Annotated in this window: 60 protein-coding genes, 1 tRNA gene and 1 pseudogene (1 of these 62 running past the window's edge); 28 read left to right on the forward strand and 34 right to left on the reverse strand. The window is 66.9% G+C overall.

From position 1 onward, the window contains the following. Positions 1 to 736 precede the first annotated feature (736 nt). From AC1RCS_RS18975 to AC1RCS_RS18985, 3 genes are all read right to left on the reverse strand, one after another. Positions 737 to 1486 carry a calcium-binding protein gene (locus AC1RCS_RS18975; RefSeq protein ID WP_492245641.1) on the reverse strand — a complete coding sequence of 250 codons (750 nt, stop codon included), beginning with the start codon at positions 1484 to 1486 and terminating at the stop codon, positions 737 to 739. 302 nt (positions 1487 to 1788) lie between these two features. Next, the gene (locus AC1RCS_RS18980) at positions 1789 to 1911 is read right to left on the reverse strand and encodes a YHYH domain-containing protein (protein ID WP_492245640.1); all 123 of its coding nucleotides are present in this window, start codon (positions 1909 to 1911) and stop codon (positions 1789 to 1791) included. Positions 1912 to 1925: 14 nt separating this feature from the next. Then, positions 1926 to 2372, reverse strand: coding sequence for a hypothetical protein (locus AC1RCS_RS18985; protein ID WP_492245639.1), 447 nt, complete (start codon positions 2370 to 2372; stop codon positions 1926 to 1928). 207 nt (positions 2373 to 2579) lie between these two features. Between AC1RCS_RS18985 and AC1RCS_RS18990 the strand changes: the two genes are divergently transcribed. Both AC1RCS_RS18990 and AC1RCS_RS18995 read left to right on the forward strand, forming a co-directional pair. Continuing rightward, positions 2580 to 3215, forward strand: coding sequence for a hypothetical protein (locus AC1RCS_RS18990; protein ID WP_492245638.1), 636 nt, complete (start codon positions 2580 to 2582; stop codon positions 3213 to 3215). Positions 3216 to 3656: 441 nt separating this feature from the next. Continuing rightward, entirely contained in the window at positions 3657 to 3839 is a 183-nt protein-coding gene (locus AC1RCS_RS18995) for a hypothetical protein (protein WP_492245637.1), read from the forward strand. 84 nt (positions 3840 to 3923) lie between these two features. Here AC1RCS_RS18995 and AC1RCS_RS19000 read toward each other — a convergent pair. From AC1RCS_RS19000 to cysS, 6 genes and pseudogenes are all read right to left on the reverse strand, one after another. After that, positions 3924 to 4016, reverse strand: a tRNA-Ser gene (locus AC1RCS_RS19000). Between the two features lie 45 nt (positions 4017 to 4061). Beyond that, positions 4062 to 4775: pseudogene (locus AC1RCS_RS19005) on the reverse strand (ACT domain-containing protein); the annotation flags it as partial. Between the two features lie 42 nt (positions 4776 to 4817). After that, entirely contained in the window at positions 4818 to 5783 is a 966-nt protein-coding gene (gene tilS / locus AC1RCS_RS19010; protein ID WP_492245636.1) for a tRNA lysidine(34) synthetase TilS, read from the reverse strand. A gap of 202 nt (positions 5784 to 5985) precedes the next feature. Continuing rightward, positions 5986 to 6963, reverse strand: coding sequence for an acetyl-CoA carboxylase carboxyltransferase subunit alpha (locus tag AC1RCS_RS19015; protein WP_218294027.1), 978 nt, complete (start codon positions 6961 to 6963; stop codon positions 5986 to 5988). Positions 6964 to 7189: 226 nt separating this feature from the next. Then, on the reverse strand, positions 7190 to 7861 hold the full coding sequence (locus tag AC1RCS_RS19020) for a DNA-3-methyladenine glycosylase family protein (RefSeq protein WP_218340742.1): 672 nt from the start codon (positions 7859 to 7861) through the stop codon (positions 7190 to 7192). A 48-nt stretch (positions 7862 to 7909) separates the two neighbouring features. Continuing rightward, a complete protein-coding gene (gene cysS, locus AC1RCS_RS19025) occupies positions 7910 to 9355 on the reverse strand; it encodes a cysteine--tRNA ligase (protein ID WP_492245635.1) in 1446 nt (481 codons plus the stop codon). Positions 9356 to 9569: 214 nt separating this feature from the next. Here cysS and AC1RCS_RS19030 point away from each other — a divergent pair, with 214 nt between their 5' ends. The 6 genes from AC1RCS_RS19030 (at position 9570) to AC1RCS_RS19055 (ending at position 14853) form a co-directional block, all read left to right on the forward strand. Next, entirely contained in the window at positions 9570 to 10658 is a 1089-nt protein-coding gene (locus AC1RCS_RS19030) for a L,D-transpeptidase Cds6 family protein (protein WP_492245634.1), read from the forward strand. 89 nt (positions 10659 to 10747) lie between these two features. After that, positions 10748 to 12043 (forward strand): L,D-transpeptidase family protein, encoded by a 1296-nt coding sequence (locus AC1RCS_RS19035; protein WP_492245633.1) that lies wholly within the window; start codon positions 10748 to 10750, stop codon positions 12041 to 12043. Beyond that, positions 12040 to 12621, forward strand: coding sequence for a peptidylprolyl isomerase (locus AC1RCS_RS19040; protein WP_492245632.1), 582 nt, complete (start codon positions 12040 to 12042; stop codon positions 12619 to 12621). The genes AC1RCS_RS19035 and AC1RCS_RS19040 overlap by 4 nt, the downstream gene beginning before the upstream one ends. Positions 12622 to 12657: 36 nt before the next feature. Next, positions 12658 to 13164, forward strand: coding sequence for a peptidylprolyl isomerase (locus AC1RCS_RS19045; RefSeq protein WP_218294021.1), 507 nt, complete (start codon positions 12658 to 12660; stop codon positions 13162 to 13164). 27 nt (positions 13165 to 13191) lie between these two features. Further along, positions 13192 to 13983 carry a UDP-2,3-diacylglucosamine diphosphatase gene (locus tag AC1RCS_RS19050; RefSeq protein ID WP_492245631.1) on the forward strand — a complete coding sequence of 264 codons (792 nt, stop codon included), beginning with the start codon at positions 13192 to 13194 and terminating at the stop codon, positions 13981 to 13983. Between the two features lie 36 nt (positions 13984 to 14019). After that, complete coding sequence (locus AC1RCS_RS19055; RefSeq protein ID WP_492245630.1) at positions 14020 to 14853, forward strand: M90 family metallopeptidase; 834 nt, start codon at positions 14020 to 14022, stop codon at positions 14851 to 14853. Positions 14854 to 14941: 88 nt separating this feature from the next. On the opposite strand, the gene mdeB is transcribed toward AC1RCS_RS19055, so the two are convergent. Continuing rightward, positions 14942 to 17605 (reverse strand): alpha-ketoglutarate dehydrogenase, encoded by a 2664-nt coding sequence (gene mdeB, locus AC1RCS_RS19060; protein ID WP_492245644.1) that lies wholly within the window; start codon positions 17603 to 17605, stop codon positions 14942 to 14944. 102 nt (positions 17606 to 17707) lie between these two features. Here mdeB and AC1RCS_RS19065 point away from each other — a divergent pair, with 102 nt between their 5' ends. Next, the gene (locus AC1RCS_RS19065) at positions 17708 to 18172 is read left to right on the forward strand and encodes an Lrp/AsnC family transcriptional regulator (RefSeq protein ID WP_218384515.1); all 465 of its coding nucleotides are present in this window, start codon (positions 17708 to 17710) and stop codon (positions 18170 to 18172) included. Positions 18173 to 18183: 11 nt separating this feature from the next. On the opposite strand, the gene AC1RCS_RS19070 is transcribed toward AC1RCS_RS19065, so the two are convergent. After that, entirely contained in the window at positions 18184 to 19200 is a 1017-nt protein-coding gene (locus AC1RCS_RS19070; RefSeq protein ID WP_218384513.1) for an AraC family transcriptional regulator, read from the reverse strand. A 74-nt stretch (positions 19201 to 19274) separates the two neighbouring features. On the opposite strand from AC1RCS_RS19070, the gene AC1RCS_RS19075 reads away from it, so the two are divergent. Next, entirely contained in the window at positions 19275 to 20522 is a 1248-nt protein-coding gene (locus AC1RCS_RS19075) for an MFS transporter (RefSeq protein WP_492245629.1), read from the forward strand. Positions 20523 to 20568: 46 nt separating this feature from the next. Here AC1RCS_RS19075 and AC1RCS_RS19080 read toward each other — a convergent pair whose 3' ends face one another. From AC1RCS_RS19080 to AC1RCS_RS19105, 6 genes are all read right to left on the reverse strand, one after another. Further along, positions 20569 to 21468, reverse strand: coding sequence for a DUF3014 domain-containing protein (locus AC1RCS_RS19080; protein ID WP_492245628.1), 900 nt, complete (start codon positions 21466 to 21468; stop codon positions 20569 to 20571). A gap of 149 nt (positions 21469 to 21617) precedes the next feature. Then, positions 21618 to 22289, reverse strand: coding sequence for an alpha/beta hydrolase (locus AC1RCS_RS19085; RefSeq protein WP_492245627.1), 672 nt, complete (start codon positions 22287 to 22289; stop codon positions 21618 to 21620). Positions 22290 to 22341: 52 nt separating this feature from the next. Then, positions 22342 to 23178: a DODA-type extradiol aromatic ring-opening family dioxygenase gene (locus AC1RCS_RS19090; RefSeq protein WP_218340730.1), complete on the reverse strand. Its 837-nt coding sequence runs from the start codon at positions 23176 to 23178 to the stop codon at positions 22342 to 22344. A 110-nt stretch (positions 23179 to 23288) separates the two neighbouring features. Further along, positions 23289 to 23711, reverse strand: a complete 423-nt coding sequence (arfB, locus tag AC1RCS_RS19095) for an alternative ribosome rescue aminoacyl-tRNA hydrolase ArfB (protein ID WP_218294012.1) — start codon at positions 23709 to 23711, stop codon at positions 23289 to 23291. Positions 23712 to 23787: 76 nt separating this feature from the next. After that, positions 23788 to 24267, reverse strand: a complete 480-nt coding sequence (locus tag AC1RCS_RS19100) for a type II 3-dehydroquinate dehydratase (RefSeq protein ID WP_492245626.1) — start codon at positions 24265 to 24267, stop codon at positions 23788 to 23790. 220 nt (positions 24268 to 24487) lie between these two features. Next, the gene (locus AC1RCS_RS19105) at positions 24488 to 24838 is read right to left on the reverse strand and encodes a hypothetical protein (RefSeq protein WP_218340729.1); all 351 of its coding nucleotides are present in this window, start codon (positions 24836 to 24838) and stop codon (positions 24488 to 24490) included. 172 nt (positions 24839 to 25010) lie between these two features. On the opposite strand from AC1RCS_RS19105, the gene AC1RCS_RS19110 reads away from it, so the two are divergent. The 4 genes from AC1RCS_RS19110 to AC1RCS_RS19125 all read left to right on the forward strand — a co-directional run bounded on the left by AC1RCS_RS19110 (position 25011) and on the right by AC1RCS_RS19125 (position 28483). Further along, a complete protein-coding gene (locus AC1RCS_RS19110; protein ID WP_492245625.1) occupies positions 25011 to 26846 on the forward strand; it encodes a glutamine--tRNA ligase/YqeY domain fusion protein in 1836 nt (611 codons plus the stop codon). A 190-nt stretch (positions 26847 to 27036) separates the two neighbouring features. Next, positions 27037 to 27531, forward strand: coding sequence for a MarR family winged helix-turn-helix transcriptional regulator (locus AC1RCS_RS19115; protein ID WP_492245624.1), 495 nt, complete (start codon positions 27037 to 27039; stop codon positions 27529 to 27531). Further along, a complete protein-coding gene (locus AC1RCS_RS19120) occupies positions 27528 to 27992 on the forward strand; it encodes a hypothetical protein (RefSeq protein ID WP_492245623.1) in 465 nt (154 codons plus the stop codon). The genes AC1RCS_RS19115 and AC1RCS_RS19120 overlap by 4 nt, the downstream gene beginning before the upstream one ends. Positions 27993 to 28165: 173 nt before the next feature. Next, positions 28166 to 28483 carry a hypothetical protein gene (locus AC1RCS_RS19125; RefSeq protein WP_492245622.1) on the forward strand — a complete coding sequence of 106 codons (318 nt, stop codon included), beginning with the start codon at positions 28166 to 28168 and terminating at the stop codon, positions 28481 to 28483. A 78-nt stretch (positions 28484 to 28561) separates the two neighbouring features. On the opposite strand, the gene AC1RCS_RS19130 is transcribed toward AC1RCS_RS19125, so the two are convergent. The 3 genes from AC1RCS_RS19130 to AC1RCS_RS19140 form a co-directional block, all read right to left on the reverse strand. Continuing rightward, positions 28562 to 28726 carry a hypothetical protein gene (locus AC1RCS_RS19130; protein ID WP_218294007.1) on the reverse strand — a complete coding sequence of 55 codons (165 nt, stop codon included), beginning with the start codon at positions 28724 to 28726 and terminating at the stop codon, positions 28562 to 28564. 174 nt (positions 28727 to 28900) lie between these two features. Next, positions 28901 to 29251, reverse strand: a complete 351-nt coding sequence (gene rbp, locus AC1RCS_RS19135; protein WP_218294006.1) for an RNA-binding regulator — start codon at positions 29249 to 29251, stop codon at positions 28901 to 28903. Positions 29252 to 29373: 122 nt separating this feature from the next. Continuing rightward, positions 29374 to 29613 (reverse strand): hypothetical protein, encoded by a 240-nt coding sequence (locus AC1RCS_RS19140; RefSeq protein WP_218294005.1) that lies wholly within the window; start codon positions 29611 to 29613, stop codon positions 29374 to 29376. A 356-nt stretch (positions 29614 to 29969) separates the two neighbouring features. On the opposite strand from AC1RCS_RS19140, the gene AC1RCS_RS19145 reads away from it, so the two are divergent. Beyond that, on the forward strand, positions 29970 to 30299 hold the full coding sequence (locus AC1RCS_RS19145) for a hypothetical protein (protein WP_218294004.1): 330 nt from the start codon (positions 29970 to 29972) through the stop codon (positions 30297 to 30299). A gap of 151 nt (positions 30300 to 30450) precedes the next feature. On the opposite strand, the gene AC1RCS_RS19150 is transcribed toward AC1RCS_RS19145, so the two are convergent. From AC1RCS_RS19150 to AC1RCS_RS19160, 3 genes are all read right to left on the reverse strand, one after another. Next, positions 30451 to 31077, reverse strand: coding sequence for a flavodoxin family protein (locus AC1RCS_RS19150; protein WP_492245643.1), 627 nt, complete (start codon positions 31075 to 31077; stop codon positions 30451 to 30453). An 80-nt stretch (positions 31078 to 31157) separates the two neighbouring features. Beyond that, positions 31158 to 31631, reverse strand: a complete 474-nt coding sequence (locus tag AC1RCS_RS19155) for an SRPBCC family protein (protein WP_218340725.1) — start codon at positions 31629 to 31631, stop codon at positions 31158 to 31160. Between the two features lie 96 nt (positions 31632 to 31727). Further along, entirely contained in the window at positions 31728 to 32051 is a 324-nt protein-coding gene (locus AC1RCS_RS19160; RefSeq protein ID WP_492245621.1) for an ArsR/SmtB family transcription factor, read from the reverse strand. Positions 32052 to 32260: 209 nt separating this feature from the next. Here AC1RCS_RS19160 and AC1RCS_RS19165 point away from each other — a divergent pair, with 209 nt between their 5' ends. Both AC1RCS_RS19165 and AC1RCS_RS19170 read left to right on the forward strand, forming a co-directional pair. Then, positions 32261 to 32578: a DUF2322 family protein gene (locus AC1RCS_RS19165; protein ID WP_492245620.1), complete on the forward strand. Its 318-nt coding sequence runs from the start codon at positions 32261 to 32263 to the stop codon at positions 32576 to 32578. A gap of 148 nt (positions 32579 to 32726) precedes the next feature. Continuing rightward, positions 32727 to 33191, forward strand: coding sequence for an SRPBCC family protein (locus tag AC1RCS_RS19170; RefSeq protein ID WP_218294001.1), 465 nt, complete (start codon positions 32727 to 32729; stop codon positions 33189 to 33191). Positions 33192 to 33318: 127 nt separating this feature from the next. On the opposite strand, the gene AC1RCS_RS19175 is transcribed toward AC1RCS_RS19170, so the two are convergent. After that, positions 33319 to 34101 carry a transporter substrate-binding domain-containing protein gene (locus AC1RCS_RS19175; RefSeq protein ID WP_492245619.1) on the reverse strand — a complete coding sequence of 261 codons (783 nt, stop codon included), beginning with the start codon at positions 34099 to 34101 and terminating at the stop codon, positions 33319 to 33321. Positions 34102 to 34501: 400 nt separating this feature from the next. On the opposite strand from AC1RCS_RS19175, the gene AC1RCS_RS19180 reads away from it, so the two are divergent. Next, positions 34502 to 34750, forward strand: a complete 249-nt coding sequence (locus AC1RCS_RS19180) for a hypothetical protein (RefSeq protein WP_218293999.1) — start codon at positions 34502 to 34504, stop codon at positions 34748 to 34750. 132 nt (positions 34751 to 34882) lie between these two features. Here the strand turns inward: AC1RCS_RS19180 and AC1RCS_RS19185 are convergent, their stop codons facing one another. Further along, complete coding sequence (locus AC1RCS_RS19185; RefSeq protein ID WP_492245618.1) at positions 34883 to 36181, reverse strand: phospholipase D-like domain-containing protein; 1299 nt, start codon at positions 36179 to 36181, stop codon at positions 34883 to 34885. Between the two features lie 148 nt (positions 36182 to 36329). Here AC1RCS_RS19185 and AC1RCS_RS19190 point away from each other — a divergent pair, with 148 nt between their 5' ends. Then, complete coding sequence (locus tag AC1RCS_RS19190; protein WP_492245617.1) at positions 36330 to 37256, forward strand: peptidoglycan DD-metalloendopeptidase family protein; 927 nt, start codon at positions 36330 to 36332, stop codon at positions 37254 to 37256. 74 nt (positions 37257 to 37330) lie between these two features. After that, positions 37331 to 37867 (forward strand): pseudouridine synthase, encoded by a 537-nt coding sequence (locus tag AC1RCS_RS19195; RefSeq protein ID WP_492245616.1) that lies wholly within the window; start codon positions 37331 to 37333, stop codon positions 37865 to 37867. Positions 37868 to 37877: 10 nt separating this feature from the next. On the opposite strand, the gene AC1RCS_RS19200 is transcribed toward AC1RCS_RS19195, so the two are convergent. Both AC1RCS_RS19200 and gstA read right to left on the reverse strand, forming a co-directional pair. Next, the gene (locus AC1RCS_RS19200) at positions 37878 to 38591 is read right to left on the reverse strand and encodes a glutathione S-transferase family protein (RefSeq protein WP_492245615.1); all 714 of its coding nucleotides are present in this window, start codon (positions 38589 to 38591) and stop codon (positions 37878 to 37880) included. After that, positions 38588 to 39196 carry a glutathione transferase GstA gene (gene gstA / locus AC1RCS_RS19205; RefSeq protein ID WP_369641954.1) on the reverse strand — a complete coding sequence of 203 codons (609 nt, stop codon included), beginning with the start codon at positions 39194 to 39196 and terminating at the stop codon, positions 38588 to 38590. Before gstA ends, AC1RCS_RS19200 begins: the two co-directional genes overlap by 4 nt. Positions 39197 to 39312: 116 nt before the next feature. Here gstA and AC1RCS_RS19210 point away from each other — a divergent pair, with 116 nt between their 5' ends. The 4 genes from AC1RCS_RS19210 (at position 39313) to AC1RCS_RS19225 (ending at position 42222) form a co-directional block, all read left to right on the forward strand. Next, complete coding sequence (locus AC1RCS_RS19210) at positions 39313 to 40203, forward strand: LysR family transcriptional regulator (RefSeq protein ID WP_492245614.1); 891 nt, start codon at positions 39313 to 39315, stop codon at positions 40201 to 40203. A 188-nt stretch (positions 40204 to 40391) separates the two neighbouring features. Then, a complete protein-coding gene (locus tag AC1RCS_RS19215; RefSeq protein ID WP_218293992.1) occupies positions 40392 to 40802 on the forward strand; it encodes a PaaI family thioesterase in 411 nt (136 codons plus the stop codon). 203 nt (positions 40803 to 41005) lie between these two features. After that, positions 41006 to 41818, forward strand: coding sequence for an IclR family transcriptional regulator (locus tag AC1RCS_RS19220; RefSeq protein ID WP_369641952.1), 813 nt, complete (start codon positions 41006 to 41008; stop codon positions 41816 to 41818). Between the two features lie 2 nt (positions 41819 to 41820). Then, positions 41821 to 42222, forward strand: a complete 402-nt coding sequence (locus AC1RCS_RS19225; protein WP_218340714.1) for a hypothetical protein — start codon at positions 41821 to 41823, stop codon at positions 42220 to 42222. Between the two features lie 13 nt (positions 42223 to 42235). Here the strand turns inward: AC1RCS_RS19225 and AC1RCS_RS19230 are convergent, their stop codons facing one another. From AC1RCS_RS19230 to AC1RCS_RS19245, 4 genes are all read right to left on the reverse strand, one after another. Beyond that, positions 42236 to 43210: a Bug family tripartite tricarboxylate transporter substrate binding protein gene (locus tag AC1RCS_RS19230; protein WP_492245613.1), complete on the reverse strand. Its 975-nt coding sequence runs from the start codon at positions 43208 to 43210 to the stop codon at positions 42236 to 42238. A 32-nt stretch (positions 43211 to 43242) separates the two neighbouring features. Beyond that, a complete protein-coding gene (locus AC1RCS_RS19235; protein WP_492245612.1) occupies positions 43243 to 44445 on the reverse strand; it encodes a CaiB/BaiF CoA transferase family protein in 1203 nt (400 codons plus the stop codon). 8 nt (positions 44446 to 44453) lie between these two features. Beyond that, positions 44454 to 45593 carry an FAS1-like dehydratase domain-containing protein gene (locus AC1RCS_RS19240; RefSeq protein WP_492245642.1) on the reverse strand — a complete coding sequence of 380 codons (1140 nt, stop codon included), beginning with the start codon at positions 45591 to 45593 and terminating at the stop codon, positions 44454 to 44456. A 92-nt stretch (positions 45594 to 45685) separates the two neighbouring features. Continuing rightward, complete coding sequence (locus tag AC1RCS_RS19245) at positions 45686 to 47236, reverse strand: acetate--CoA ligase (RefSeq protein ID WP_492245611.1); 1551 nt, start codon at positions 47234 to 47236, stop codon at positions 45686 to 45688. A gap of 250 nt (positions 47237 to 47486) precedes the next feature. Here AC1RCS_RS19245 and AC1RCS_RS19250 point away from each other — a divergent pair, with 250 nt between their 5' ends. Continuing rightward, positions 47487 to 48029, forward strand: coding sequence for a dihydrofolate reductase family protein (locus AC1RCS_RS19250; protein WP_492245610.1), 543 nt, complete (start codon positions 47487 to 47489; stop codon positions 48027 to 48029). Between the two features lie 79 nt (positions 48030 to 48108). Here AC1RCS_RS19250 and AC1RCS_RS19255 read toward each other — a convergent pair whose 3' ends face one another. After that, positions 48109 to 48546 (reverse strand): Lrp/AsnC family transcriptional regulator, encoded by a 438-nt coding sequence (locus AC1RCS_RS19255; protein ID WP_218293986.1) that lies wholly within the window; start codon positions 48544 to 48546, stop codon positions 48109 to 48111. A 131-nt stretch (positions 48547 to 48677) separates the two neighbouring features. Here AC1RCS_RS19255 and AC1RCS_RS19260 point away from each other — a divergent pair, with 131 nt between their 5' ends. Continuing rightward, the gene (locus AC1RCS_RS19260; RefSeq protein ID WP_492245609.1) at positions 48678 to 49217 is read left to right on the forward strand and encodes an RBBP9/YdeN family alpha/beta hydrolase; all 540 of its coding nucleotides are present in this window, start codon (positions 48678 to 48680) and stop codon (positions 49215 to 49217) included. 48 nt (positions 49218 to 49265) lie between these two features. On the opposite strand, the gene AC1RCS_RS19265 is transcribed toward AC1RCS_RS19260, so the two are convergent. After that, positions 49266 to 49802: a DUF2242 domain-containing protein gene (locus AC1RCS_RS19265; protein WP_370627835.1), complete on the reverse strand. Its 537-nt coding sequence runs from the start codon at positions 49800 to 49802 to the stop codon at positions 49266 to 49268. A gap of 362 nt (positions 49803 to 50164) precedes the next feature. After that, the gene (locus AC1RCS_RS19270) at positions 50165 to 52201 is read right to left on the reverse strand and encodes a tail fiber domain-containing protein (protein WP_492245608.1); all 2037 of its coding nucleotides are present in this window, start codon (positions 52199 to 52201) and stop codon (positions 50165 to 50167) included. A 485-nt stretch (positions 52202 to 52686) separates the two neighbouring features. Between AC1RCS_RS19270 and AC1RCS_RS19275 the strand changes: the two genes are divergently transcribed. Then, entirely contained in the window at positions 52687 to 53121 is a 435-nt protein-coding gene (locus AC1RCS_RS19275; protein ID WP_492245607.1) for a thermonuclease family protein, read from the forward strand. Positions 53122 to 53327: 206 nt separating this feature from the next. After that, a protein-coding gene (locus AC1RCS_RS19280) for an MFS transporter (RefSeq protein ID WP_218340707.1) crosses the window boundary here: on the forward strand, positions 53328 to 54017 show its 5' portion. Its footprint extends 594 nt past the window's final position; only the first 690 of its 1284 coding nucleotides appear in the window; the start codon lies at positions 53328 to 53330; its stop codon lies off the right edge, out of view.

Below are 54017 nucleotides of genomic sequence, written 5' to 3' on the forward strand. Positions count from 1 at the left end.
TCGACCACACTCCGCTCTCAACCATCAGCCGCCCATGAGCCGCATTCCGGCCATGAACAACCTCCTGAGAATCAACAACTAGTGCAAGAGCTGCGATGACAGCGGTGGCGAATGTGGACCAGGCGGTCAGTTTTTCTAACGCTTCCTTTGACATTGAAACCCTTCGCACTTCTGTGATGCCTAACGTGATGATTGCCGCAAAACCTGCGGGATGAACCGAACCGTGCGGGATATTTTGGACACTTATTCCCCTTAGGGACGTCTTGCAGCATAGGTTTGCAAGCTAAGTCAACAAACTATAGCTTGGCCGTACACCCGTCTTGGGCAAACGCAGCTCTAAGCTCACATCCGTGGCGGCTTGCCCACAGGGTCGTCATCCTCGTTCTCCACTTCACCCTGGTAGGGACCTGGTGCCGAACCATCAGGAAGCTGTGGCTGCGGCGGCAGGGTCGGCGGCTCGGTGCTGGGAGGCAGATCGCCTGGCGGGAGAGGAAATTCCGCCGGGACTTGGTGGGCGGGAGTGCTCGTTCGGGTCGGTTGCCATGATGCGCTCCTTGGGGAAAGAGTGCATTGAGCGCTGTGCCGTTGCCTGCTGCCTTAGGAGAGGATCCCAAAAAGAAGCCCGCACGTGGCGGGCTTGAACTTGCTGGGAAGCAAGGGAGGGAGGTGCCGCCAGAGGACAGCGGCAAAGAAATATTACGGCTCCTTGAAGGGCATCATTGTCAGACGAGCCGCGTCAGAACGGGGCAGGCGCATTGCGTTCCCGCCTCCGCAATCTTGCGAAGCTAATCAAGGCCAGCGCGGCTGACGTAGCGAGCAGTGCCCATTCGGACATGGTTGGGATGGCGGAAGGCGCGGCAGGTGCCACTGGGGGCACTGGACACAGGTCCGTTTCAATGCTCAACAGCACATCGCCCACGCAGCCAGCACCAGCGTTGACGCGAGTATCAGCCCCCGGTCCTCCGTCCAGGGTGTCTGCGCCAGCGCCTCCGTCCAAGACGTCGTCACCTGAGCCCCCTTGCAGCACATCGTCACCCAAGCCCCCGGTGAGCGTGTCGGAACCGGCCCCGCCGACGAGGGTGTCGTTGCCAGGGCCACCCGTCAAGCTGTTCCCCCCAGCTGTAGAGCCTAGGACCGTGTAGTTGGCGCCCGGCGTGTCAAAGTTTGGGACCGATATCCGCAACGCAAAAGCAACTGTCTGGAACGCAGCTACATTCAGGTCCAAGGTGAATCCGGCGGCCTGGCTAGATAAATCCAAGCGATCATCACCGCCACCAGAGAAAATGGTTATGTCGCCAGTGGTTCCGGCGGCGATGATGAATGTATCGTTCCCCGCCGTGCCAATCACGGTAGTGCCGTTGCTATTGCCACTACAGGTAAATTCATTGGGCCCCGAGAGTACGCATTGGGCGAAGGATGGTGATGAAATCATCAATACAAGGCACAGCACAAACAGGTGCATGCAGTGACGCAGAATGTTTTGCATGGAATTCTCCTGCGCGGCACTGTAGCAGGGCGGTCTAGTGCTGGCGAGCCGAACGTGCGCAGACAAAAAGGAGCCCGCACGACGCGGGCTGCAAAAAGGAAGTGTCAGATGTGTTCAGTAGCCGACGGAGGGGTGGCAGCAGGTTTCGGGCAAAAGAAAACCGCATGGGGCGGTTTAGTAAGGGCAGAGCGCTCAACAGGCAACAGCTTCAGCTATCACGTCTGTTCGCACATCCCAGTGTTCCCCGTTATCGGCTGATGCGACCAGCCACAGCCTCCTGGGTGCGACACCTCACCAGCTAGTCAGTGGCAGTGCCTGATACCCGTCTTATGGTCCACATGGCATCCCTGCTTGTCCGTCCCACCCGAATGAGCCTCAGCCCCAAGAGTAGCGCATAGAACACATAACGCGATCACTGTTTTCATGTTGTGGCCTTCGTTCACTTTTTGGTTTCTGTAGCCACAGCAGCGAGCTCGGCCGCTACCTGAGTAGCTTCAATTTTTGCGGCCATTGGAGCGGCGTCTTTGGCCTGCTGCATGCCGCACTTTTTCTGAATGGACGCCTGCTGCAAAGCGTCGTGCTCACCCTTGATGCGAGCGTATTCAGCTTCCTGGTTCTTGGTCCCGCCTAGGGCAAACAGCGCAGGCCAGAACAACACAGCGCCCACGACACCAATGGCCTTGTCGTTGGAAGCAGCCTCATCCAGGCGACCTCCAAGCTGGCTCACACGGTTGACCAATCGCGCGTTCTCCGCTTCGATCTGTTGGCAGTCATAAGACTGGTATTGGATGGGCGACACGTACGTAGGTGCGATGTCTTTTGCTGCAGTTGAGCACCCTCCAAGAATGATTGCTGTGGAGGTGAGCAGCACCGTCGCGAATTTCATGTGTCATTCTTGTAGTTGTGACAACATGTTACGCAAGCATCCCGCAAAAAGGGAAGCAATAAATCGCCATTAGCGGCTGCAGAAACGCAAACGCCACAAAGTCTTGATGCGGGTCAAGCATCCTAGGCCTGGGACCAACGCGCGGCGGTTTTTCTCTTGCCTGCGCTTTGCTGCGCAGTAGCATGGCCCGACAACTACGGAGGGGCAATGATCGACTATGGTGAATTTCTGGCCGGTTTGAGCAAAGGGCTCCAGGCGCTGTGGCAGCCGGACTTCATGACTGGGGTGCGCAACGGCGGGTTCGAGCAGACGTTGCGCAACGTGTGCATTCCTCACATCGAGAGAGCCACGGGCAAGATGGCTTTCACGGAGTCTCGGGGACGTGCAGATCTGTTGCTATGCGGCGATGAGGCCGACACATGCACGCGCTGCGAGTTCAAGGTGAACTTCGCTCCCCAATACGGAGAGATTCTCAAGCGAAAGCGGGAAGCGATCGACCAGGTGCGAACGCAGGCCGGATACCGGATACAGGATGGCATCGTCGTCTATGCAATCGCAGAACTGATTCACGCGCACGAGGGACTGCGGGGGAAAGCCGAGCGCCACAACGACCATGTTGCCTCCACCTCTTACAAGCTCTTCAAAAGCTGCGAAGCATCATCCCAAGACATGGAAAAGGCCCGCGAAAGGCTCGAAACGGAGTTCAAGGGAAAGCAGGTTTTAACACCGGCTTTTGCTCCACTCTTCAGCCGAGATGGCATCTCTTTTGAGTGGGAGAGGAACTGGGCGAGACTCCACGTCTGGACATATTACATTGCACCAATAGCTCGCGCACGGAAATGACGTCAGACCTCGCCCATCGGAGGTTTCGAGCGCTGGACCTATGCGCCCAACTTCCCACGCACAGGGGGTGCAGCATGAGTTCCATGACTATTTCGAGTTCAGCATGTTCGCCGGCCTGCGGGCCAGCGAGCAGATTGCGTTGCGGTGGCAGGATGTGGAGTTGCACACGGGCCGCGTGCTGGTGCACCGATCCCGGGTAGTGGGTCAAGACAAGGAGCGCACGAAAACGCACGTCGAGCGGGAGGTGGAACTGAACGCCCGCCACTTGGCGCGCTTGAGCGGCAACGGGCCAGGACGGAGGCCATTGGCAAGGAGGTGTTCTACAACCCCGCGACCAGCCGTGCATACGCTGATGAACAGAAGCAGCTTCAGGTATGGACGCGGAGCTTGCAAGCATGCCAAGTCCGATACAGGCCGCCGAAGGAATGCAGGGATACCAGCGTGACCCTCGCCTTAATGGCTGGCGCCAATCCTGTGTGGGTTGCAAACCAGCACGGCCATAGCGTTCAGGTGATGATGCGCGACTATGCCAAGTGGATTCCGAACGCAGACAAAGGCTCCAATCTTGCGGCCGTAAACCTGTCGCTTGGGATGACCGGGCAGCAGGTCAAACATGCGATTTAGGTTCAATTTAGGTTCGCCGCGCCGCTGATCGGAGCCACAAAGAGAAAAGCCCCGAGTGAATCAATCACTCAGGGCTTTTGCGTCTGGCGGAAACGGAGGGATTCGAACCCTCGATGAGGCTCTACACCCCATACTCCCTTAGCAGGGGAGCACCTTCGGCCACTCGGTCACGTTTCCAATCCCGCTATTATGCCCCATTTCCGGGGCGCTTCTGGCGGGTGAGGCGGCTTGCTGGTCCAGCTCGAACGCCTTGTGCAGGCTGCGCACGGCCAGTTCGACGTACTCCTCGTCGATCACGACGGAGGTCTTGATCTCGGAGGTAGAGATCATCTGGATGTTGATGCCCTCCTCGCGCAGCGTGCGGAACATCTTGCTCGCCACGCCCACGTGGCTGCGCATGCCGCTGCCGACGATGCTCACCTTGCAGCAGCTGGTGTCGCCCACGACCTCCTGCGCGCCCAGCACGGACACCACTTTCTCCTTGAGCAGCTCGACGGTGCGCGCGCAATCGTTGCGGTGCACGGTGAAGCTGAAGTTGGTCTTGCCGTCCTTGCCCACGTTCTGGATGATCACGTCGACCTCGATGTTGGCATCGGCCACGGCGCCCAGGATCTGATGGGCGATGCCCGGCTTGTCGGGCACGCCCAGCACGGAGATCTTGGCTTCGTCGCGGTTGAATGTGATGCCGGATACGACGGCTTGTTCCATTTTTTTGTCTTTCTCAAAAGTGATCCGCGTGCGGACCTGGCTTCTTCGTTGACGTCGATGCACCAGGGCGTGAAGCTGGACAGCCCGCGCATGGACATCACTTTTGTTGTATTTGCCCGCGAGCTCCACCGAGCGGATCTTCGGCAACTTGCTGCCCAGGCTGGCCATCTCGCGCTTTTCCTCGAAGCTCACCGCCGCAGACTTCGGATTTCGGGCCTCAGACACCACGCTGAAGGACACTGCCTCGGCGCGCCGCCGTGGTTCGTGCGGTCAGGGGGCCAACACCTCTGGACTGTACCAATCGAGTTCCGGCCCGGACCGGACGGCAAAACCATGCCCGACCTTGATGTGGATGCGGTGGCCGCGTGTGGTGCACGACTGCACCTGGTCGAGCAGTTCATTCAATTGCGCCGCGGCCGCCGTGGTGTGGTGCTCGACGCGCAGCCAGTGGCGCAGCACATTGGCCTGCCGGGCGCGGCTCAGGCCCTGCAAGGCCCGGATGCGCGGCGGTGCGCCCACGATGGCCAGGTCCTGCAGTGCAAGTTCTTCCAGCAGTTCGTCCGCCTGCGCCGCATGCAGGGCGGACCGCGCAAAGGTGTCGCGAAACGCAGGGAATGCGGCCTCCAGCACGGGCAAGATCCTCGCGCGGATGCGGTTGCGCGTGAAGCGCTCATCGGCATTGGTCGGGTCTTCCACCCACCCCTGCCCCTGTGCCCGCAGCCACTGGCGCACGTCAGCCCCGGCCACCCGCAGCAGGGGGCGGTACCAGTCAATGCCCGCGCGGCGCCAGCGGGCGGGCATCGCCGCCAGCCCGGCCACACCGGCCCCGCGCGACAGGGCCAGCACGAGCGTTTCGACCTGGTCATCCGCGTGTTGCGCGATTGCTATTGATTTAATAGCATTATGCGCTTTACTGGCAAGCGCTACCGCCTCAAATGCCTTGTACCTTGCCTGCCGTGCAGCGTCTTCCGGGCTTTGCCCCGGCGCGTGGCGGGCGTCCGGGCGCTGCACCGCCAGCGGCACATCCAGGGCTTGGCACAGGTCTTCGCAGTGCCGCGCAAAACCGTCAGCCGCTGGCTGCAAGCCATGGTGCACGTGGATCGCCCGCACCTGGCCAGGCCAGCGCCGGGCGCATGCCAGCAGCAGCGCCGTGGAATCCGCACCGCCGCTGAATCCGACCGCCAGGGGCAGCGCAGGCTCGAAGGCCTGCATGGCCGCGTCGAAGGACAAGGTCATGTCCATGCCTCCCCGTGGCGCCAGGGCAAGGGCCAGGAACCTGTGGCGGCGTCAACAACAACAAGGGCAACAAGGGGGCGGCGGCACATGGCGGCCGATTATCGGCGCCTCCCGGCCACGGCAAGGGCGGAGAACCCTGGCCAGAAGCACCAACGGCCCCGCAGGGCCGTTGGTGGTGGGCAGGAAAGCGTCCCCGGAACCGTCAGCGGCTCTCCGCCTTGGTGTCGCTGAACCGGCCGTAGCTTTGCAGGCGGTCATAGCGGCGGTCCAGCAGGTCCTTCGTCTTCAGGTCCGCCACCTGGCGGAACGCATCGCCCAGCGCGCGCTTGAGGAAGGCCGCCATCTGCTTGTGGTCGCGGTGGGCGCCGCCCACGGGCTCGCTGACGATCTTGTCCACCAGGCCCAGCGCTTTCAGGCGGTGGGCGGTGATGCCCAGGGCATCGGCGGCTTCCTGCGCTTTTTCGCTGGTTTTCCAGAGGATGGAGGCGCAGCCTTCGGGGCTGATCACGGAGTAGATGGCGTACTGCAGCATCACCACCTGGTCAGCCACGCTGATCGCCAGCGCGCCGCCAGAGCCGCCCTCGCCGATGATGGTGGTGATGATGGGCACTTCGAGTTGCGCCATCTCGAAGATGTTGCGGCCGATGGCCTCGGACTGGCCGCGTTCCTCGGCATCGATGCCAGGGTAGGCGCCGGGCGTGTCCACGAAGGTGAACACGGGCAGCTTGAATTTCTCGGCCGTCTTCATGAGGCGCAGGGCCTTGCGGTAGCCCTCGGGCTTGCTCATGCCGAAGTTGCGCATCGCGCGCTCCTTGGTGTCGCGCCCCTTCTGGTGGCCCAGCACCATGCAGGCATGGCCGTTGAAGCGTGCCAGCCCCCCCACGATGGACAGGTCGTCCGCGTAGTGGCGGTCGCCGTGCAGCTCCACGAAGTCGGTGAAGATGTCGCGCACGTAGTCGAGCGTGTAGGGGCGCTCGGGGTGGCGGGCGATCTTGGTGATCTGCCAGGGCGACAGCTCGCTGTAGATGTCCTTGGTGAGCTGCTGGCTTTTCTTGCTCAGCTGGTCGATCTCTTCCGAGATATCGACAGCACTCTCGGTCTGCACGTAGCGCAGTTCTTCGATTTTGGATTCGAGTTCGGCAATCGGCTGCTCGAAATCCAGAAAGGTCTTTTTCGCCAACGTTGTTCTCCTTGGGGCGCGCCGGGGTGCGGGCGCCACGAATGGCACGCACTGTAACCGACGCGTTACGAGTTTGGTATGACGCTTGTCCAACAAATAAAAAGTCCGCTGTCCCGGGCGCTGCGCACCACCTACAGCCCACGAAACGGGCGCGCCCCACGAGGAGGGCCGCCGCGCTGGCGGCGCTCCCGGGCACGCGGCGCAAGGGGACCCAGGGGCATCTCGCTCAGTACGCCACGGGAAGCGGATCCAGCGATCGCCAAATATACCAAGTCGCCACGCTGCACCAGGGCTTCCAGGCCTCGGCCACTTCGCGGGCATCGCTGCGGCTGACCGGATCGCCCGAAAAGTAATTCTGGCTGATGCCGGTGATCAGCCCCACGTCGTCCAGCGGCAGCACGTTGGGGCGCATCATGTAGAAGATGAGGAACATCTCGGCCGTCCAGCGGCCAATGCCGCGGATGGCCACCAGTTCGGCAATGATGGCCTCGTCATCCATCGCGGCCCAGTCCTTCACGTGCAGCTTGCCGCCCTCGAAGTGCATCGCCAGGTCCACCAGGTAGTCGACCTTGCGCGCAGACAGGCCCGCGGCCCGCATGTCGTCGATCTTGAGCTTGAGCACGCTGGCGGGCTTCATGCTGCGGGGCATCGCGGCAAAGCGCTCCCACACGGTCTGCGCGGCCTTCACCGAGATCTGCTGGCCCACGATGGAGCGCGCGAGCGTGGTGAACGCATCGCCGCGTGTCTGCAGCGCCGCGTCGCCAAACTGGGGAATCAGGCGCTTCATCACCCGGTCCTTCTTGACCAGGTGCTTGCAGGCCTCCGCCCAGTAGTCGGGCGTGGCCAGCGCCGGCTCGGCCACAAGCACTTCGGATGCTATCTTTTTAGAAGCTGCCACCGGGCGTCCCATCTGCCCAGCAGGCGTTTTCCATGACAAACACAACGATCACTGCGCGGCTTCCCAGGTGGTGCCAGCGGCGGAGTCCTTGAGCACGATGCCCTGGGCCAGCAATGCATTGCGGATGCGGTCGGCCTCGGCGAAATCCTTGCCCGCCTTGGCAGCGGCGCGCGCGGCGATCTGGGCGCCAATGAATTCCTTGGAAGGCGGTCCTAAAACGACCGAAGGAGTGCCCATCTCCATCACATATGCTCCACCTGCCACAGTAAATTGAGGAGGCATCCATTGCAGGAACTTTTGGGGGTCGCCCTGCAGAATGCCCAGGGAGCCGCCCAGTGCGCGCAGCAGCCCGGCGAGATCCGCCGAGCGGGTCTTGTTGACCTCGCCCGCCAGATCGAACAGCACGGCCATGGCTTCGGGGGTGCCGAAGTCCTCGTCCATCGCGGCCTTGAAGCGCGCGGCATAAGGGCCAGTCCAGTCGATGTCCTGCACGGACGAGGGCGCCACGAGGCTCAGAGCGGTGTACAGGCGCTTCAAGGCCTGGCGCGCGTCGTCCAGGTGGGCATCGCTGTAGTTCAGGGCGCTGCGGTAGTGGGCCCGCACGATGAAAAACCGCACCGTCTCGGCGTCGTACTTCGCCAGCACGTCGCGGATGGTGAAGAAGTTGCCCAGCGACTTGCTCATCTTCTCGTTGTCCACGCGCACGAAGCCGTTGTGCACCCAGAAGCGCGCCAGGGGCTTGCCATTGGCGCCTTCGCTCTGGGCAATCTCGTTCTCGTGGTGCGGGAACTGCAGGTCCATGCCGCCGCCGTGGATGTCGAAGGTTTCGCCCAGCGTGGCGCCGCACATGGCCGAGCACTCGATGTGCCAGCCAGGGCGGCCCGAGCCGAATTCGCTGTCCCACTTGGCCTCGGGTGGCTCCTCGGGCTTGGAGGCTTTCCACAACACGAAATCGAGCGGGTCTTCCTTGCCATCGAGCACGGCCACGCGCTCACCCGCGCGCAATTCGTCGAGCGACTTGCCCGAGAGCTTGCCGTAGCCGTCGAACTTGCGCACGGAGTAGTTCACGTCGCCATTGCCGGCGCGGTAGGCCAGGCCCTTGCCTTCCAGCGTGCCGATCAGCGAAAGCATCTGGGGCACGTATTCGGTGGCGCGCGGCTCCAGCGACGGGGGCTCGATGCCCAGCGCCGCGATGTCGGTGTGCATGGCGGCGATCATCTCGTCCGTGAGGGCACGGATGGTGATGCCCCGCTCCAGCGCGCGCTTGATGATCTTGTCGTCAATGTCCGTGATGTTGCGCACATAGGTGACGCGGTAGCCACTGCTTTTCAGCCAGCGCTGCACGACATCGAACGCCATCATCATGCGGGCGTGGCCGATGTGGCACAGGTCATAGATGGTCATGCCGCACACGTACATGCGCACATGGCCAGGTTCGAGCGGGGAAAACTCCTCCAATGCACGCGACAGCGTGTTGTAGATGCGCAAACTCATGGGATTTCAGTCACGGGGGATGGGGTGGTTGGGTGAAAAAGGTTCACCCGGCAGCAGGGGGCAAAGGCCCCTGGAGGGAGTTGGCCCAGCAAGGGGCCTCCAGCGAAATCACCCGCGGCAACAGCGCACCGTCATGACAACCCCCTCAGCTACAATCCGCCGCAGTATAAGCCCCCGCCCGGGACAGACGCTGCCCAACACCCTTGAATCCCCCATGAAGCAAGTCCGACGCACCCTCCCCCACCTGCTGCGCCTGCTGGCACTGACCGCGCTGCTGGGCACCGGTGCGGCCCATGCGGACGACTATGCGGAAATCACCCAGCTGATCAAGGCCGGCAAGCCGGCCGAAGCCCTGGTGAAGGCCGACCAGCGCCTTGCCGCCGCCCCGCGCGACCCACAGCTGCGCTTCTTGCGCGGCGTGGCGCAGGCGGACTCGGGCAAGCCCGGCGATGCGATCACCACGTTCACCAAGCTCACGGAAGAGTATCCCGAGCTGCCCGAGCCCTACAACAATCTGGCGGTGCTGTATGCCAGCCAGAACCAGCTGGACAAGGCCCGCACGGCGCTCGAAATGGCGATCCGCACCAACCCGAGCTACGCCACCGCCCATGAGAACCTGGGCGACATCTATGCCAAGCTGGCCAGCCAGGCCTACAACAAGGCGCTGCAGCTGGATGCGGCCAACGCCAGCTCCGTCAAGCCCAAGCTGGCGCTGATCCGCGAGCTGTTCACCGCGGAAGCTGCCGCCGGCAAGCCCGCCCGCCCCGGGGCCGCGGCCCCCGCGCCGGCGCCTGCCGTGGCGGCCACGCAGCGGCCCGCCGCAACGGCACCCGCCGCTGCAGCGCCCGTGGCAGCCCCTTCACCGGCGCCTGCCGCGCCAGCCCCCGCACCCGCACCCGCTGCCGCGGCATCCCCCGCTCCGGCCATTGCCGCGTCGCCCGCCGCCGCTGCCGGCGATGCGTCCCTGCAGGCCGCCGTTACCGCGGCCGTGCAGGCCTGGGCCGCCGCCTGGTCCGCCAAGGACATGACCGCCTACCTCGGCGCCTACGACAAGTCATTCGATCCTCCCGGCCGCCAGACCCGTGCCGCCTGGGAAAAGGAGCGTGAAGCGCGCATCGTCGGAAAATCCAGGATCAGCGTGCAGATCTCCGACATCTCGGTCGCGGTCAACGGCGACAAGGCCACGGCCCGTTTCCGCCAGGCCTACACGGCCGATGCGCTCAATGTCGCCAGCCGCAAGACGCTGGACATGGTGAACCACAACGGCCGCTGGACCATCGTCCGCGAATCCACCGGCGGCTGACCGTGATGAAGCGCGGCGCAGCCAGCCCTGCGATGGCGGCGGCGCGCGCTTTTTGTGCCTCCCTGCCCTGACCTGAAACGATTTCGCACATGCTTGTGGCGTTGTCCGCACGAAGCCGCCCGGCCGTGGCGGGCGCCCTTTGCCTGGCGGCGCTCCTGCACGCAGCCCCGGTGCTGCCCCAGAGCGCCAAGTCCCGGGGCGCGGCGGCCGTCACCTCGGTCCGGCCCATGCAAGCCGCGGGCTCCACGGCACCCGCCCTGCGCGATGGCCAGGCGGAGGCGCGCCTCATGGGGGTGTACCAGCTCATCGCCGAGGGCCGCCACCGCGAGGCGCTGGCGCAGGCCGAGGCCCTGGCGCGCGACTATCCCAACTTCCAGCTGGCGCAACTGGTGGTGGGCGACCTGCTGATGGCGCGCACGCGGCCGATCCGCCGCCTGGGCGATGTGCCCGAGCCCGACTCGGCCCGCAGCATCCAGACGGCTGCCACGCTGGAAGAGCTGCGCAACGAATCGCGCCAGCGCGTGGATGCCCAGCGCAGCCGCCCCCCGGCGCACAGCATCCCGGCGCAGTTCCTGGAGCTCTCGCCCCGCTCCCGCCATGCCATCGCGGTGGATGCCTCGCGTTCGCGCCTGTACCTGTTCGAGAACACCCCCAAGGGCCTGCAGCTGGTCGCCGACTACTACGCTTCGGTCGGCAAGCTGGGTATCGAGAAGAACCTGGAAGGCGACCAGCGCACCCCGCTGGGCGTCTACTTCATCACCAGCCGGCTGGACCCCGCCACGCTCAAGGACTTCTACGGCGCGGGCGCGCTGCCCATCAACTACCCCAACCCCCTGGACCAGAGCCGGGGCAAGACCGGTGGCGGCATCTGGCTGCACGGCACGCCGCCCGACCAGTTTGCCCGCGCGCCCCTGGCCACCGATGGCTGCCTGGTGCTGGCCAATCCCGACCTCGAACGCATCCTGCGCACGGTGGAGCCCCGCTCCACGCCCGTGGTCATCGCGCGCCAGCTGCAGTGGGTGGCGCCGCACGCGGTACAGGCGGACCGCAAATCCTTCGACGCGGTGCTCAACGCCTGGCGCAGCGCCAAGACCGAGGGCGACATGAGCCGCCTGATGGGTTTCTACGCGCCGGACTTCCAGAGCTACCGCAAGAAACCGCTGCAAGAGTGGTCCCAGGTACTCCAGGCCGAGACCCGCGCATTGCGGGGCAGGGAACTACACCTCAAGGACAAGTCTTACCTGCGCTGGACAGATTCCGCCGACACCATGGTGGTAACGTTCGGCGAAGTCGCCGCAGGCGCCCGCACGGGCCCCGTCAAGCGCCAGTACTGGGCGCGGCGGGGCCAACAATGGCAGATATTTTTTGAAGGAGTGATTGGATGATTTCCAGAAGAAATTCGACCCTGGCGCTTGCCAGCATTGCGCTGGCAGCTATCTTTTCTGCAGCACCCGTGCAGGCGCAAGATGCCCCCAAGGTCAAGCTGTCCACCTCGATGGGCGACATCGTGGTGCAGCTCGATCCCGCCAAGGCACCCAAGACGGTCGAGAACTTCCTGGCCTACGTGCAGGACAAGTACTACGACGGCACCGTGTTCCACCGCGTGATCGACGGCTTCATGATCCAGGGCGGCGGCTTCACGGCAGACATGCAGCAAAAGCCCACCAAGCCGCCGATTCCTCTCGAAGCCGGCAACGGCCTCAAGAACGACAACTACACCATTGCCATGGCGCGCACGGGCAATCCCAACTCCGCCACGTCGCAGTTCTTCATCAACGTGAAGGACAACGCGATGCTCAACGCGCCCCAGCCCGATGGCCACGGCTACGCCGTGTTCGGCAAGGTGGTGAGCGGCACCGAGGTGGTCGACAAGATCAAGGCCGTGGCCACCGGCAACAAGGGCCCGCACCAGAACGTGCCCACCGCCCCCGTCACCATCAACTCCGCCACCCTGGTGAAGTAACCCATTTTTGATTGACTGATTGAAAGAACCCTTGCCATGAGCAACCCCCAAGTCGAACTGCACATCGCCGGCTACGGCGTCATCACCCTCGAACTCGACGCCGCCAAGGCGCCCAAGTCGGTCGAGAACTTCCTGGCCTACGTGAACAAGGGCCACTACAACAACACCATCTTCCACCGTGTGATCCCCGGCTTCATGGTGCAAGGCGGCGGCTTCGAGCCCGGCATGACACAAAAGGGCACCGACGCGCCCATCGAGAACGAAGCCAACAACGGCCTGAAGAACGCCAACTACACCGTGGCCATGGCCCGCACCAGCGACCCGCACTCGGCCACCGCCCAGTTCTTCATCAACGTGGCCGACAACGGCTTCCTGAACCACACCGCTCCCTCGGCCCAGGGCTGGGGCTATGCCGTGTTCGGCAAGGTGGTTGGCGGCGCCGACGTGGTCGACAAGATCAAGGCCGTGAAGACGGGCCGCAAGGGCTTCCACGACGATGTGCCGAAGGAAGACGTGATCATCGAGAAGGCTGTCGCACTCTGATCTCGCGTTGATCTGACCTCCGTCTCCGTGACGACGACCGTGCCCCGGTTCGAGGAGCTTGCCGCTCCCGCGCACTGGCGCACGGTCGATTTCATTTCCGACCTGCACCTGCAGGCCAGCGAACCTGCCACCGTGGCCGCCTGGCAGGACTACCTGGCCGGCACCGAAGCGGATGCCCTCTTCATCCTGGGCGATCTGTTCGAGGTCTGGGTGGGGGACGACGCCATCGGCGAAACCGGCAGCTTCGAGGCCCAGGGCTGCACGGCCCTGTGCGCGGCGTCGCAGCGCCTGCCCGTGTACTTCATGCACGGCAACCGCGACTTCCTGGCGGGCCCGGCGTTCCTTGCGCAGTGTGGCATCACCGGCCTGGCGGACCCGACGGTCCTGGTGTTTGACGGCCAGCGCTTCGTGCTGAGCCATGGCGACCTGCTGTGCCTGGACGATGTGGACTACCAGCGCTTTCGCGTGCAGGCCCGCAGTGCCGGGTGGCAGCAGCAGTTTCTGGCGCAGCCCCTGGCGACGCGCCGCGCGCAGGCACGCGGCATCCGCCAGGAGAGCGAGGCGCGCAAACAATCGGGCGCCATCTATGCCGACGTGGACGGCCCGGCTGCCATCGCCTGGCTGCAGGCGGCCCAGGCACATACGCTCATTCACGGCCACACCCACCGTCCCGCCGACCACGCACTGGCCCCCGGCTTGCGGCGTGTGGTGCTCAGCGACTGGGACGCGGCCGCATTGCCGCCCCGCGCGGAAATACTGCGTTTGTCCCGCGCGGGCTTGGAACGGCTGCCCCTGGCCCCCAAGTACCAGCGATCCTGAACTGCGCGGGGCTTCACCTCCCGCCGCCTGATCGCCATGCCCCCTCTCCTCCACCGGCTCTGGAGCCGTATCCGCGCCACCGTGTCCCCCGTGCCCGACATCTCGGCCACGCTGTGGCTCCAGACCCTGCAGCGCTACCCGTTCCTGGCGGCGCTCTCGCTGCACGACCAGTCCAAGCTGCGCGCGCTCAGCGCCCTCTTCCTGCACCACAAGGAATTCCACGGTGCGCACGGCCTGGTGGTGACCGATGCCATGGCCATCGACATCGCGGCCCAGGCCTGCCTGCCCCTGCTGCACTGGGGCGACCCGGCCCGGGCGCTGGACTGGTACGACGATTTCGTGGGCATCGTGCTGCACCCCGGCGAGGCCGTGGCGCGCCGCAAGACGGTGGACGAAGCCGGTGTGGTGCATGAACACACGCAGGTGCTGCTGGGCGAGGCCATGGACCGCGGCCCCATCATGCTCAGTTGGGCACACGCCTCCAACGGGCGTGAGAACACTGAGCGCGGCCACAACGTGGTGGTGCACGAGTTCGTTCACAAGCTCGACATGCGCAGCGGCGAGCCCAACGGCTGCCCGCCATTGCCCGCAGGCTTCATGGGCACGCGCACAGGGCGGGCGGCCTACGAAGCCTGGTGGGCCGCCTGGGAGCCCGCGTACGAACAGTTCCGAGAACGCGTGATCCTGGCCGAGCGCTTCGGCGCGGAACGCCCCTGGCTGGACGCCTACGGGGCCACATCGCAGTCCGAATTCTTTGCCGTGGCCTGCGAGGCCTACTTTGTGAATCGGGACCGGTTCGCGCAGGAGTTTCCGGCGCTGATGCCGGTGCTGGACGCGTTTTTCAAGCGGCCCGCTGTGGCAAGTGCATGACCGTTCCCCGCGTCATGCGCCCCACCGCCGCCAGTGAAGAAAGCGCCACAAAGCGGCGTTGGCCAGGAGGCGGCGCCGTCCACACACCCTACCCCGCCAATGAAAACCGGGCTGCGCGCGCCACCGCCGCCGCGTCCACCCCAAAAAACGCCCGCAGCGCCGCCCGTGTATCGCTGCGCCCAAAACCGTCCGTTCCCAATGTCATGAATCGGCGTCCTCCAGGCACGAACGCGCGCACGGTCTCCGGCACGGCGCGCACATAGTCGGTGGCGGCAATCACCGGGCCGCGTGTGCCCGCCAGTTGCTGCGTCAGCCACGCCACGCCGGGCCGCGCCTCCCCCTGCAGCGCACGCTGTTCGCAGGCCACGCCGTCGCGGGCCAGCTCGCTCCAGCTGGTCACGCTGAGCACGGTCACGTCCACGCCCTCGCCTGCCAGCAGCTCGGCGGCCTTGACCACCTCGGTCAGGATGGCGCCGGAGCCCATCAGGGTGACGCTTTTGGATGAAATTGGCCCTTCACGGCCGTCCATCAAGCGCGGATAGCTCCTGAAAACATAGCAACCTCGCAGCACACCTTCTGCCGCATCGGCAGGCAGGTCGGGCTGGGCGTAGTTCTCGTTCATCAGCGTGACGTAGTAGAAGACGTCGCGCTGCTCGGTCACCATCTCGCGCATGCCGGCGTCGATGATCACGGCCATCTCGCCCGCGTAGGCCGGGTCGTAGGCCTTGCAGTTGGGGATGGTGGCGGCTACCAGGTGGCTGGAGCCGTCCTGGTGCTGCAGGCCCTCGCCGCCCAGCGTGGTGCGGCCCGAGGTGGCGCCCAGCAGGAAGCCGCGCGCACGCTGGTCTGCGGCGGCCCAGATGGCGTCGCCCACGCGCTGGAAGCCGAACATCGAGTAGTAGATGTAGAACGGCAGCATGGCCAGGCCGTGCACGCTGTAGCTGGTGGCCGCGGCCGTCCAGCTGGCGATGGCGCCGGCCTCGCTGATGCCTTCTTCCAGAATCTGGCCGTCCAGCGCCTCGCGGTAGCTCAGCACCGAGCCGATGTCCTCGGGCGCATAGCGCTGGCCCACGCTGCTGTAGATGCCGACCTGCTTGAACAGGTTGGCCATGCCGAAGGTGCGCGCCTCGTCGGCTACGATGGGCACGATGCGAGGGCCCAGCGTGGCGTCCTTGAGCAAGCTGCCGAGCATACGCACGAAGGCCATGGTGGTGCTCATCTCCTTGGCCTGCGGCTGCAGCGCGAACTGCGCGTAGCCCTCGATGGCGGGCACGGGCAGCGCGTCGCAGGTGGTGTCGCGGCGCGGTAGGTAGCCGCCCAGGTTCTGGCGGTGGCCGCGCAGGTAGCGCATCTCGGGGCTGTCTTCGGCGGGCTTGAAGAACGCGAGGCTGGTGGCCTGCTCGTCGGACAGGGGCAGGTTGAAGCGGTTGCGGAACTCGATGAGGTCGGTCTCGTCCAGCTTCTTCTGGCTGTGTGTGGTCATCTTGCCCTGGCCGGCCGTGCCCATGCCGTAGCCCTTCTTGGTGTGCGCCAGGATCACCGTGGGCTGCCCCTGGTGGCGCGCTGCCGCGGCATACGCGGCGTGGATCTTCACCAGGTCGTGCCCGCCGCGCTTCAGGCGGTCGATCTGCTCATCCGTCATGCCCTGGGCCAGGGCCGCGAGCTCGGGGTTCTGGCCGAAGAAGTTGTCGCGGTTGAAGCGCCCGTCCTTGGCGGCGAAGGTCTGCATCTGGCCGTCCACCGTGCCTTCGAGCGTGCGCACCAGCGCGCCGGTCAGGTCGCGGGCGAACAGGCCGTCCCAGTCGCTGCCCCACACCAGCTTGACCACGTTCCAGCCCGCGCCGGCGAACAGGCGCTCCAGCTCGTCGATGATGCGGCCATTGCCACGCACCGGGCCGTCCAGCCGCTGCAGGTTGCAGTTGACCACCCACACCAGGTTGTCGAGGCCCTCGCGCGCGGCCAGGGTCAGCGCGCTCATGCTCTCCGGCTCGTCCATCTCGCCATCGCCGAACACGCCCCAGACCTTGCGGTTCGTGCAGTCCAGCAAGTTGCGGTGCGTGAGGTAGCGCATGAAGCGCGCGTGGTAGATGCTGCTGATGGGGCCGATGCCCATGGACCCTGTGGGGAACTGCCAGAAGTCCGGCATCAGCCAGGGGTGCGGATAGCTCGACAGCCCCTGCGCCCCCGTGCCCGGGGCCGTGAGCTCCTGGCGGTAGTGCTGCAGGTCCTGCTCGGACAGGCGCCCTTCCAGGAAGGCGCGCGCGTACACGCCCGGCGCGCTGTGCGGCTGAAAGAACACCAGGTCGCCTCGGTGCTGGCCCTCGCCCAGCCCCTCGCGCGCCCTGAAGAAGTGGTTGAACCCGCTCTCGAACAGATCGGCTGCGCTGGCATAGCTGGCGATGTGGCCGCCCAGCTCGCCATAGGCCTGGTTGGCGCGCACCACCATGGCCAGCGCGTTCCAGCGCACGATGGAAGCCACGCGCTCCTCGATGGCCAGATCGCCCGGGAAGACCGGCTGGTCCTGCGCTGCGACCGTGTTCACATACGGCGTGTTCAGGTCGGGCTGCCAGCCGATGCGCTGCGTGCGCGCCAGGCGCACCAGCTCCTGCAGGATGTGCCGCGCGCGATCCGGCCCCTCGGTGGCCACCAGGGCCAGGAAGGCATCGCGCCATTCGGCGGTCTCCTCGGGGTCGACATCATTGTGGGTGGCGCCGGGCGCCAGCAGCAGGTTGTGGGGTGTGAGCGCATTCATGCAGAGCACTGTAGTCATCGCCCACCCGAATGAGTTGCCGTTTTGCGATCCTTGGTGGTTTCAAGCGGCAGGTTATGCCGCAAAAATCGTAAACTGCAGCACATGAAACTTGACACCCTGGACCTGCGCATCCTGGCCGAGCTGCAGGCCGACGGCTCACTCTCCAACGTCGAGCTGGCGCGGCGCGTGCACCTGTCGCCCTCTCCATGCCTGGCCCGCGTGAAGGCGCTGGAGGCCGCGGGTGTCATCAGCCGCTATGTGGCGTTGGCCAATGCGGCGGCGCTGGGCCTCGGGCTCAATGTGTTCATCAGCATCAGCCTCAAGGCGCAAAGCAAGGAGGCGCTGGCCGACTTCGAGCGCCGCATCGCGGAGCACGACGAGGTGATGGAGTGCTACCTGATGAGCGGCGACAGCGACTACCTGATCCGCGTGGCCGTGGCCGACATCTCGGCGCTGGAGCGCTTCATCGTGGAGCAGCTCGCGCCGATGCCGGGAGTGGAGAAGATCCGTTCGAGCTTCGCGCTCAAACAAGTCCGCTACAAGACGGCGCTGCCGCTGCCGCGGTAGCGGGCGCCCCCCTACCCGGCGCGTGCCGCGCTCGGCGGGTGCCCGATGATGCGCTTGTACGCCCGGCTGAAAGATGCCTCGGACTCGTACCCCAGCCGGTTGGCCGCCACCGCCACACGCATGCCGTCGCGCGCGATCCAGCGGCGCGCCTGCGACATCTTGACCTTGGCCACGTAGCGCGCGGGGCTCTCGCCCATGGTGCGTGTGAACGATTCGGAAAAACTCGAGCGCGAGGCCCCCATCAGGTCGGCCAGCAGCGGCACGTTCCAGTCGCGCTCGGGGTCGGCGTGGATGGCGGCAATCACCTTGCCGATGCGCGGGCAGCGCACGGCGGCGATCCAGCCTGTGGGGTTGTTGCAGCTGCACTCCACCCAGGCGCGGATGATGCTGGCCGCCAGCGCATCGGCCAGCCGCGCCAGGATGGCGCAGGCGCCCATGCGGTCCTGCGCCACCTCGCGCTCCATGGCGTCGAGCAGCACCGGCACGGTGGTGTCGCGCCGGGCCAGGTCACCGGCCATCATCACCTCGGGCATCATGGCCATCAGCGGGTGCAGCGGGTCCAGGTTGAAGCGCAGCGCACCACAGAACATGACGTCGGGCGCGGGTGGCGGAGGTGGTGCGATGGCCGCGCCCAGGTGCGCATTGCTGGCATCGCGCCCATCCACCAGAAAGATGTTTTCGGACACGGCCTTGCGCGCCAGCGAATCGATGTCCACCGGCGGCACATCGGGCGAACTGGCCAGCACATGGAAACTGCCGTGCGGCAGCAGCACCGCATCGCCCGGGTTCAGGCGCTGCCAGTCAGTGCCCGGCGTGCGCAGCCAGGCCCCGCCATGGCCCACGAAGTGAAAGCGCGCCGAGCGCTGGGCGGGGAAGGCAATGGCCCAGGGCGGGTGCAGTACGCAGCGGCCGTATTCCACGCCGTCCAGGCGCAGGCCGAGCAGGATCTGCGTGAGCAAGTCGGGTGGCTCGGCAAAGGGCTGCTGAGGAATCTGGTTGAAGGGCTTGGCGGACAAAAAGTCAAGCATCTCGGCTTTTATGGCATGGAAACGCCGGCATCTTATCCCTAGCATGGACGCCTATCCAACCCAAGGCCTTTCCTGTGTCTTCTTCTCCCTCCTGCTCTACCTGCCTGGATGCGCCTGCCGGCGCTCTGGTCGATGCCGCTGCACCAGCCGTGTCGCCCGCCGCCGAACCCACCGAAGCGCGCTGGGCCGCCGTGGCCTCCATGGCGCTCGGGGTATTCGGCCTCGTCACGGCTGAATTCCTGCCCGCCAGCCTGCTCACCGCCATGGCCAGCGACCTGCGCGTGAGCGATGGCGCGGCGGGCCAGGCCGTCACCGTGACGGCGCTGGTGGCGGCCGTGGCCGCGCCCTCGCTGCCGCTGCTCACACGCCGCATCGACCGGCGCTGGGTGATGCTGGCCTTCACCGTGATGCTGGTGCTGTCGAACGCACTCTCGGCCCTGGCCAGCAACCTGCCCACGCTGCTCGTGGCCCGCGTGGCGCTGGGGGTGGCGCTGGGAGGCTTCTGGTCCATGTCGGCCGCGCTGGCCATGCGGCTGGTGCCGGCCTCGCTGTTCGCGCGGGCCATGTCGTTCATCCTCACCGGCGTATCGGTGGCCACGGTGTGCGCGGCGCCCATCGGCGCGTGGATGGGTGATATGTGGGGCTGGCGCAGCGCCTTCATCGCGGCAGGCGGCATCAGCCTCGTCACGCTGGCCGTGCAACTGGTGGCCTTGCCATCGCTGCCCCCGCGCGACAACCCGAACCTGAAAGTGCTGGGCGAGCTGCTGCGCCGCCCGCCCGTGCGCGTGGCGCTGCTGGCGGTGCTGCTGGTCATCTCGGGCCACTTCGCGGGCTTTACCTACATCCGGCCGCTGATGGAGCAGGTCACCCACCTGTCGGTGGCCACCATCACCGCCGTGCTGCTGGGCTATGGCATCGGCGGCTTCTTTGGCAACTTCGTGGGCGGCTGGATCGCCGGGCGCAGCGAGCGCCAGGCCATCGTGGCCGGCGGTGCCGTCATCGCCGCGCTGGCCGCCGTGCTGCTGGTGGCCGGGCAGTCGGCAGCCATCACGGCCGTGGCCGTCACGCTGTGGGGTTTTGCGTTCGGCGCCTTCCCCGTGGGCTTTCAGACCTGGATCGTGCGCGCCGCGCCCGACCAGGCCGAGGGCGCGGGCGGACTGCTGGTGGCGGCGTTCCAGATCGCCATTGCCAGCGGCGCCATCTTCGGCGGCCTGATGGTGGACCATGTGGGCGCGCTGGGCGGGCCGGCGTTTGCGCTGGCGGCGCTCACGCTGGGCACCCTGCTGACCCTGCGGCACGGGCCGCGCCCGGCAGCCGCATGATCGGCCCCCACGACCCGGCAACGGGCCGGGTGGTCCCGCCGCCCCCTCACTGCGCGGGTTTGCGTGCGATCTCGCCGGTCGCCACGCGCTTGCGCAGATCGCGGATCAGCGCCTTGGCGCGGGCCTCGTTGGCGGGCCCCATGCGCACCAGGATCTTCTGTCCGCTGGACAGCGATTCCAGCGCCGGGTCCACGAATTCGTAGCGCACCCAGGGGCGCAGGTTCGGCACATCGGTATTCACCGGCGTGAGCTTCACGCGCAGCGGGCCCTGGGGTTCGGGCGACAACAGAAGGTGGTCCAGCACGGCCACCAAGCGGTCGTTGAAGTAGCGCCTGGGGTAGCCCAGTTCTTCGTACGCCTGCTGGAACAGCGGATACAGCCGCGCATACAAGGCCACGGCGGACTCCATCGGCACGGCCTCGGCAAAGGCCAGAAAAGCGCTGTAGCGCGCGGCATTGGCGGCCGCGACGGTGGTGGGCGCTTCGCCTGTGCCGTCCACCGCAAACCGCTGCGGCATGGGTTGCACGGGCCACATGCGCGAGGGGGCCTGGGCGCGGCCCAGGTTGTCCACCGTGGCCACCAGGCGGCGGACAAAGCCGTCGCTGATCAGGAACGATGCGAGCTTGTCGCGCCCCACCAGTCCAGACAGCAGCTCGACGACGCGCGCGTCAGATTCGGCCAGCGCGGGCAGGGGCGTTTCCGCCGGGGCCAGTGCATCGACCGGGTTCTGCGGCCCCGAGGCTTCGGGCAGGGGCGGTGGAGCCGCGGGCGCTTCGGGCGCGGCCGCCACGGGGGGCGGCACCACCGGCGCCTCCGCCGTGCGCAGCCAGAACCACCAGGCAGCTGCGGCGGCCACCGCGCAGGCCAGCACGGCGGCAATGATCCAGGGAGGGGAGGATGTGCGCTCCGGCGCGGGGCGGAACTCGGCAGTCTCTTGATCGGGCATCGGGTCTCCTTCAAAACAGGAACAACCCTTGTCCGAGCGGCTTCGGCGCCGGGCGTTCCCTGTCCATCCCACGTGGGGATGGGGTTGATTGGAAACCCGCGGGACACCGCGCCGGTAACGCGATGTAGGCCGCCCGCCGAAACCCGCGCTTAAAACGCCGTGGGGGTGGTGGACAGCGACTCCAGCCACGCCACCGTGGCCGCCAGCTCGGAGGGCCGGATCTCGTGCGCGCTGGGGAACTCGTGGTACGCCACCGTCACCGGCAAGGGCGCCATGTGGTGGGCGATGGCCTGTGCATGGGCCAGCGGGATCACGTTATCGTGCGTGCCGTGGCTCAGCCACAGCTGTTTGCCGCGCAGGGCATCGGGCGGCGCCGCCAGGGGCACCACCTGCGCCAGCAGGCGGCTGTGCCAGACCATCGCCGCCTGCATGAGCGCTGGCCGGGTGAGCAGCAGCGACAGCGCCATGATGCCGCCCTGGCTGAAGCCCCCCACCACCACGCGTTCGGGCGGAATGCCCAGCTGCTCGGCGGCCGATTCGATGGCCTTGGCGACCAGCGCGCGGCTTTCGGCCTCCTGCGCTTCGTTGATGGTGCGTTCCCCGCTGGGCTCGATGGAAAAGTCGAACCATGCATGCGAGCCCGGCCCCATGCGAAACGGTGCACGCAGGCTCAGCACATGAAAGCGCTCGGGAACATGGGGCGCCAGGCTGAACAGGTCCTGTTCGTTGCTGCCCACCCCATGCATCAGCACCAGCAGCCAGGGGCGGGGCGCGGTGGCGGCAGCAGGGCGCTGCAAGAAGGTGAGCGGTAGGTTGAGCATGGACAGGCGCCTCGGGCAGTTTTTATGGAGAACGGATGAAAAAGCCTGCGGGTCAATGGGCCGGTTCCAGGGCGAACGCGTCCATCGACAGCATGCTGTACATCACCTCGCGGCTCAGGTAGTGGGCATGCAGGTCGTCGCCCGCGGCGCCCAGCGCAAAAAAGATGGGCAGGAAGTGGTCTTCGGTCGGGTGCGCGCGGCTGGCATGCGGGGCCTGGCTGCGGTAGTTGAGCAGCGCGCTGACGTCGCCGCGCGCCAGCGCTGCTTCGATCCACCGGCTGAACTCCAGCACGTACGGCGCGGGCTCGCGGGCACCGCCAAAGAACTCGGCCAGGTTGTGCGTCATGCTGCCCGAGCCGACCACCAGCACGCCCTGGCTGCGCAGGCCGCGCAACGCAGCGCCCAGTGCATACACCTCGGCCGGGCCGGCGCCCACGGGCAGCGCCACCTGCACCACGGGCAGGTCGGCCTCGGGAAACAGGTGCATCAGCGGCACCCAGGCCCCGTGGTCAAACGGACGGGCCGCGTCGCCCTGCGCGGCCATGCCCGCGGCCTGCAGCAGGCCCAGCACCTCCTGCGCCAGCGCGGGGGAGCCGCTGGCGGGATACTGCAGCTGGTACAGCGCGGGTGGAAAACCGCCAAAGTCGTGCCAGGTGGCGGGCTGCGGCCCGGTCATGACTTGCAGGGAGCGCGCCATCCAGTGCGGCGACATGATCACCACGCCGCGCAGGCCGGGATATTGCCCCTTCAGGCTTTCGCCCCACTGGGTGAGCGCAGGGCCGGTGGTGCCGGCGTCGATGGCAAACAAGGGTGCCCCGTGCGACACGAACAGCGCGGGAATGGCGCCGTGGGGCGCAGCAGTGGCGGGGGTTTGGGCTGTGGCAGACATGGCAACTCCATCCGGTAATGCCTTGAATGTAGGACCGATGGGCCCCGCTACCAAGCCCTGTACGCCAGACAGATTGTTCTACCCATGGTGCCAATGCGGCGAGACTCCGCTCACGAACCATCCCCCCCACCGCGCACCCTGCCCCGCAGCGCCTTGGTCTCGCCGCGCTGGGTCTTGCCTTCCAGGCGCCGCTGTTTGGACCCATAGGTAGGCTTGGTGGCGCGCCGCACACGGGGCGGCACCGCGACGCTGTTGACCAGCGCGTTCAAGCGCTCCAGCGCATCATTGCGGTTTTGGTCCTGGCTGCGGTACTGCTGGGCCTTGATGACCACCACGCCTTCCTGTGTGATGCGGGTGTCGCGCAGGGCCAGCAGGCGCTCCTTCACGTCCCCGGGCAGTGAGGAGGCGCCCACGTCAAAGCGCAGGTGCACCGCGCTGGAAACCTTGTTGACGTTCTGTCCGCCCGCGCCCTGGGCACGCATGGCGGTGATCTCCACCTCGTCCTCGCGCACCTCAAGCGGTCGTGGCGCCATGTTTGCCCTGTCGTGCCGGAGCCGGAATGTGCGGTTAACGCGGGAACGGCAGAAGAAGAGTGAACTTCCCGGCGGCTCAGGCCGCGGGCGGCTGCTGCGCCAGCAACTGCGCCAGGCCGTCGATGGCCAGTCCGTAGCCCAGCACGCCAAAACCGCACATCACCGCCTTGGCCGCAGCCGCCATGTACGAATGGTGGCGATAGGCCTCGCGCGCGTGCACGTTGCTGATATGCAGCTCGATCAGCGTGATGCCCGTGCCCTTGGTGGCATCGTGCAGGGCGACGCTGGTGTGGGTGTAGGCCCCGGCGTTGATGACCACGCCCGCCAGTTCGCCCGCCGCGTGCAGGCGGCCGGCCTCGTGAATCCAGTCCACCAGCGCGCCTTCGTGGTTGCTTTGATGGAACCGCAACGCGAAGCCGTGGCGATCACACGCGTCGGCGCAGAGCTTTTCCACGTCGGCCAGCGTGGCTGCGCCATACACGGCGGGTTCACGCGTGCCCAGCAGGTTCAGATTGGGGCCATTCAGGACAAAAACGGTTTTTTTCTTCACAGACATGCAGCACTCCGGGGCTAGGCACCTGCCACGCTGGCAGGCCAGAGTGCGCGATTATGCGGCGGCCCGCAGGCGCCGGCCCCTTCAGGTATGCCCCACGAGAAAAGCGGCCCCGAAGGGCCGCTGTAAAAGGCAGCCTGTGCAAAGACGCTGCCTGTGAGCGACTGGCGCCCAAGAGGTTGGTTGCAACAATCAGCAGACGGGCCCGCGGGCCCGTCGCCGATCAACGGTCCCAATGGCGATTGTGTCCATGGCCACGATAGCCGTGGTCATGGTGTCGATGGTGGCGGTACCCACGGTCACCGTAGTACACCACGGGTGGCGGGGCGTAATACGCTGGAGGCGGCGTGTAGTACACGGGCCGGGGTGGCGCGTAGTACACGGGCGGCGGGGCCACGTACACCGGGGCGGGTGCGTAGTAGCCATTGCTGGCTCCCACCACCACGCCGGGCACGCCGATACCAACCGACCAATTCACGTCGCCGCGGGCCTGGGCTGCGCCCGTGCCGGCCAGCAATGCCAGCGCCACGCCAGCCGAGGCGGCCATGGCATAGATAGAACGGGTTTTCGTCATGGAAATCTCCTGTTTGAGCGAGGGCAGCCAGCCAAATGGACTCACCTCACCGGTACATAACGCACCAAGTAGCCGAAAGGATGGCATAAAACTGTCTTTACGTTGTGTCTGGACGTATACGCGCCTGTTTCCATGCGTAAACCTTCACGAAACCGGCGCCTAAAATGACCCAATGAGCACCCCAAACCCCGCCAATCCTGCCGCCGGCACCCCCGGCGCTGCCCCCGCAGCATCCCTGGAAACCGCCAAGCCCAGCAACTTTCTGCGCCAGGTCATCGAAAACGACCTGGAAAAAGGCACCTACGCCTCCCGCCGCTGGGGCGGCAGCCCGGGCGACGCCGCCCACCACGCCATCGGCCAGCCCGACCCCGCCAGGATCCGCACCCGCTTCCCGCCCGAACCCAACGGCTACCTGCACGTGGGCCACGCCAAGAGCATCTGCATCAACTTCGGCCTGGCACGCGACTACGGCGGCGTGTGCCACCTGCGCTTTGACGACACCAACCCCGAAAAAGAAGACACCGAATACGTCAACAGCATCATCGACGCGGTGAAATGGCTGGGTTTTGACTGGAACGGCCACCCCAGCGCCCCGCCCTACCAGGCGAGCGACTATTTCGACTTCATGTACCGCGCGGCGGAGTACCTGATCGAGGCCGGCCACGCCTACGTGGACGAACAGACCGTCGAGCAGATCCGCATCAACCGCGGCGACTTCAGCAAGCCCGGCACCGACAGCCCCTTTCGCAGCCGCACCCCGGCCGAAAACCTGGCCAAGTTCCGCGAGATGAAGGCCGGCCTGCACGAAGACGGCTCCATGGTGCTGCGCGCCAAGATCGACATGGCCAGCCCCAACATCAACATGCGCGACCCGGCCATCTACCGCATCCGCCGCGCCACGCACCACAACACCGGCGACACCTGGTGCATCTACCCGATGTACACCTACGCGCACCCCATCGAGGATGCGCTGGAGCAAATCACCCACAGCCTGTGCACGCTGGAATTCGAAGACCAGCGCCCGTTCTACGACTGGCTCCTGGAGCGCCTGACCGAAGGCGGCCTGCTGGCCAGCCCGCCCCCCCGCCAGTACGAATTCGCGCGCCTGAACCTCACCTACGTCATCACCAGCAAGCGCAAGCTCGCGCAGCTGGTGTATGACCACAAGGTCAGCGGCTGGGACGACCCGCGCATGCCCACCATCGTGGGCCTGCGCCGCCGGGGCTACACGCCCGAGGCCATCCAGACCTTTGCCGAACGCATCGGCGTGACCAAGAGCGACAGCTGGATCGACTACAGCACCCTGGAAGGCTGCCTGCGCGAAGACCTGGAGCTCAAGGCCTTCCGCGGCATGGCTGTGCTCAACCCCGTCAAGCTGGTGCTCACCAACTGGGACGACGTCATGGGCGCGGGCCACCTGGAGCCCTGCACCCTGCCCTCCCTGCCCCACCCCCCTGAAGGCGTGGAAAGCCCCGAGCGCCACTTCACCATCGGCAAGGAAGTCTGGATCGAACGCGAAGACTTTGAAGAAGTGCCCCCCAAGGGCTACAAGCGCCTGTTCCCGGGCAACAAGGTGCGCCTGAAGGGCGGCTACGTCATCGAATGCACCGGGTGCACCAAGGATGCCGCTGGCAACATCACCGAAGTGCTGGCCACCGTGGTGCCCGACACCAAGAGCGGCACCCCCGGCGCCGACAGCGTGAAGGTCAAGGCCGCCATCACCTGGGTGGGCGTGGCCGACGGCGTGCAGGCCGAAGTGCGCATGTACGACCGCCTGTTCCTGGACGCCCAGCCCGACGCAGGCGGCAAGGACTTCATCGAAAGCCTGAACCCGAACAGCCTGAAGGTGGTGACAGCCATCGTGGAGCCGTCATTGGCCAATGCACGGCCAGACGACAAGTTCCAGTTCGAGCGGCATGGGTATTTTGTGGCGGACCGGGTGGATCACGCGGCGGGGAAGCCGGTGTTCAACTTGGCGGTGGGTTTGAAGGATTCCTGGGGGAAGTGATTTCTCTCTGAACAAAGAAAGGCCGGCAGACTGTGAGGTCTTCCGGCCTTTTGCTTTTGGGCTGATGACAGCTTAGAGCCCAAAGCGGACCTTCTGGGTTCAACAGAAACCACTCGTTACTTGACCGGCCAATCTTCGTGAACTTCTGCCCATATTGACAACTAGTTTCCAATAATGGAAACTAGTTGTCATGAATCGGCAAAATCCAGTCCCAACTGCGCCTAACCTAGGCGCCGTAGCCGTCACCCAGTTGACGCTGTCCGTGTTTCGCGTGAACGGCGTGTTGTTGCAGTGGGGTGACCAGCTGGTCGCGCCTCTCGGTCTGACCAGCGCTCGCTGGCAGATGCTGGGCGCCATAGCGCTGGCCAGCACGCCACTGACCGCCCCTCAGGTGGGCGAAGCGATGGGCGTCACGCGGCAGGGGGCGCAAAAGCAACTCAACCTGCTGCTCGAACAGGGGCTTGTCGAGGCGCATCCGAATCCGACGCATCGGCGCTCGCCGGTTTACGCCTTGACCCCACAGGGTTTGACCCTGTACCGCAAGGCCGATGCCATGTGGACCGCACGAGCTGCCGAATTGGCTACGCTGATTCCGGCTGCCCAATCCAGCATTGCCACACAAACGCTCGAATCAATGCTGCGTGAGCTGCAGAACGTCAACACCTCTTCAAAGATCAAATCATGAAATCGAAACTCCATGCAATCTTCGGATCTGTCGCGCTGCTTTGCATCACCACGTTCTGGCTATCGACCGTCGTGTCAGAGTTTTTCATGGATCAGGCAAGTGTCGCTGTCGTCAAGAACGCGGTGTTGAGCGGTATGTGGCTATTGATACCGTCAATGGTTGCCACGGGCGGCAGTGGTTTTTCACTTGCGAAGGGCCGTGGCGGTCGCCTCGTCAGCGTCAAGGGTCGACGCATGAAGCTGGTGGCAGCCAACGGCCTGTTGGTGCTGCTGCCCAGCGCTTTCGTACTGGCGTCTTGGGCCAATGCCGGTCGTTTCGACGGCGTTTTCTATGCGTTGCAAGGTGTGGAGCTGTTGGCGGGGGCAGTGAACTTTTCACTCCTCGTGATGAACATGCGCGATGGCCTCAAACTCAGCGGTCGGCTCACGTCCACGCGATCTCTACCTGGAATATCCCGCTGACCTTGTCTGCCGAGGCATGTTCACAATGATGTACAGGTACAGGTCGAACGCCTTTGGTTAGAGTGGTTAAACAAAACGGACGACCGCTTGTGGCCGTAGACAGACTTCTGCCTGCCGATTCCCCGCACGGCACCAGGCGGTGGGCGCCGCGCTTTTACGATACAAACACCGCCATGCCTCACACCCAGCCCTTGTCGGCCACGTTCACTCCCACCTTCGCCCACGTGCCGCCCGGCCCGGTGGCGGGCCCCTTGCAGTTGTTGCCGCTCAACGCCGGGGTGGTGTCAGTGCACACCGCCGATGGGGCGCATGTGGGTTCGCTCAAGCTGGTCGGCGGGGTCTGGAAGTTCAAGGCCATGGGCTACGGCGCTGACGGTGGCATGGAACCGGGCCACGGCCGGCTGACGGATCAGCACAACATGCAGTTCGCCACGCTTGATGCATCAGAGGTGAGCGCACGCCTGCTAGGCGCTTTGGGAAGCCCTCCGTAGGAGGCCTCCAGGCGGGCCTAGGTTGGCCGGCCATTTTTTTCTTCACGGACGGCGCCGCTTCCGCGCCCCTTGCGGACATCAATGGGTGCCATCGTTCGTCTGTTTTCCCGTCAATGCGGAGCAAATCAGCTCCACGGCGAAGGCAAGCCCCAGGACGACCCCGCCTGCGGTTGAAGACCCCAGGAAGAGCAGCGCCAGCCCCAGGACGAGCGCAGCCAGGGAGAACCAATGGATGGATTTCATGTGATGTGCTTCCTTGGTTTGCCGTTCTTCAGCTCACCAATGGCTGGATTCTGCCCCAGTGCACCGCGCGCGCAAGGTGGCCCGCGCCGCTGTGGGGATGGCTCCATGCCGCTGGGCCGGGACGAAAAAAAAACCGGCTCCGCGGAGCCGGTTTTTCAGAGGAAGCTGCCGGGTTCAGTAGCGCCCGCCGCCGTAGCCACCCGTGCCGTAGCCGATGTCCGAGCGTTTGCTGGCACTGTAGCCGCCCGCGCTGTAGCCACCCGAGCCGCCACCCTCTTCGCGGGGGCGGGCGAGGTTCACGACAATCGCGCGCCCATCGACGGACATGCCGTGCAGCGCGGTGATGGCGGCCTGGGCGACTTCGGCGGACGCCATTTCCACAAAGCCGAAGCCCTTGGAGCGACCGGTTTCGCGGTCCATCATGACCTTGGCGGAGGAAACCCGGCCAAACTCGGCAAAGTTGCTTTCCAGGCTGGAATCGGTCACGGAATAGGGCAGGTTGCCCACGTAGATCTTGGTGCTCATGGAGGAGCCTTTCTGAAGGAGGGCGCGCAACGCAGGGCGCACCGTTGGGACAAGGGTGTGCGGACCGGATGTCCGCCACAACGGGGAAGCGTGGATGGGGTCTGCGGTGGACAGGCCATCCATCAGCACACGGGGGGATGCGGCATGCACGTTTGCAGCCAGCCCTGGGTAACGGCAAAGAGCCGGGCGGCTTCGCGCGAGGCAAAGGCTTTGTCGAAACGGAAGACACGGCAGTAGCTGCCGTTGCCTTGGGAACGATGGACCGAGAAGGAGGCGCGGAAGCGGCCGCAGTCGGTCGGGTGTGTCGCGGGCGAAACGACGTACTGGCCCATGGAAATGGCGGTCTTTGAAATCTGGTTCATTCAGGATCGCAGGCTTGGAAATCGACCTGCGTGAGCATCGAGGGACTCGGTGGGCTGCAGCTCTACAGACCCACTGGGCGACAAAGGTCGCAAAAGGCGGCTGGACTGGGGCGGATGGCCGCCACAGAGCAGGCGTTGCGGTGACGGCACGCGTCAAGGGCCGTGACTGCAACCCAGTCAGTATATATCAATTCGCATTTGAATTTGAATTAATATTCTTTTTAGTTTTAAAAGGCGCGAAATTGGGCAGTGCCGGAGCATCCGCGCCAGCAATGCGCCGGGTTTTGCTACGCTTGCCGGCGCTGCCTGCGCGTGTTCCCGCTGCGCCGGTGGTTCTTTTTTCCTCCTGTCGCTCCATGCCCCGCCGCAAACTCCACCACCACGTCTATGTCGTCGAGCTTTCGAAGGACGTGCTGAACGAGCCCCGCTTTCGCAAGAACAATCCCGGCTACATCGACGGCAAACCCTGCGTGTACGTGGGCATGACGGGCCTGGACCCGGACGTGCGGTTTGACAAGCACAAGGCAGGCATCCAGGCGAACCGGTTTGTGCAGCAGTACGGCCTGCGCCTGCTGCCCGACCTGTACGAAGGCTTCAACCCCATGAGCTACGAAGACGCGGTGGACCGGGAGATCGAGATCGGCATCGACCTGCGCTCGGCGGGGTTTGGGGTGTGGCAGGCCTGAACCGGTGCCCGCGCGCGCAGGGGCCGGTGCGTCTTTCTTCCTGGAATCGGTTGCGCTTCAGTTTTGATAGCTGCCAGCGCTCATCCATCCAGCGCCAGCAGCCCATTTCACTGAAATCTCAGCGCGCTGGCCAGAAGGCCACAAGCCAGCCTCAGTGCACACGCCCCCGCACAAACTGCAGCGTGGTGTGGGCCACGCGTGCCCCCAGGTACCGCGCCGTGGCCAGGTCTGCCTCTGGCGGCACCACGTCGGCACCCTGGTCGGTGTTGGACTGCGCGGCGGCGCCCAGCCAGAAGCCCAGGCGGTTCAGGTCTTCCTCCGACCCGGTGGACGAGCAGTTGCCCGGGGGCAGCGCCAGGTTCACCCAGTGCATGCCGTGCTGCGCGGCGAACAGGGCCATCTGCATCAGGGTGGAAAGCTTGTCCCCCGAGCGCGAGCCGGAGTTGGTGAAGCCCGCGGCGATCTTGTCCTTCCAGCCGAGGCCTTTGGCCATGACCACGTTGGACGTGGCTTCCTGAAAAGCCTTGAACTGCGCAGAGGCGCTGGCGACATAGGTGGGCGCGCCGAAGATGATGGCGTCGGCGGACGCGAGGTCATTCCATCGCGAAGGCGCTTCTTCCACGGTCATGAGGAGGGGCTCGGTGCCCTCCACCTGCGCCACGCCTTCTTTCACGGCCTGGGCCTGCCGGGCCGTGTGGCCATAGCCGCTGTGAAAGACGATGGCAATGCGCACACCAGGGGCGCGGGTGGGTTGGGGAGTGGGCGTCGTCAGGGTCATGTTCATGCTTGAGTTCATGGGTTGAGAAACTGTGGGTGAGGGATATGAGGGAGGTTGGCTAGGCCGTGGCAAGCTGGGCGTTAGGGGCCTTCGCGGCTGTGCACCACCTGCTCCAGGCGCTCCAGAATGCGCGGCCACAAGCCGCCCATGCGCTCGAAGCTGATGCCATCGTTGGGCCGGAAACCCGCCTGCTCCATGCGCAGCAGCGTGCCGCCGCCGTGCTCCTGCAAGGTCCAGGTGATGTGGGTGATGAGCCCATTGGCCGACTCGGTGCCGTTGCCCCAGCGGTAGGCGAGCTGGCTGGGCTCCTCCACCAGGGTCACCTCGCAGTGCGTTACGCCCGACCAGCCCGGTAGCGGCTGCGCGCGCACCGTGAAGCGGTGCCCCACCTCGGCCACGAAGTCGTTTGGCATGAGCCACTCCTGCATCAGCCAGGACTGGGTGAGCGCGCGCCAGACCTTCTCGCGCGGGTGGGGTAGCTGCCGCTCAAACACCAGGGACCGGGTGCCTTGCGCCGTGGGGGTGGGGCCATGGGATCGGGTTGCGTCAGCCATGGCGCACCGCCTGCAAGGTGAGCGCGACGGCAGCCTCGGGGCTGGAACGGTGATGGCGGTTCTGCATGGTGTCTTTGCTGGAGTGGAGTTGCGCAGTCATTGGTCCATGCGTCCGAGCAGGTTCTCCAGGTCATCCAGGCGCTGGTTCCAGAAGCCGGCATAGACGCTCATCCAGTCCACCAGGGGCTCCAACCCTTCGCGCCGCACCTGGTAGTAGGTTTCGCGCCCGGCACGGCGGTCTTCCACCAGCCCCGCGCGCTTGAGCACGGCCAGGTGCTTGGACACTGCGGGTTGCGAAATGTGGGAATGCCCCGTCAGCACGTTCACGGTCTGCTGCCCCTCCCGGGACAGCTGCTGGAAGATGGAACGGCGCGTGGGGTCCGACAACGCCGCGAAGGTCAGGTCTTCAGGGGATTTCACAGGATATAACTCATTGGTTATGGGTGACGAATAATAACCAAACAGCTATGAATTGGTCAATCCTTCGTAAAAAGATTCAGGCGCGCTGCGCGGGACACGGGATCGTTTGTGCGGCCCACCGGGTGGCACGACAATGCGGGCCCACACGATCCATCCATTCGCTGCGGGCCGGGGAATCCGCCCGTGGCACCCACCCTTTGTCCTTGCCCATGAATTTCGCAAACCGCCTTCAGCTGCTTCCTTCCACAAGCCACCTCGCCGCCCTGCACCTGCTGGACGCTGGCGGCCAGGTGCTGGCCACCATCGAGAACAAGCCCGGCCAGACGGGTTCGCTGGCCGTGTATGCCGCGCTGGCGGCGCTGTATGGCGGCCGCATCACGCCCGCGGCCGCCACCCTGGGGCTGGAGTGGTACGCCGAGCATGTGGCCGACGCGCAGGCCTTCCCGGGCAAGCACCCCAACATCGACCGGCTGCTGGCCTGGGCCCAGGGCAGCGAGAGTTTTGGGGCCCGCACGGTTTCCGCCTGAAACGAAAAAAAACCGCGGTGGCAGCGGCGGCTTGTCGAAAACGCGCGGGCCCGTTCGTCGTCAGGGTGTGAACACGTTGAATGAGCGATATGGTTGAGCGGCTCACGCCTTCATCCACCCTGATGTCCACCCCCAAGGAGACCCCAGCATGACCACCAACACCACCCCCACAGGCACCGTCACCCTGCACCGCGTGCTGCGCGCACCGGCCGAGCGCATCTACCGCGCGTTCCTGGACCCCGACGCCATGTGCAAGTGGCTGCCGCCCCATGGGTTCACCGGCCGGGTGCTGAGCCTGGATGCCCGCGTGGGCGGCACCTACCGCATGCAGTTCACCAACTTCAGCAACGGCCAGACGCATGCGTTTGGTGGCGAGTATGTGGAGCTGGTTCCGGGCGAGCGCATCGTGCACACCGACCGGTTCGACGACCCCAACCTGCCGGGCGAGATGCGCACCACCATCCAGCTGAAAAAAGTGATCGTGGGCACCGAGGTGTCCATCGTGCAGGCGGGCATTCCGGCCGTGATCCCCGCCGAGGCGTGCTACCTGGGCTGGCAGGAGTCGCTGCAGCTGCTGGCGCTGCTGGTGGAGCCGGAGATTCCGGCGGAGTAAATCGGTGCCGGCCGGGCCATGCACACGGCCCGGCCGCAAGGTGAACGGCAGCGCACCGGCAGGCGGTGCCGCGCCACGCGCCCGCCGCCCCAGCCCCTCCCCTTCCCTCAATTCACATCACATCACTTCACTTCAGCCACTTGTCGGCGGCTTGCTTGATGGTGCCCCGGCTGTCCACCAGGCCCCACACGAAGCCCATCACGCGCACATAGTCGGCATCGTCGGTGGGCAGCATGAAGCCCAGGTAGTTCTTGGGCGTGAGCGGTGCATCCACGAACGCGGCGTGCAGGCGCGGGTCGGCCTTGGCATAGTGCAGGGCCTCGTACGTCTCGGTGATCATCACGTCGCCCTTGCCCTCGGCGATCAGCGCGGGGATCTCGGCGTTCTTGTCGTGCGTGCTGACCTGGGCTGTTTTCAGGTTGGCCAGCACATAGGTTTCGTTGGTGCCCCCGGGGTTCTTGATGACACGCACCGTGGGCTGGTTCATCGCGTCCACGCTGGTGTATTTGGCCTTGTCGGCCGCGCGCACCAGGGCCACCTTGCCGAAGGGTGCGTAGCCGGGCAGCATGTCAAAGATGCGCATGCGGTTGACGTTGCGCGTGATGCCGCCCACCGCCACATCGAACCTGTCGCCCTGCAGGTCCTTCACCAGGTTGGGCCAGGTGGTGGGCACGTATTCGATCTTCACACCCAGCTCCTTGGCCATGGTCTCGATCACGTCGATGTCATGGCCCGAGTAGCCCGCGTCGGTCTTGATGGCAAACGGGCGGTAGTCGCCAGGCGTGCCCACGCGGATGACCTTGGCCTCCATGATCTTGTCGAGCCGGGGGCCGGCCTGCGCGGCCTGGCTGAAAGCAAGGCTGGCCACCAAGGCGGCTGCGGCAAGGGCGAGGATTTTCTTGGGGATCATTTCGAGGTTCTCCAGTGGGTGAAAGGTGGCTTGGCGAAGGGTGTGGCAGCACGGTGCACCGGCCACGCGGGCCGCAGCGGCCGGCACACCCCGTCGCCGCAAACATTACAGCAGGCCCCCGGGCAAAAGCCAGGGGCGTTCATCCGGGGTGGTGCCAGCGGCGCAGGACGGGCAGTGCACGCGTGCATGGACGCGCGTTGACGGCAGCGTTTGCACAACACCCCAGCGTTGCAAGCGGCGTGCCATGCAGGCCCGCACCGCGCAGGGGCCGGCACGCCCAGGCTCCGTCCACGGCCAATGCTCTATTTTTTATAGCATATTGCGCTTGTCCAATAAGCGCTACGCGCCCATTTCTTGTCAAACTCGGTTACCCTGCCCGGTTCAGCAACAAGGACTCGCCATGAAAAAACTCAACGTCACCATCCAACTCGAAATGACCGTGCCCGATGACTGGGAGCTGGCCGATACCTCCGAGGGCACGCCCGTCATCAAGCTACCCGATGGCAAGTACATGGACATCGCCATCGAACCGCTGTTTGCGGCCGACCCCGAAGACCTGTGGGCCAGCACCGACGACGAGGACGTGCTGGACGACATCCTCGACATGGTGGACAGCGAAGCGGTGACGTACGAGTTTGTGACGCACTGAGCGGTGGGACAGGGGACAATGCCGGCGTGGGGCGCCCCCGCCCCACGCCGCATCCAAAGCAGAAAACTACACTTTTGATAGCGGCCGGCGATTTCACCATGAGCGCTGGCGCCCTATTTCACCCAAGCACCATTACAGCTGCGAGCGCAGCCAGCCCGTCAGTTTCTCGTGCGCCTTCTCCCGCAGCGGGCGGTCCCGCCAGGCCTCGTACGTCACGCGGCGTGACCGCCGGATGTCGTCTTCAAACACCGCTGTCTGGCGCCTGGCGAATGCCGCGTCGTACACGTTGAGGTTGGCCTCGTCGTTCAGGCGGAACGAGCGGTTGTCGAAATTGGTGGAGCCCACCGACACCAGCAGCTGGTCCACGATCATGACCTTGCAGTGGTACATGGTGGGCGTGTACTCATAGATCTCGGCCCCGGCCTGCAGCAGCTCGCCCCAGGTGGCGCGGGATGCGGCTTTCACCGTCTCGGTGTCGGTGTGTTCGCCGGGGGTGACCAGGCGCACGCGCACGCCGCGCGCCAGGGCGTCCATCAGCAACTTGCGGGTCAGTTCATCGGGCACGAAATACGCCACCGACAGGTCGATGCTGCGCTCGGCCGCCGTGATGGCCAGGTGGTACATGAGCTGCATGCTCTCGCTGCCGCTCGAAGGCGAGCTGGAGAACATCTGCGCCTTTTGCGTGCCCGCCGGCGCGATGGCCGGGAAGTACGCCTCGCCATGCAGCACCTTGCCGGTGACCTTGAGCCAGTTGTCCAGAAATGTGGCCTGCATCTGCGCCACGGCGGGGCCGCGCACCAGGTAGTGCGAGTCGCGCCAGTGGTCGGGGTCCTGTGCGTGGCCCGTCCACTCGGGCGCGATGCCCACGCCGCCGGTGAACGCCACCTGCCCGTCCGCCACCAGCAGCTTGCGGTGGGTGCGGTTGTTCAGGCGCGCCAGGTTGTACCAATGGGGCTTGTGGAACTTCTCGATCTGCACGCCCGCCTCCTTCATCTCGGCCAGGTAGCTCTCTTCCATCTTGGCGCTGCCCACCCAGTCGAGCAGCACATGCACCGGCACGCCGGCGCGGGCGCGCTCGCTCAGGGCGTCGGCAAACTGCTTGCCGATGTCGCCCGACCAGTAGATGTACGTCTCGAACGTGACGCTTTTTTGCGCCGCCTGGATGGCCGCCAGCATGGGCGGAAAGATCTGGTCGCCGTTGAGCAGCTCGGTCACCGCATTGCCGCCCACGATGCCCGGGCCCAGCAGGCTGCCCAGCGCGCGTTCGAACTGCGGGTGGGCGGTGCTGTACAGGCGCGGCAGTTGTTGCTGCACCTTCTTCTCGCCGGCCGTGAAGTTGAGCGCCAGCAACACCAGCGCGCCCGTGGCCAGGGCCGTGAGAAAAACCGTGAGCAGGGTGGAAGGGCGGCGGCGGTGGGCGGCTTTCGGCATGGCGCGATGGTAGGTGGCGGCCCGGCGGAGCAATGTAGGCGGACACCGCCAACACCGGGGGCACAATCGCTGGTGCGGGTCGCGACAGCGGCCGCATCGCACCGTCTCCCCAAACACACACCACTGCGCTTTTTATCCCTGCCCTGCCGTGTCTGAATCTGCCCGCCCTGCCCTCGTCCACCCAGCCCTCCCCATCAACCGTCGCAGCGCCCTGGTGGGCGCGGCGGGTCTTCTGGCGCAGCCCGCCATGCTGGGGCTGCTGCACGCCAAGCCCTTGCCACCCGCGCCCACCGTATGGCCCCAGGCGCTGCAGGTGCCGGGGGGCGTGGCGCGGCTGTCGCTCGGGCCCGCGGCCATGCGGCCGGTGGCGCAGGTGCGCCAGGGCGATGTGGATGTGCCGCTGCGGGTGGTGGGCGATGCCATCGAATGGACCGCCCTCGTGGGCATCCCGCTGGCCGCCGCGCCCGGCGATGCGTTCATCACCGTGCTGGCCGAAGGCGGCGGCAGCCCGCGCCTGGTGCACTACACCGTCGCGCACAAGCAGTACAAGGAGCAGCACCTGCAGGTGTCGCCGCGCACGGTGGACCTCTCGCCCGAGGACCAGGCACGCTACGAGCGCGAGCGCGAGCACCAGGCCGGGGTCATGGCCACCTTCACCGAGCAGCCCGCGGGCCAGGCGCCGGCATCGCCGCGCATGCGCGTGCCGGTGCCGGGGCGGCGCTCCAGCTCGTTCGGGCTGCGGCGCGTGTTCAACGGCCAGCCGCGCAACCCGCACAGCGGCATGGACATCGCCGCGCCCACGGGCACGCCCATCGTGGCGCCGCTGGCGGGCCGGGTGATCGACGTGGGCGACTACTTCTTCAGCGGCGGCACGGTGTGGCTCGACCACGGCCGGGGCCTGCTCACCGTGTACGCCCACCTCAGCAGCAAGGACGTGCGCGTGGGCGACGTGGTGAACGCGGGCGACGCGTTCTGCAAGGTGGGCGCCACCGGCCGCGTGACCGGCCCGCACCTGCACTGGGGCGTGATGCTCAACCGCACCATGGTGGACCCGGCGCTGTTTGTCCCCGCATAGCTATTATTTTGATAGCTTCTTGCGCTTGATGGACAAGCGCCAGCGGCCAATTTCATTCAAACACAATTCCCCGCATGACCTCGCGCCTGATCCGCTTCAACAAACCCTATGGCGTGCTGAGCCAGTTCACCGCCGAAGGCAAGTGGCAGGGCCTGAAGGACTACATCGACCTGCCCGGCGTGTATGTGGCGGGGCGGCTGGACGCCGACAGCGAAGGGCTGCTGCTGCTGACCAACGACGGGCCGTTGCAGGCCCGCATTGCCGACCCGCGCTTCAAGATGGAGAAGACCTACTGGGTGCAGGTGGAAGGCATCCCGGGCGAAGCCGCGCTGGCCGCGCTGCGCAGCGGCGTGGTGCTGAACGACGGCCCCACCCTGCCCGCCCGCGCGCGCCTGCTGGCGCCCGCGCCTGCCGTGTGGGCGCGCAACCCGCCCATCCGCGAGCGCAAGGCCATCCCCACCGCGTGGATCGAACTCATCATCCGCGAAGGCCGCAACCGCCAGGTGCGGCGCATGACGGCCGCCGTGGGCCACCCCACGCTGCGGCTCATCCGCGCGGCCATCGGGCCCTACACGCTCGACGGGCTGGCGCCGGGCACCTGGGCCGATTGAATCGAGGCAGCTACGCCGCCACCGCGTCCATGCGGCGCGACAGTGCCGAGCCGCGCGCCCGCAGGAACACACGCAGCCCTTCGGCATAGTCCGCACTGACGGCCTGCTGCACCGAGGCGCGCGCGGCCAGCGCTGTGCGCCAGCGCAGCACACGTGGCAAGCCTTGCCAGAGACCCAGGCCGTCCACGCCCGGCAACGTGTCGATGACGTCGAAGTACCGGAACACGGGGCCGAACACCACATCCACCATGCCGAAATCCGGCCCCGCAAAGTACGGCCCCGCGCCGCTGAACGCACCCAGCGCTTCTTCGAGCTGCACGAAGCGGCCGCGCAGCTCCTGCGCGCGGGCCCGCAGCGCGGCTTCATCCGGCGCGGCGTAAAAAGCGCCGATGGTGTTGAGCACCGTGGAGCCAAATTCCATCCACGCACGGTGGCGGGCGCGCTGCAGCGGGTCCTGCGGGTGCAGTGTGGGCATGGCGACCTCGTCCAGGTACTCGCAGATCACCGCCGACTCGAACAGGCTCTGGCCGCGCACCTGCAATACCGGCGTCTTGCCCAGCGGCGAGAGGGCCAGGAACCAGTCGGGCTTGTGGGCGAGGTCGATGGTGCGGCGCTCGAACGCCAGGCCCTTCTCGCGCAGCACGATGGCCACGCGCTGCACATACGGGCACAGCGCGTGCGAGACCAGCGTGAGCGCGGGCGCGCCAGCCGCTGCTGCGCTCACGGTGCCAGCCCCTCGGCGCGCAGCGCGGCCTGCACCTGCGGGCGGGCCGCCACGCGTGCCATCCAGGCCTGCAGATGCGGGTAGGCCGTGAGCGGCATGCCCAGCAGGTGGGCCCAGTTGACGATGGTGAAGCCATACGCATCGGCCACGCTGTACGCGCCCGCCAGGAAGTCGCTGCGCGAGAGCACGGCATCCAGCTCCGCAAAACGCGCGGCCAGCTTGGCCTTGGCCGCCTGCCGCGTGGACTCGGCCGTTTCCTTGTGCCACAGCCAGGGGCTGAAGCCCTTGTGCAGCTCGGTGCTGACGAAGGTGAGCCACTCCAGCACGGCCAGGCGCTCGCGCGAGCCGGGCTTGCCGATCAGCGCCTGCGCCGGGTCCAGGTCGGCCACGTACTGCAGCAGCGCCGCGCCTTCGGTGTGGCGCGACTGGTCGTCCAGCTCCAGCAAGGGCACGTAGCCGCGCGGGGAGATGTCGAGGTAGCTGGCACCCGTCTCGGTGGTGTGGTGCGCCAGGTCCACCTTGGTCAGGTCGAAGGGGACGCCGACCTCGCGCAGCGCAATGTGGACGGCGAGCGAGCAGGCGCCGGGGGCGTAGTAGAGCTTCATGGCAGTGGCGGGCTTTCTGTGCAAAAAGGGGTTGGGAGCATCGCCGCTGCACACAGCGGTGGCACGGGCGACAGGCAGAATTTATGATTGCATTTACGCAAAAAAAATACGCATTCATGAAAACATCCATTGCACCAGCGCAATACCGCCTGGGCGCCGCCGAGCTGGAGGTGCTGCTGGCCATGGTGCGCACCGGCACGCTGGCGGCGGCCGGTGAGCGACTGGGCGTGGATGCGTCCACCGTGTTCCGCGCCATCCAGCGCATCGAGCGCGGGCTGGGCCAGCCACTGTTCGAGCGCTCGCGCGCGGGCTACCGCGCCTCGGAGCTGGCCCAGGCCCTGACCGAGCAGGCCGAGCGCGTGGAAGCCGCGCTGGAGGCCGCCCGCACCGCCACGCAGGCGCAGCCCGAGCAGGTCTCGGGCACGGTGCGCATCTCCACCACCGACACCATCCTGCAGGGCCTCATCGCCCCCGCCCTGCAGGTGCTGCAGCCCCGCCACCCGGCCCTGGTGTACGAGCTGCATGCAGGCAATGAACTGGTGAGCCTCACGCGGCGCGACACCGACATCGCCGTGCGCGCCACCAGGCGCCCGCCGCAACACCTGGTGGGCCGGCAGCTGGGCATGATCCGTTCGGCGCTGTACACCGCAGCCTCGAACCCGCTGGCACTGTCCGACGTGGAGGCGGGCCGCGCGGCCTGGGTCGCGCCCGACGACTCCATGCCCGGCCACCCCTCGGTGCGCTGGCGCAAGAAGCAGTACCCCAGGGCGCAACCCACCTACCGCGTCAACAGCCTGCTCACCGTGATGGAACTGGTGGCCCGGGGCGCGGGCGTGGGCGTGTTGCCCACCTTCCTGGCCCAGGGCCGCGGCGACCTGCGCCCGCTCACCGGCTCGCTGCCCGAGTGCGACAACGGGCTGTGGCTGCTCACGCACCCCGAGTCGCGCCACCTGCGGCGCATCGCGGCGGTGTACGGGCACCTGGCGGACACGGTGCAGCTGCCCTGAGGGACTCCGGCGGTTCCTGCGGCCCGGCCCATTCCGCCGGCCGGCTCCAGGGCTTTTGGCCCGGCCTGCGGATGGGCGCGCAGGCCGGGCAGCTTCAAGCCCAAGGTATTTTGTACTAATACAATTATTTTTCAAAAGTACAATTTACCTCCACCACCTGCCCTGCAGACAGGTGCGAGGAGTTCACATTGCCCGATACCCTCTCTCCCCCAGGCACGGGCTGGAAGGCGCGCAGCCTGGCCGGCTTCATCCAGCACGCGGGGCCGCTGTGGGCCCAGCGGGAAGACCATGGCTGGGCCTATGGCTTCGCGGTCGGACCGCAGCACCTCAACCCCGCGGGGGCGGCCCACGGCGGCGCGCTGATGACCCTGATGGACCACGCCCTCAGCGCCGTGGCCTGGGAAGCCTGCGGCCGCAGCCCCTGCGTCACGTTGCAGCTCGATTCCCATTTCGTGAGCCCGGTGCGGCCCGGCCAGTTCGTCGAGGCGCGGGCCGAGGTGATCGAGCGCACCGGCAGCCTGGTCTTCATGCGCGGCGAGCTGCGCGCGGGCGCGAGCCTGGTGCTGACGGCCCATGCGCTCATGAAAGCCATGAAATGAAGCCGGCCAGCCCCGCACCGGCATCTGCCCGCCGTCACGCCGTGGCCGAAATTCCTTTGTACCCTGACAAGGAGCGCGCCCTGGACATTCCCGCCCACCACAGCCTGATGGCCCTCTTCGGCGCCCGGCCGCACCACGGCGCTGCAGCCGACGCGGCCACAAATGGGTTTACGCTTGCCGGTTTGAAGCTCCAGAACCCGCCCATGGCCTCCCGCTCCAAGCCCGCCCCGCCCCCCGCCGACACCAAGCCGACCAAAGGCGTGCGCGTGCGCCCCGTGCCCGCCGTGACACGCTCCATCGCCATCCTGCGGCTGCTGGGCGAGCACAAGCAGCCGCTCACGCTGAAGACGGTGGCCGAAGCCTTGCACCTGGTGCCCAGCACCTGCCTGCACATCCTGCGGGTGCTGGTGGCCGAAGACCTGGTCACGCTCGACCCGTCGACCAAGCGCTACGCGCTGGGCACCGGCATGATCAGCCTGGCCCGCAGCGTGCTGGAGGGCGGCGGCTTCACGCAGCTGGTGCAGCCGGTGCTCGACCGCCTGGCCGCGCAGTTCGGCGTGACGGCCATGGGCGTGGAGATCACATCGCGCCAGACGGTGATGGTGCTGGCGCTGTCCCGCTCCAGCCAGCCGTTTCGGGTCCACACCGATGTGGGCAGCCAGTTCGAGACGCTGGTCAGCGCCACGGGGCGGCTGATCGCGGCCTACAGCGGCGAAAGCTGGCCCGCGCTCAAGGAGAAATTCGCCCGGGTGGTGTGGGACAAGGCCCCCACGTACACCACCTGGAAGAAGGAGGTCGAGCTCACGCGGTCCCGGGGCTGGAGCCTGGACCGCGACAACTTCATGGCCGGCATCACGGTCGTGGCCGTGCCCGTCTTCGCGCCGGGCGGACGGCTGGTCCACACCCTGGTGGTGGTCGGGCTCAGCAGCCAGATGGGTGCCGCCGTGGTGCAGCAGCTGGCCCAGGTCATGCAGCGGGAGGCGGCCGAGCTGTCTCGCCTGCTGGGCGGGAGCTGACCATGCCGGCGCCCGGTACCGCGGCGGCACAGACACTGCTCAAGACCATCACCATGCCCGCGGACATCGATGCCAGCGGCCAGGTGCCCACGGGCTGGCTGCTGGCCACCATGGACCTCGCGGGGGCCGTGCTGCCGGGGCAGCATTTTGGAGCGCCGGTCGAGCTGGTGGGGCTGTCCGACGTCACGCTGCTGGCCCGGCCCCGGCTGGGCCAATGTGTGACGTTCACGGGCCGCCTGGTGTCCAGCAGCGGCGAGGATGCGTGTGTGGCCATCGAGGCCTGGTGCGAGGAGCGCGGCCAGACGGGGGGCACCCCGCTGATGCGCGCCCAATTGCGCTATGTGCCCGCCACCATCGAAGTGCCCGGGAATCTCTTCCCGGGCACGTTCCAGGCGGGCTCCTGAGCGGAGCCTTGCGTCAGTCCGCGCGGATGCCCGCGGCCTTGATGATGGGCGCCCAGCGCTGGCGCTCCTTCCTGGCGAACTCGATCAGGGCCGCGGCCGTTCCCCCCGCGGGCTCGAAGCCCAGTTCCAGCAGGCGCTGGCGCACTTCGGGCCGGGCCAGCACCTTGTTGACCGCCGCATTGAGAACACCGGTCACCGCCGCCGGCGTGCCCCTGGGCGCATACAGCGCGTTCCACGCCACGAACTCGAAACCCGGATGGCCCTGCTCCGCGATGGGCTTCACGCCGGGCGCCAGGTTGCTGGCGGTTGCCGACGTGACGCCAATGGCGCGCAGCTTGCCGGCCGCGATGTGGGGCCGCAGCGCCAGGGGCGTGTCGATGACCGCCGGCAGCTGGCCACCCAGCACGTCGGTCACCGCGTTGCCCGAGCCTTTGTAGGGCACGCCGAACAACGGGGCCGACGAGCGCTCCTTCAGGAACTCGACCACCAGGCGCGCCGAGGTGCTGGGCATCGCGATGTCGGCCGAGCGGGGGGCGCGTTTCACGGATTCGAGCAGTTCCGCCACTGAATGGTGGGGGGCATTGGCCCCCACCGCCAGCACCATGGGAAACGTGCCCACCATGGCGATGGGTTCGAAATCCTTCTCGGGATCGAACGCCAGCTTCGCATAGAGAAACTGGTTGAGCACATGGGTGGCGTTGGTGCCCATGGTCAGGGTGTAGCCGTCGCCCGGGGCCTGGGCCGCGAGCTCGGTGCCCAGGTTGCCACCGGCACCGGCCCTGTTCTCGACGACGATGGGCTGGCCCAGTTCCCGGCCGAGCTGCTCGCCCAAAAATCGGGTGGCCACATCGGTGCCCTGCCCCGCGGCATAGGCCACGATGATGCGGATGGGCTTGGTGGGATAGCTGGGGTGCTGGGCCTGCGCGTGGGCAGCGGGCATCGCCCACAGCAAACTGGCAGCGGTCATGATGGCAGCGAAGGTTCGCATGCTTGTCTCCTTTATTTTTTATGCTCTGCAGATCAGAGAGGGCTGGTGCGCGCGACACCCCGGGTATACAGGTCCCGCCTCTGGGCGTCATTGAATCCGAGATCGGCCAGCACCTCGTCGGCATGCTGGCTGAAAGCCGGGGGCGGCGCTCCCGGCAGGGCCGGGGTGCCGTACAGCCGCGCCGGTCCGCGCAGCGCCGTGAACGCGCCCTGCCGGATGATCATCTCGCGGTGCGCGCAGTGCGCCTGGGCCAGCGCCTGCGGCACGTCGTTCACCACCCCGGCGGGCACCCCCACACGCATCAGCGCCTCGCACAGCGGCTCGCAGTCCTGCGCGGCAATCGCGGACTCGATGATGTCCTTGAGCGCCTGGCGGTGCGCGATGCGGTCTGCGTTGGCGTGGAACCGGGGATCCTCGGGCAGGCCCGGGCACCCGATGTGCTGGCTGAAACGGCGGAACTGGCCATCGTTGAGGATGCCGATGAACACATGCCCGTCGCGCGCCCTGAACTTGTCGTACGGGGCGATGTTGGGGTGCGCGCTGCCCAGCAGGCCCGGGGCCTTCTTCGACGCGAACCAGTTCGATGCATGCGGCAGCAGCAGGCTCAGCGCCGTGTCGTAGAGCGTGGCCTCCACCCGCTGCCCGGCACCGCTTTTGTGCCGGCTGCACAGGGCCATGAGGATGCCGGTGAGCGCCACATAGCCCGTCAGATGGTCCACGATGGGAATGCCCATGCGCGTGGCGCCCGTGGCCGATTCGCCGTTGATGCTCATCAGGCCGCACTGCGCCTGCAGCACCGCGTCGTAGCCTGGCAGGCCGCCCAGCGGCCCGTCGCGGCCAAAGCCCGAGATGGCGCAGTAGATGAGGCGCGGGTAGCGTTCGGCCAGCACGTCTTCGTAGCCCAGGCCCCATTTCTCCATGGTGCCGGGCAGGAAGTTCTCCACCAGCACATCGGCATCCCGCAGCAGGCGGTGCAGCACCTCGTGCGCGTCGGGCTGGCTCAGGTCCAGGCTGATGGCCTTCTTGCCCCGGTTCAGCGCGGCAAAGTACGCGGAGTGGCCCATGTCGTCGTATGGCGGTCCGAGGTGCCGGGTCTCGTCGCCCCCTGGCGGCTCGATCTTGACCACCTGGGCGCCATTGTCGGCGAGCATCTGGGTGCATAGGGGGCCTGCGAGCACGCGGGTGAGGTCCACCACCCGCAGGCCTTCCAGCGCCGGGGCGCTGAAGCTTGTCATGCTGCTATTCACCCGCGGCGGGGCAACACCACCACGCCACCGCCAAGCACCGACAGCTCGCCGTCCTGGTTGTGCGCCTCCTGTGCGATCTCGATCAGGTGCTTGCCGCCCTCCTCGAACTTGCGCGTGACCTTGCCCTTGATGAAGAGCATGTCGCCCTCGGGGTTGTGGCGGCGAATCTTGCAGCTGGCCTTGTGAAGGAAACCCGTGTCGCCCATCCAGTTGGTGAGGTGGTGCGTGAGCCACGAGGTGCGCTCGGGGCCGTAGTCGTACGCGCCGGGCGCGCCCACTTCGAGCGCGAAGTCTTCTTCCCAGTGCACGCGCTCGGGCACGTCCGGGATGCCGAAGCGGTTCTTGATGCCCACGCCCGGGTGCGCGTCGATCAGCTTCCAGGCCAGCTTGTTGGCGCGGATGTACAGGCCGCCCCAGCCCTGCGCGTAGGCGATGAAGCCGGTCACGGTCATCGGCCCCTTGAACATGTTGGGCAGCTCGTCGCCCACGTTCACGTCGTCCCAGTAGCGGGGCGTGGCGCCGCGCACTTCCTCGTTGCGGTAGAGCTTGTAGGCCTCGTTCAACTCTTCGTCGGTGTACTGGCGCGGGCCGCGTTCGCGCACGTTCTGGTATTTGCTGCCCTGCTCCCGCGCATGGTCGCGCTCGGTGCGAAAGCACCAGCTGTCGGCCTCGGCCACCTTGTCGCCGTCCTGGTTGAAGAAGTCCACATGGTAGATCTGCTGGATGGCCCGGCCGGCAAAACGCGTCTGGTGCTCGATCAGGTCCTTGAGCGAGGCCTCGGTCGAGATCACGTCGTTGCGGCGCACGGGCTTGTGCCAGGTCCAGTCCGCACCCGACCACATGGCGTGCACGCCCGGCAGGCCGCCCACATAGCCCGACACGATGCGGCTGGTGGCGAACAGGAAGCTGGGCAGCGCGACGATGCCGCCGTAGTGGCTCCTGGCCGCGTAGTCGGGGTCGCACCACAGGGGGTTGTCGTCGCCGATGCCGTGCGCGTAGTGGCGGATGTTGTCGCGCGTGGCCTCGTGGCACCAGGGCTCGGCGGTCTGGCCGATCTTGATGCCGATGCGCTCGCGCAGTTCATCGAGGCCGCTGTCGGTGATCTTGGGAAAGCTGCGCTGCGGGGTGGTGGCAATGGACATGGGTGGAGTCTCCTTGGGGTGGTGGTGATGAGTGAATGGATGGACGGACAGACGGAGGGAAGAAGGGACCGCGGGTGGCGGGGTGCTCAGGCGCAGGCCACCGCTTCGCGCTCCCGCAAGACCTTGCGGTGCACCTTGCCGGCGGGGGTCTTGGGCAGCTCCGCCACGAACGCGATGTGGCGCGGGTATTCGTGCTGGCTGAGCTTGGTCCTGACAAGGTTCTGGATCTCGTCGATGAAGCCCTCGCTGCGCTCGCGGCCTGACACGACGAAGGCCTTGACGACCTGCCCGCGCAGTGCGTCGGGCACGCCGATCACGGCGGCTTCGAGCACGTCCTCGTGCATGAGGATGACGTTCTCGATCTCCACCGCGCTCATGGTCCAGCCCGCGGAAATGATCACGTCGTCGGCGCGGCCGCCGTGGAAGAAATAGCCGTCCTCGTCGGTGCGGCCCAGGTCCTTGGTGGGTATCCACTGGCCGCGCCGCAAGACCATGAGCTGCCCCGTGGTGCCCGGCGGGCAGATGTGCCCCTGCGCGTCGTGCACCTCGACCCGGGTGCCGGGCACGGCCTTGCCGAGCGAGCCGCGCTTGACCGGGAAGTCGCTGGCGCCGGGGTAGCTCACCAGCACCACGCCGATCTCGGTCGTGCCGTACATGCTGCACACCTCCAGGCCAAAGCGCTCGTGCACGAAGTCGGCCGTGTCGTCGTCGATGGGCTCGCCGGTGAACGACAGCTTCGTGAAGTGATAGGCGTGGTCGCCCGCCTTGCCGCAGTTCTTCATCATGCGGTAGTGCGTGGCGGCGGCCGACATGTTGTTGAAGCGGTGGGCCGACAGCGCCTGCAGCAGCCGCTCGGCGTTGAACCGGCCGCTGTAGCTGCCGATCGTCAGGCCCAGCGCCAGCGGCGCCAGCGTGCCATGCCACAGGCCGTGCCCCCAGGCGGGGGACGACGGGCACATGAAGCGGTCGCCGGGGCGCAGCCCCGTGCCGTACAGCGCGGCCACCATCAGCGTGACCAGCGCCTTGTGGGTGTGCTTCACGGCCTCGGGCAGCTCCCGCGTGGTGCCGGACGTGTACTGGAACACGGCCAGGTCGTCGGCCCGCGACGTGCTGGCGTAGGTGGCAGGCAGCGCCTGCAGCTGCTGCCACAGCGCGTCATCGAAGACCTCGAACGCGGTGGTGCCCAGGCCCTCGACGACCCCGCGCTTTTCCTCGTTGGTAATGAGCAGGCTCGGCTTGCAATCGCCCACCCGCAGGCGCACGCCGTCGGGGCCGAACAGCGTGAACAACGGCACGGCGATGGCGCCCCGCTTGATCACGCCGAACATCGCCGTGTAGAACGCCCGCGAGGGCTCCAGCATGATCGCCACACGGTCGCCGCGCTGCACGCCCCGGCCTTCGAGGAAGTGTGCGAAACGGGCCGAATCCCGCGAGAGTTCGTCGAAGGTGATGGTTTCGTCCACGCCATCGGCGCGGCAGACGATCACCGCATCGCGGCCCGCACCGGCATGGCGGTCCACGCACTCATGGGCGATGTTGAACGCAGCGCGGTCCCCATCGAAAAGATCCCACAGGCGCTCGGTCGCGAAGTGGCTCTGGGCATCGGCGTAGCTGGCGTAGTCGGTCAGGCGTTTCATGGCTGCATGGGCTCTGTGTGTCGGTGCATGCAGTCTCGATTCTTCGACATTGATTGTCAAATACGACTATCAATTGTCTCAATACAATTTTTAAAAATGCACTCCATCGGCTCCTCGCGCTATTCGCGTGCCCGCGCGAACGGGGTCTCAAGGGCCCCGCGAGGCCGCGCGCAACGCACCATTGCTGCCAGTACGCTGTCACCAGCGCGCACTACAGTGCAGGGCCACCCACCGACCGGAAGGAATCCGCGTGACCACCCAGTTCTATGGCGCCTCCAGCCTCGACGGCTTCCTCGCCACGCCCGACCACGACCTCGGCTGGCTGCTGCAGTTTGGCGAGATCGAGGGCTCCAGCTACCCCGCTTTCATCCGCGATGTGGGCGCGCTGGCCATGGGCTCGCACACCTACGAATGGATGCTCAGAAATGCCGTCGACGCGGGCCAGCCCTGGCCCTACCCGCAGCCCACGTGGGTGTTCAGTTCGCGCAGGCTGCGCGCGATTCCCGGTGCCGACGTGCGCTTTGTGCAGGGCGACGTGCGGCCCGTGCACCAGGCCATGGCGCGGGCCGCAGCAGGGCGCAATGTGTGGATCGTGGGTGGCGGCGAACTCATGGGGCAGTTCCATGACGCGGGCCTGCTGGACGAGCTGATCGTGCAGATCGCACCGGTCACGCTGGGCGCGGGCGCGCCGCTGTTTCCGCGGTCCATCGTGCAGCCCACGCTGCGCCTGAAGTCAGTGGCCACGCTGGGCGGCATCTTCGCGGAGCTGCGCTACGAGGTGCCGCGGCCGTAGAGGCAAGATTTGCTATATTTTATATAGCACCCAGGCTTGATAATGAAGCGCCGCAAGCCGTCCCGTCTTGCACGTCCCCTCACGCCAGCGGCACCGCCTTGTGCACGGGATGGGACAGCACCAGCGATGTGGACACGCTGCCATGCGCCGCCAGCGCATCGACCACGCGCTCCAGGTCGGCGGGCTGGCCGAAGGCGCAACGCACCACGAAGCAGTCCTCGCCCGTCACGCGCACGGCATCCAGCACTTCGGGCATGGACTGGAACAGCTGCACGTAGCGCTTGATGTGCTCGTGCGTGGTGCGCACCCGCACCACGGCCTGCAGGCCCAGGCCCACGGCGGCCAGGTCGATGCGCGCCGCGTAGCCCGAGATCACCCCCGCGTCCTCGAGCTTCTTCACGCGCTCGCTCATCGCCGGCTGCGACAGGCCGATCTTCTTGCCCAGCGCCGACAGGCTCTGCCGCGCATCGTCCTGCAGGGCCATGAGGATCTGCCGGTCTTTCTTGTCCAGTTCCACGGGGGTGGTTCCTTTGCGATGATTTCAAGGTTTGGGGGCGCGCTTTCCGATGAAGCCCGCTGGCCGCGGCGGCATGGTTTTCCTATCGTCGGGGGGCAGTGATGGATCTGCTTTCACGACAAGGAACACCAATGGCGACGCGACCTGTTTTGCTCATTCCCGGCATCCACAACTCCGGCCCCGGGCATTGGCAGTCATTGTGGCAAACCCGGCACGCGGACGTGGCGCGCGTGGAGCAGGCGGACTGGGATCACCCCGTGTGCGACGCGTGGGTACAGGCGCTCGACGACGCCATCGCGGCGGCGGCGCAGCCCCCCATCCTGGTCGCCCACAGCCTGGGCTGCCTGGTGGCGGTGCACTGGGTCGCACGCCACCACCGGCCGCTGCACGCCCTGCTGCTGGTGGCCGTGCCCGACCCCGAGGGCCCGGCGTTTCCAGCCGATGCCCGGGGCTTCTTCCCGGTGCCCGCCGCGCTGCCGACGATGCACAGGCTCATGCTGATGAGCAGTACCAGCGATCCCTACTCCACCCCCGGTTTTTCGGCGCGGTGCGCGGGCGCGTGGAACGCCGAACACGTGGTGCTGGGCGCGCTCGGCCATGTGAATGTCGACAGCGGCCTGGGCGACTGGCCCGCGGGATGGGAGCAGGTGGCGCGCTGGCGCGGGCAATGAGGCCGCCGCCCGGCTTCGCCAGGCCCCGCGCGCATCCCGCAAGGGGCCTCAGCCTCCGGCCGCCTGGGCCTGGTCGATCGCCAGGTACCGTTTGACGAGGTCAAAGAAGCTCTCGTAGAACGTGTCCTTCGAGATGGTCTCGCTCCCCACCTTGACCAGCGATTCGCTGCTGGCGGAAAACGGCAGCGAGACCGAGCCGATGGCGCCCACGCCCACGCTGGCGGAGTTGTTGGTCTTGCGCAGCGCATAGGTGTCCTGCAGCGCGGTCACGAACCCCAGGCTCACCTTGCCATCGCTGGCCTCCGGCAGGCACACCACGCGCACCACCATCTGCAGGTGCGACTCGGCCTCCGGCTGGAAGCTCTTCTTGCCTTCCACCAGCTCCGTCTGGTGGGTGGAGATGATGTAGCCCTGGCTCAGCAGCGCGCGGCGCGAGGCCTCGCAGGTCTGCTGCGGGGTGGCATCGAACAGGCGCGAGTAGGTGGCCACCGATCCGAAGTTCTCCGGCACGGCGAAGGTCTTGGCACCCGTGGCCGAGCAACCCGGCAAAGCCAGCGCCGCGGCTCCTGCCGCCAGGGCCGCCACGAAAGTCCGGGCGCGGCGCAGAGCCGGTGTCCCGCCGGGAAATCCGCGGGAGGAAGGCGCGCCCAGGGCGCCTGGATCAATGGGGGTGGTCGAAGGAAAGCTCAAACCGGCACTCCTTTTGTGTCATGGATCATCATCGGCCGCGCCTGCCCGCAAGCGGGCGCCAGCCCAAGAGGTGGTGTGACGGGCCAGGCCGCCCGCAGTTCCCTTGCGCGAGGCAACGGGGTCGCCGGCGGCGGCCCATTGCGATGGCTTCGCAGTATGGCCCGCATGGCGGGGTGGCGATGTCAGCGGGCAGCCCGTTCCCCCGCACACAAGGTATCAAATTGCTGCGCCCTGGTCCGCACCGCTGCGCCCGCGCCTCAGGGCCTGGCCTGGGAGAGAAGCTTTTCCAGCCGCTGCAGGCGCTGGGCCATGGCGGCCAGCGCCTCCTCCTTGGCCTGCAGGTCCTTCTGGAGCGCATCGATCCTTTGCTGCTGCGCCACCGTGCGCTTGTCCAGCGCCTGGACACCCGCCAGCGCCACGCCGTCAGGATCGATGGTGGCAATTTTCGTATCGCTGTCCCCCAGGCGGAAAGCGGCGGAAAAATCCTGCGCCATGGGCCCCATGTGGCGCACCGCAAGGCCTTCTGTCTTGTAGTTCCAGGTGGTCACCGGCACCGCGCGCAGGCGCCGCAACACGTCTTCACCATCGACCGCCGCAAAGTTCTCCTTGAGATTGCGGTCGGAGACGGAGGACCACGAGCCGCCCCCCGCGCCCACCGTGACCCCGGCCGCCAGGCCCGCGTCGGTGTAGATCGTGAAGCCGCCCGAGGACCGGAAGATGGCCTGGTTCGTGCCCGACGGGGTGATCGCGGCATCGCTGGAGCGGTCGGTCCACACAAAGCTGCCGTAGAAATTGGACCCGCCGGTGGACAGATAGCTCATGCGCAGGCCGGTGGTGGCCGCGGCATTCGTATACAGGTTCACGCCGCCCGCGGCCCGCACATTGAAGGAATTGTTCACCCCCGCGCGGAAGTAGGTTTCTGGCGAGCAGGACACGCCGCCGTCGCAGAAGGTGGGAAACGAACGGTCGGCAAAAACGAACGAGCCCTGCCGCGCGTTGGTATGCGCGCCCATCCCCAGCGCCACCGACGCGAAGCCGGAGGCGACGTTGTACAGCCCCATGGCCACGGAGTTGCCGTTGGCCGCCACCGTACCCTGCCCCACGGCGAAGCCATAGTCGCCCGAAGCCCTGGCGTTGTAGCCGAACGCCGTGGAGTACATGCCGATGTTGGCGTCGTCCCACTGGGTGCCGTCGATCTGCCCGGCGCGCAGGGACGCTTTTTGCGGATACCACAGGAACCGCGTGCCCGGGCCTTCGGCCGGCGCGCCCCCCATGCCGTTGGAAAAGTCGCCCACCGACAGGATGGCGCCGTCGTTGTCCACACGCACACGCTCCTTGTCGTGGTTTTGTCCATCCAGGTACAGGCCGCTGGCAGACAGCGACAGCAGTGGCGTATTGCCGGCCGAACCCAGCGTGGCGGCACCGACCAGCTTGAGGTTGACGAGCGCGCTGGCCGTGGTGGCAGCCTGCTGCCCAGCGGGCGCGAACTGGACGGCCCCCGTTAGGTCGCCCGTGGCGCCAGTGGCTCCCGTCGCGCCGGTGGCCCCGGCCGGGCCCGTGGCTCCCGCGGGACCGGCCGCACCCGCTGGCCCGGCCGCGCCAGCCGCCCCTGCGACGCCGGCGGAGCCGGTGGCGCCCGTCGCTCCCGTGGCGCCAGCCGCGCCTGCCTGCGCCACCAGCGCCCAGACGGCGGGGCTCACGGAGGGGTCGGCGTTGATCGAGTCCGAAGCCGAGACCTGCAGGTAGGTCGAGCCGCCCTGGCTGACCAGCGTGCCGGGGACATACGCCGTGGCCGCGGACCAGGCACCCATGTAGCTGCCCGCAAACGAGCCGGCCGCCCCGGTGGCCCCCGTCGCACCGGCGGGGCCCGCGGTGCCCGTGGTTCCTGCCGCGCCTGCGGGCCCCGTGGCCCCCACAGGCCCCTGAAGCCCCTGAGGCCCCGCACCGCCGGCGGCGCCAGTGGCCCCCGCGGGCCCCTGGGGCCCGGTCGGCCCCGTGGGGCCGGTGGCGCCCGTGGCCCCCACGGCCGAAGCCTGGCACGGACCGAGCACGCCGGCCGCTCCGTAGCACACCCGGTTGGCCACCGCCGGAGAAGCCCCGATCCCCGGTGCGGCGATGGCGCCGCCCTCATCCACGCGAAAGCGGATCTGCGTTCCGCTGGCGTCCTTGACGGCAAACCCCGAGCCCGCCGCCGGCCGGATCGTGACGTCCGCCGCCTGCGCGGCAGGGCCCCACATCGCGGCCGCAAGCAGGCTGAGGAACAACGGGCTGGCATGAACGCGCGGGGAGGACATGGTCGGAAGCTCTTTCTTCGGTGATTTCTTGCCTTGCGGCGACGGGGGATGGCGGCCGCGCGGGCACACCATTGCAGCGGGGCGGCACACCCCGCCTGGAGGGCGGCCGTGGCAGGCTTGCGCCCTCGCCCACCGGCCCGGCCGCGCAGGTGGGCGCTTGCGTGCCGAATCACGGTCGCAGGCCCTGGCCCCACGGGTGAAACATTTTCTCACAATGACCACCCAAAACCCTGCCTGAACCCCGCCCCGGCGGTTCAACGGTGGCGCGTTGATGCGTGCCCGCCACAGCGGCCACCGGACGGGCAAAGACGACGCACACGCAGCCGCCACCGGAGTGGGAGCAGAGTGCCGGAAAGCTACACTATTGATAGCTAGAATCCATTGAATATCAAGCGCCACCCTCCGGTCCGTCCATCAAAATGGCAGGAGGGTGAGCACCGCCGCCGCCCCCTCGGCCCGACCCGCTTCCCCGCTTCGCTCCATCCATGCCGCTCGCCACCCTTTTGTGCCTGGTCGTCGCCATCAGTGACGGCGACACCCTCACCGCGCGCTGCGGTACGCCCGGCGCCTACCGGCAGGTCAAGGTGCGCGTGGCCGCCATCGACGCACCCGAGTCGCGCCAGGCCTTCGGACAGAAGTCCCGCCAGAACCTGGCGCGGCTGTGCTTCAGGCAGCGCGCCACCTTGCAGGCCTTGGACCGGGACAGCTATGGCCGCACGGTGGCCAATGTGCGCTGCGCAGGCACCGACGTGGCCGCGGCCCAGGTGCGGGCCGGCCTGGCCTGGGTGTACACGCCCTACGCCGCCAACCACCCGCACCTGGCGCCGCTGCAGCAGCAGGCGCGGGGCGGCGGCGCGGGCCTGTGGTCCCAGCGGCGCCCGCTGGCGCCCTGGGACTACCGGCACCGGCACGGCCGCTGAAGCCTTCCGCTCCCCCTGGGCAAGGCGCACGCGCGCCACGGCGGAGGATGCGGCGGCGCGGCCGGCCCAGCACGGCGCCACTTTGAGGGATTTGCGCGGCGCGGGCCCGGGCGGCGCCGCACAACCGGTAGCATCCAGGGTCCTTCGCACCAGGCCTGGCGGCGCATTGCACCGCACCGGGCCGATCCGTCACCCCTCCCCCGCCCATGTCCACCCCTGAGCCCACGCCCATGGCGCCCGCCGCCAGCGTCTACCGCCATTCCGGTTTTGTTTCCTTTCTGATCGCCCGCGTGGTGGCCGTCGTGGCCACGCAGGTGCAGGCCGTGGTGGTGGCCTGGCAGGTGTACGACCTCACGCGCGAGCCCCTGGCGCTGGCCTATGTGGGCCTGGCGCAGTTCCTGCCCATGCTGTGCCTGCTGCTGCCGGCGGGCGACCTGATCGACAGGTTCGAGCGCAAGCGCATCCTGGCCATCAGCTGGAGCGTGGGCGGGCTGTGCAGCGCCCTGCTGTGGTGGCTGTCGGGCCACGGGGCCAGCGGCGTGGCGGGCATCTATGCGGTGCTGGTGCTGTACGGCTGCTCGCGCGCGTTCTCGGGCCCGGCCATGCAGAGCCTGCTGCCGCAGATCGTGCCGCGCGGCCAGCTCGCGCAGGCCATCGCGGCCAACAGCATGCTCATGCGCGTGGCCAGCATCGGCGGGCCGCTGCTGGGCGGGCTGCTGTATGCGCTCGGCGGCGGCGAACTGACCTACGCCGTGTGCTGCGCCTGCTTCGGGCTGGGCGTGGCGCTGCTCCTGCGCGTGGTGGTGGCGCACGCCACGGCGCCCGGGCCCACGCAGGGGACGATGTTCGAACGCTTCGGGGCGGGCATCACCTTCATCCGCTCGCGGCCGATCATC

The organism is Acidovorax sp. GW823-FHT01C06 (assembly GCF_058798375.1).

Bases quoted from the DNA above. Each gene is read 5' to 3' on its own strand.
- AC1RCS_RS18975 (WP_492245641.1), bottom strand. From the start codon at position 1,486: ATGCAAAACATTCTGCGTCACTGCATGCACCTGTTTGTGCTGTGCCTT.
- AC1RCS_RS18980 (WP_492245640.1), bottom strand. From the start codon at position 1,911: ATGAAAACAGTGATCGCGTTATGTGTTCTATGCGCTACTCTTGGGGCT.
- AC1RCS_RS18985 (WP_492245639.1), bottom strand. From the start codon at position 2,372: ATGAAATTCGCGACGGTGCTGCTCACCTCCACAGCAATCATTCTTGGA.
- AC1RCS_RS18990 (WP_492245638.1), top strand. From the start codon at position 2,580: ATGATCGACTATGGTGAATTTCTGGCCGGTTTGAGCAAAGGGCTCCAG.
- tilS (WP_492245636.1), bottom strand. From the start codon at position 5,783: ATGACCTTGTCCTTCGACGCGGCCATGCAGGCCTTCGAGCCTGCGCTG.
- cysS (WP_492245635.1), bottom strand. From the start codon at position 9,355: ATGAGTTTGCGCATCTACAACACGCTGTCGCGTGCATTGGAGGAGTTT.
- AC1RCS_RS19030 (WP_492245634.1), top strand. From the start codon at position 9,570: ATGAAGCAAGTCCGACGCACCCTCCCCCACCTGCTGCGCCTGCTGGCA.
- AC1RCS_RS19035 (WP_492245633.1), top strand. From the start codon at position 10,748: ATGCTTGTGGCGTTGTCCGCACGAAGCCGCCCGGCCGTGGCGGGCGCC.
- AC1RCS_RS19040 (WP_492245632.1), top strand. From the start codon at position 12,040: ATGATTTCCAGAAGAAATTCGACCCTGGCGCTTGCCAGCATTGCGCTG.
- AC1RCS_RS19045 (WP_218294021.1), top strand. From the start codon at position 12,658: ATGAGCAACCCCCAAGTCGAACTGCACATCGCCGGCTACGGCGTCATC.
- AC1RCS_RS19055 (WP_492245630.1), top strand. From the start codon at position 14,020: ATGCCCCCTCTCCTCCACCGGCTCTGGAGCCGTATCCGCGCCACCGTG.
- mdeB (WP_492245644.1), bottom strand. From the start codon at position 17,605: ATGAATGCGCTCACACCCCACAACCTGCTGCTGGCGCCCGGCGCCACC.
- AC1RCS_RS19065 (WP_218384515.1), top strand. From the start codon at position 17,708: ATGAAACTTGACACCCTGGACCTGCGCATCCTGGCCGAGCTGCAGGCC.
- AC1RCS_RS19070 (WP_218384513.1), bottom strand. From the start codon at position 19,200: ATGCTTGACTTTTTGTCCGCCAAGCCCTTCAACCAGATTCCTCAGCAG.
- AC1RCS_RS19080 (WP_492245628.1), bottom strand. From the start codon at position 21,468: ATGCCCGATCAAGAGACTGCCGAGTTCCGCCCCGCGCCGGAGCGCACA.
- AC1RCS_RS19085 (WP_492245627.1), bottom strand. From the start codon at position 22,289: ATGCTCAACCTACCGCTCACCTTCTTGCAGCGCCCTGCTGCCGCCACC.
- AC1RCS_RS19090 (WP_218340730.1), bottom strand. From the start codon at position 23,178: ATGTCTGCCACAGCCCAAACCCCCGCCACTGCTGCGCCCCACGGCGCC.
- arfB (WP_218294012.1), bottom strand. From the start codon at position 23,711: ATGGCGCCACGACCGCTTGAGGTGCGCGAGGACGAGGTGGAGATCACC.
- AC1RCS_RS19100 (WP_492245626.1), bottom strand. From the start codon at position 24,267: ATGTCTGTGAAGAAAAAAACCGTTTTTGTCCTGAATGGCCCCAATCTG.
- AC1RCS_RS19105 (WP_218340729.1), bottom strand. From the start codon at position 24,838: ATGACGAAAACCCGTTCTATCTATGCCATGGCCGCCTCGGCTGGCGTG.
- AC1RCS_RS19110 (WP_492245625.1), top strand. From the start codon at position 25,011: ATGAGCACCCCAAACCCCGCCAATCCTGCCGCCGGCACCCCCGGCGCT.
- AC1RCS_RS19115 (WP_492245624.1), top strand. From the start codon at position 27,037: ATGAATCGGCAAAATCCAGTCCCAACTGCGCCTAACCTAGGCGCCGTA.
- AC1RCS_RS19120 (WP_492245623.1), top strand. From the start codon at position 27,528: ATGAAATCGAAACTCCATGCAATCTTCGGATCTGTCGCGCTGCTTTGC.
- AC1RCS_RS19125 (WP_492245622.1), top strand. From the start codon at position 28,166: ATGCCTCACACCCAGCCCTTGTCGGCCACGTTCACTCCCACCTTCGCC.
- AC1RCS_RS19130 (WP_218294007.1), bottom strand. From the start codon at position 28,726: ATGAAATCCATCCATTGGTTCTCCCTGGCTGCGCTCGTCCTGGGGCTG.
- rbp (WP_218294006.1), bottom strand. From the start codon at position 29,251: ATGAGCACCAAGATCTACGTGGGCAACCTGCCCTATTCCGTGACCGAT.
- AC1RCS_RS19140 (WP_218294005.1), bottom strand. From the start codon at position 29,613: ATGAACCAGATTTCAAAGACCGCCATTTCCATGGGCCAGTACGTCGTT.
- AC1RCS_RS19145 (WP_218294004.1), top strand. From the start codon at position 29,970: ATGCCCCGCCGCAAACTCCACCACCACGTCTATGTCGTCGAGCTTTCG.
- AC1RCS_RS19150 (WP_492245643.1), bottom strand. From the start codon at position 31,077: ATGACCCTGACGACGCCCACTCCCCAACCCACCCGCGCCCCTGGTGTG.
- AC1RCS_RS19155 (WP_218340725.1), bottom strand. From the start codon at position 31,631: ATGGCTGACGCAACCCGATCCCATGGCCCCACCCCCACGGCGCAAGGC.
- AC1RCS_RS19165 (WP_492245620.1), top strand. From the start codon at position 32,261: ATGAATTTCGCAAACCGCCTTCAGCTGCTTCCTTCCACAAGCCACCTC.
- AC1RCS_RS19170 (WP_218294001.1), top strand. From the start codon at position 32,727: ATGACCACCAACACCACCCCCACAGGCACCGTCACCCTGCACCGCGTG.
- AC1RCS_RS19175 (WP_492245619.1), bottom strand. From the start codon at position 34,101: ATGATCCCCAAGAAAATCCTCGCCCTTGCCGCAGCCGCCTTGGTGGCC.
- AC1RCS_RS19180 (WP_218293999.1), top strand. From the start codon at position 34,502: ATGAAAAAACTCAACGTCACCATCCAACTCGAAATGACCGTGCCCGAT.
- AC1RCS_RS19185 (WP_492245618.1), bottom strand. From the start codon at position 36,181: ATGCCGAAAGCCGCCCACCGCCGCCGCCCTTCCACCCTGCTCACGGTT.
- AC1RCS_RS19195 (WP_492245616.1), top strand. From the start codon at position 37,331: ATGACCTCGCGCCTGATCCGCTTCAACAAACCCTATGGCGTGCTGAGC.
- gstA (WP_369641954.1), bottom strand. From the start codon at position 39,196: ATGAAGCTCTACTACGCCCCCGGCGCCTGCTCGCTCGCCGTCCACATT.
- AC1RCS_RS19210 (WP_492245614.1), top strand. From the start codon at position 39,313: ATGAAAACATCCATTGCACCAGCGCAATACCGCCTGGGCGCCGCCGAG.
- AC1RCS_RS19220 (WP_369641952.1), top strand. From the start codon at position 41,006: ATGGCCTCCCGCTCCAAGCCCGCCCCGCCCCCCGCCGACACCAAGCCG.
- AC1RCS_RS19225 (WP_218340714.1), top strand. From the start codon at position 41,821: ATGCCGGCGCCCGGTACCGCGGCGGCACAGACACTGCTCAAGACCATC.
- AC1RCS_RS19230 (WP_492245613.1), bottom strand. From the start codon at position 43,210: ATGCGAACCTTCGCTGCCATCATGACCGCTGCCAGTTTGCTGTGGGCG.
- AC1RCS_RS19235 (WP_492245612.1), bottom strand. From the start codon at position 44,445: ATGACAAGCTTCAGCGCCCCGGCGCTGGAAGGCCTGCGGGTGGTGGAC.
- AC1RCS_RS19245 (WP_492245611.1), bottom strand. From the start codon at position 47,236: ATGAAACGCCTGACCGACTACGCCAGCTACGCCGATGCCCAGAGCCAC.
- AC1RCS_RS19260 (WP_492245609.1), top strand. From the start codon at position 48,678: ATGGCGACGCGACCTGTTTTGCTCATTCCCGGCATCCACAACTCCGGC.
- AC1RCS_RS19270 (WP_492245608.1), bottom strand. From the start codon at position 52,201: ATGTCCTCCCCGCGCGTTCATGCCAGCCCGTTGTTCCTCAGCCTGCTT.
- AC1RCS_RS19275 (WP_492245607.1), top strand. From the start codon at position 52,687: ATGCCGCTCGCCACCCTTTTGTGCCTGGTCGTCGCCATCAGTGACGGC.